The organism is Hyphococcus lacteus, assembly GCF_041058985.1.
In the GTDB taxonomy this organism is placed as follows: Bacteria; Pseudomonadota; Alphaproteobacteria; order Caulobacterales; family Parvularculaceae; genus Hyphococcus; species Hyphococcus lacteus.
Map to the genome: position 1 here is coordinate 516,404 of NZ_JBEHZE010000001.1, position 57,671 is coordinate 574,074.

Here is a 57,671-nt window from a genome sequence, read left to right on the forward strand (position 1 = left end):
ACAATGTCAGCACTGTTGAAGTGGTAATCATTTTCGCCTCCGTCCCTTCGCCGGTCTTAACCGATCAGGTTCAAAGGGTGCCCGTGTGACAAAACACAGTCTCAGCCGGTGCGCCGGCGCCCCTCGGAATATAGGGGATATCTAGCAAATCAACGGAAGGCGCGCAAGGATAGCGCAAACCGCAAAAAGCCGGACACAATCACCTGCGTCCCGCAGCCAAACTAAAAAATCCCGAGTAAATTCCCGCGCATCAAAAGCGCTAGTGTTCAGCAAATCGCGGTGCATCCTCGCGCGTAAGGCGATAGATCAGCAGCGCCGCCCGCGCCGTCGCATCTTTTACCGACGGCACGTCGAGCCATTCATCCGGTGTATGCGCATTTCCGCCCTGCGGGCCGAGGCCGTCCATCGAGGCGAGCACGTGGGGCGCGACGAAGGAAATATCGGCGGCACCGCGTTTTGACGGGTCATTGCCTTTCAATGGCCCTTGGCCAAGGTCCTCGCTGACATCCGATACGATTTCCAGCAAAGCCATATTCCCTTGCGTTGGTGCCATGGCCGGATAGCTGTCTTGAAACGAAATCTCGGCACCGGTTTGAGGTAGGTGCGCCTCAACGATCTCGCGCATTTTCGCCCGCGCCGCTTCTTTTTGTTCTTCGGAAATAAAACGCAAGCCCCCGTCGACCACGGATTTTTGCGCTACAACATTGGTTTTTCCGAATGCCGAACCTTTAGTCGCGGTTTCGTCATACATTACGTCCGTGCCGCCAACAAGAACGCCAGGATTGAATGTCAGATACTCTTCATCAGCAAGCGCTTCATAGAAACCATTCAGAATACGCCCCATTTCGAAAATCGCTCCCGCCCCAACTTCCTCGGAAAAGACCACACTGGAATGAGCGCGCACGCCCGTTGTTGTCAGCGTCCAACCGGAGGCACCCCGGCGCGACGTGACCACTTCGCCTTTCGCGCCCCCTTCGAAATTAAGCGCCACATCAGCGCTTTTGGCCACCGCAAGAAGGTCCTTGCGCGATTTTGAGATCGGCTTGCCGCTCATTTCTTCATCACCCGTCATGAAGACCGTAATGTTCGCGTCGCCAATCAAGCCAAGGTCGTCGAGCGCTTTTAGGGCATAAAGGATCGCCACATTGCCGCCCTTCATGTCGACAACACCGGGGCCTGTCGCGCGGTCACCATCGCGCCGCCACTCCTGAAAATCGCCGTCTTTTGCAAAAACCGTATCGAGATGTCCGATCAGCAGCAGGCTGGCACCGGTTTTTCCTTTTTTCATTGCTCTGAAATGGCCGGCACGATCCACTTTATCCTGTTCTATCCAATCTACGTCAAACCCCAGCGCTTCGAATGGCTCGGTATGGGCGTGGCCAACCTCACGCACGCCCTCGTGATTCATGGTGCCGGAATTGATGTTCACCACGTTCTCAAGAAAGGTGATTGAATCGTCAAAATTCGCCTCGACGCGCGCAACGATCGCCGCCTCTTCTTGGCTGAGCGCGACTTGCGGCGCGGTCTGTGCGAAGGCTGCAACCGGAACCAAGACGAGGGATAAAAGAGCAGTGGCAATTTTCACGGGCGAGGGCTCCTAACGATACGAACAATACTGCAAGCATGCCGCGTCCACTTTGAAAAGCAAGGTTGCTTACTGCACACCCTCGGCAATGGGGGCAACCACACCAATGATGGGCCCCATGGCTGCGCCGGGGTCGTTACGTCCTAGCGCCGGTGCGTAAACGCGCGAAATTGTTCCGTCGAGATAAAGCGCGTTCGGGGTTTGCAACACATCGCGGAAGAACAGCGCAAAATCGTAAAACCGCACCGGCGTATCGGCCAGAACGAATATAACCATTCCGCTGGTCGTTACGCCAACGCCATTGCGCCGTTTGAGGGAGGTCGATTTCGGCAAGAAGCGGGGATGGATTTCATCATCGATCACGAGCATCGGCCCGGATTGGGTCGCATAATCGGCACCCTCTTTACCGTCTCGGGTAACACCAACCCTATCGCCCTTAATCCAGAAAACCCCATTGGGTTTCATGTGAAAATTACCCAGCCCATCATTTGTATTGAGGGGCTTAACAGTTTCACCACGTTCTATAAATTGCCCGACCGGCGACCGGTCTTCGTGGTACATACCGGCATTCATGGCGAAAACCAACAATTCCTCGTCGGCAGCCAGATGTTCCGCGAGTGCGTTAAAATGGCCAAACGGCGCGCCGCTCGCATTGTTCAAAAACAGGCGCAGATCATGTTTCGACGGTTCAAACCGACAGACGATATAATTGGTTTCATCGACAGTTTGCCCAACACAGCCATTTTGAGCGGCGATTGAAGGGGAAACGAAAAACACACACAATAATATCAAGCGCATACGGATAATATGGCTTGAGACTCGTCGTGCGCCTACGCGGGTTCGCGCATAGTTATCGAATATCTTTTTCAATTTGTCGGTTTCCTCACCGCTGCATATGCATTTAGGCCCGACGGCAAGGAAATCGACTGAGGACTGTTTGAAACTGTCTGCGAAACAGGCAATTCCCACCAACCCATTTTAGTTCCGTCCCTGCGCCAGCATCACCCGGATCAGGTTCAAAGGATTCTTCTCAGTCCCATTTGCCCATACTTCTTGGCGCGTATTGCTCCTCATGAAGCTCTCGAAAATCACTTTCCGCGAGCTTGTGATAAAGTTACGCGTCGCACAAGTCGTTACCAACTGGTAACAGGCGGGACGCTCCTCGGAACAAGGGAATGATGACTCAAAAAACCACAACCTGCAAGTGAAATCGGCGCAATAAAGTTTCTTATGCGGTATTCGGACGTTTAAGCGAAACCAGTCTGTTTACAGGGTTTTGTTGCTAAAATTGTATCTTCCGCAAGGGAACCAAAGACATCACAAAACGTTACGATGGATCCGCATTTTTCTCGCGTTGTGCCAAGGCGATGGCCTGCGCAATCGCCGTGCGCATCGCATCCTTGGAATGATTGACCGTCAAGCTATCCAGTAGCTCTCCAGTGTCACGATCAACCAAAAGTGTGAACCCCGTTGCACCTTTAAAGCGCGGGTAAAGATCGGAAAGACCTTCAGCTTCAGCTTGCGTCTCTAGACTTCCCGTCTGACCGAAAGTGAAATCCAATCGCACAAATTTCACGGGCTTATCTGAGAATTCTGGAACAACCTCCGCGAGGCGCGGCTCGAGAATTTTACAAACGGAGCACCAAGCAGAGGCAAATGTCACCGCGACGACTTCTGGCTCACCCTCATAGACATAATCCACATCGGTAGCGGACGTGCGCCCAACAATCGAAAAAATTGCGATACCGAGCACGGCAACAACCGGGAAAACAAACTTTTTGAAACGCTGCATCTTTGGCCCTCATGTTTGGCGGACCCTACCGCAAAGGCAGCGCCCTATCCAGAATGATGCTGCTCAATTTTACGCGATGGATTAGTCTTGGAAGGGATCACGCATCAAAATGACATCATCGCGTTCCGGACTGGTCGAAACCATCGCGACCGGCGTTTCAATTAGCTCTTCGATGCGCCGTACATATTTGACGGCCTCTGCCGGAAGATCCGCCCATGAGCGTGCTTTCTCGGTTGAACCGCTCCAGCCCGCCATTGTTTCGTAAACCGGCTCAGCCGTCGCTTGACGTTCCGCACCCGCAGGAAGGTAATCAAACGTCTCCCCATTGATGCGATAACCAACACAGACCTTCAATTCTTCAAAGCCATCAAGAACATCAAGCTTTGTCAGCACAATACCGTCGACACCAGAAATTTTTAACGCTTGCCGCACCAAACACGCATCGAACCAACCGCAACGGCGCTGGCGCCCCGTTACTGTACCGAATTCGTGGCCGCGTTCGCCAAGGCGCTTGCCAATATCATCGTGAAGCTCCGTCGGGAACGGCCCTTCGCCCACACGGGTCGTATAGGCTTTGACGATGCCGAGCACATAATTGACCGCGCGCGGCGCAAGCCCTGAGCCGGTAGACGCCTGGCCCGCTACTGTGTTTGACGACGTAACATATGGGTAGGTCCCATGATCCACGTCGAGCAAGACACCCTGAGCACCTTCAAACAAGATCCGCTTTCCGGCTTTGCGAGCGGTATCCAGCTCGCGCCAAACAGGCCGCGCAAAAGGAACAACTTTTGGCGCAACTTCGCTAAGCTGTTCAAACAGTTTTTGTGCGTCGAAATCGTCTTGGCCAAAACCGCGCCGCAACGCATTATGATGTACAAGGAGGTTATCAATTTTTTCGCGCAGCGTCGAAAGATCAGCCAGGTCGATCAGACGCAATCCGCGCCGACCGGCCTTGTCTTCATAGGCCGGGCCAATACCACGCTTGGTGGTACCGATTTTGACGCCAGTCGCCGCGCCTTCGCGCAGGGCATCTAACTCTTGGTGGACAGGCAAGATCAGCGACGCATTTTCAGCTATCCAGAGATTAGCGTGATTGACCACGACACCTTGTTCGCTAATGCGCGAAATTTCCGCCAGCAACGCAAACGGATCGACCACAACGCCTGAGCCGATGACACCGACGCAACCGGGGCGCACAACGCCAGATGGTAACAATGATAATTTGTAGACCTTGCCATCAATGACCAGCGTATGGCCTGCATTGTGCCCACCCTGAAAACGCACAACCACATCGGCCCGCGCGGACAGCCAATCGACTATTTTGCCCTTGCCTTCATCGCCCCACTGCGCGCCGACAACTGCAACATCTGCCATTTAGGCCTCCGACCTTATTCAGGGGCCCAATGCCCATTGATAACGCGGCGCACAATAGGGCCTTCGGCGGGTTGGTCAACGTATCCACCGCCTGAATCGAGCCAAGAAACGCGACTTGGTGAAAACCCTCTTAATTGCCGATCTCAATGGGTGTGGCGTAGAGTGATACGCAGCAAAGAAAGGACGAAACATGAAACCTTTCCTGATCGGTGCCCTGCTCACCTTGACGTATAATTGCGCCGCCGCGCAGCAACCTGCCCCTGCCTGTGACTCCGAAGTGTATAGCGCGTTTGATTTCTGGCTTGGAAATTGGGTCGTCACCGCAAATGACCAGCCCGCAGGCAAAAACACCATTTCCAAACAGGAAAATGGTTGTCTGCTTTTAGAGAAATGGACGAGCGTCAATGGCGGCACGGGCCAAAGCTATAACTTTGTCGACCCCGCGACCCGAAAGTGGCACCAAATATGGGTCAGTGCCGGTGCAGTCATCGACATTCAGGGCGGCATCGACAACGGCGGTGCCATGCACCTTAAAGGGACCATAACCACCAGAACTGGCGACCAAGCGCCATTCGAAGGTGTTTGGACACCCCGCGATGACGGCAGCGTCAAACAGCACTTCAAGCAATTTAATCCTGAGACCGATCAATGGGACGACTGGTTTGTTGGTATCTATCGAAAAGCAGATGGTTAGAAAGTGGCCACAAAAAAGCCCGGCTATTAAATGCCGGGCTTTTAGCATCTCGCAGACAAGCTTTAAAAGCTAAGCGCAGTCGCCTGTTTTACGTGCGGCAACGCGCGAACCTTTTCGAGCACATCATCGGTAAGGGGTTCATCAACCGCCACCAGCGCAATCGCACCTTCACCTTGCCCCGAACGGCCAAGATTAAACGTCGCGATGTTAACGCCCGCCTCGCCCAATGTCTGACCTAGCGTACCGATAAAGCCGGGTTTATCTTCGTTGGTCGCGTAAAGCATATGCGACGCGAAACCTGCCTCCATCTCAACGCCCTTAATTTCAATAATACGCGGCGTTGAACCAAAGATCGTACCAGAAACAGTGCGTTCTTGTTTTTCGGTCACGATCTTTAGGCGGATGACACTGTCATAGCTGTCCGCATCATCGCGACTTGTTTCAGCAACCGAAATGCCGCGCTCTTTTGCGACGACTGGTGCATTAACAACATTCACCTCTGCGAGCATAGGCTTTAGGACACCCGCAACGACAGATGCCGTCAATGGTTTGGTGTTAAGGGATGCGACTTCGCCCTCAAATGATATCTCAATTTTCTTGAGACCCGTCTGCGTGAGCTGGCCCGCGAACAATCCCAGTTTTTCTGCCAATGCGATGAAAGGTTTCAGGCGCGGGGCCTCCTCGGCGGTGACTGACGGAGAGTTGAGCGCATTCGAAACAGCGCCGCGCATCAAATAATCCGACATTTGTTCAGCAACCTGAATAGCCACGTTTTCTTGCGCTTCGGTGGTTGAAGCGCCGAGATGCGGCGTCGCCACAACACCCGGGTGACCAAACAACGGATGCTCGATCGCGGGCTCTGTCGCATAAACATCAAGCGCAGCACCGGCCAAATGACCTTCATCAAGCGCATCTTTGAGTGCTTCTTCGTCAACCAAACCGCCACGGGCACAATTGACAATGTAAGCACCTTTTTTGAGTTTCGCGATATTTTCGCGGCTCAAAATATTGCGGGTTTGGTCGGTCAATGGCGTGTGCAACGTCACAATATCAGCTTTGGCCAACAATGTATCGAGATCCGCCTTTTCGACACCAAGCTCTAACGCACGTTCTTCGTTCAGGAATGGGTCAAACGCCACCACACGCATCTTAAGGCCAATCGCACGGTCAGCAACGATCGCACCAATATTGCCGCAACCAATAACGCCCAGCGTTTTGCTGAACACTTCTGCGCCCATAAACGCAGATTTTTCCCACTTGCCTTGGTGAGTAGATTTGTTCGCCTGCGGAATTTTACGAACGAGCGAGAACATCATCGCGATGGCGTGCTCAGCAGTTGTGATTGCATTGCCATAAGGCGTGTTCATGACAACCACGCCGGCGGCTGTCGCCGCAGGAATGTCGACATTATCGACCCCAATACCCGCGCGACCAATGACTTTTAGGTTTTTTGCAGCAGCGATCACATCCGCCGTTGCTTTTGTCGCCGAACGAATGGCCAAACCATCATATTTATCAATGACGGAAAGTAGTTTTTCTTTATCTTTTCCAAGCTTCGGTTCGAAATCGACCTCGACACCGCGATCACGGAAAATTTGCACAGCGGTTTCGCTCAATGCATCTGAGACTAAGACTTTGGGCATGGTAATCCCCTGAATGTAAAATTGAAAAAAAGACTAGAGTGCGGTTTTTGCGCTGGCATAGGCCCAATCGAGCCAAGGGCCGAGCGCTTCGATGTCCGTCGTATCAACCGTTGCGCCACACCAAATTCGCAAACCCGGAGGAGCATCGCGATAACCGCCAATATCATAGGCAGCATCCTGACTTTCCAAGAGCTTTTCCATGGCTTTCACGAATGCACGCTGGTCAGCTTCGTCAAGTGCCGCAATATCCGGGTCGGCAATTTTGAGGCATACGGATGTATTCGACCGTAATTCAGGATCTTCGCAAAGAAAATCGAGCCAAGGTGTCTTTTCAACGTAAGTGGCAAGCGCCGCTGCATTTGAATCTGCACGGCCATGAAGCGCCTCAAGCCCACCGAGTGAAGACGCCCATTTGAGCGCGTCAATATAGTCTTCGACACAAAGCATCGACGGTGTGTTGATAGTCGCACCTTCAAAGATGCCTTCAATCAACTTACCGCCTTTCGTAAGCCGGAAAATTTTTGGCAACGGCCAAGACGGCGTATAGCTTTCGAGGCGTTCAACCGCGCGCGGCGACAGGATCAGAACGCCATGGCCCCCCTCACCACCGAGAACTTTTTGCCAGGAATACGTAACAACATCCAGCTTCGCCCAATCGAGCGGCTGTGCAAATATGGCTGAAGTCGCATCGCAAATCACAATGCCTTCACGATCAGCACTGATCCAATCAGCGTTCGGAACCCGCACACCAGAGGTCGTACCGTTCCACGTAAAAACAACATCATGGGTCGGATCAACGGCTGCGAGGTCGGCGATCTCGCCATAACCCGCCGTCAACGAACGTGCGTCGAGTTTAAGCTGCTTGGTCACGTCGCTGACCCAGCCAGCGCCGAAGCTTTCCCATGCAAGCATGTCCACTGGGCGCTCACCCAGCATTGACCACATGGCCATTTCAACCGCGCCGGTGTCTGACGCGGGCACAATGCCGATGCGATAATCATCGGGCACACCCAAAAGCGCGCGCGTTCGGTCGATGGCGTCACCAAGGCGGGACTTGCCAATCTTGGATCGATGCGAGCGACCAAGGGGAGATGTATTGAGATTTTCAGGAGACCAGCCCGGGCGCTTGGCGCAGGGACCAGAGGAGAAATGCGGACGCGCTGGGCGCACCGCTGGCGTAGCTTCTGTCATGTTTCCATCCTTCCAGATGGTTAGCGCCCCGTTGGGGGGGCGTGGCCCGCCGCCACACTTGCGTAAAACTTATCGGCAGGTCAACAATTTTTTTGCGCCGCAATAGATTTTTTTCTTGCACCGTGCATGAGCGACCGATAGCGCGATTGCATGGCCCGCAATATGAAATCACCAAAAGAAGCAACGACCTTTGATTGGGTTTTATTTACCTTAATTATTGTCTTTGGCGGTTCGGCCTTTGTGATGATCCGCAATGCCGTCGAAACAATTCCCCCGCCTATTGTCGCCATGGGCCGGATCTGGGTCGGCGCGATTTTGTTATACATTCTGATGCGCGCAGCCGGACGCCGGCTGCCGCCACTGTTCACGCGGGTGAATGGAAAATGGCGCATACGCAGAACTTGGCGCTGGATGATCGCCGTTGGTGCCGTGGGCAATGTCATACCGTTTTTTATTTTTCCGTGGGCGCAACAATATGTGGAAAGCGGCCTCGCCGGGATCTACATGGCGTTCATGCCGATTTGGACGGTTGCACTGGCTTATTTTTTCGCTGGCGAGAATTTAAGCGGCCGAAAAATCGTCGGCTTCGGGTTGGGCTTTCTTGGTGTCGTTATTTTAATGGGACCAGAGGTCATCAAGGGTGCTTTGTCGAGTGATATTCGTGCGCAATTTGCGCTGTTATTTGCGACAATCTTATACGCAGCATCAGCCGTTTTATCGCGCAGAGCACCGCCCATCCGCCCGCGAATATTCGCAGCAGGCATGATGATAGTGGCCGCAATCATAGCGACACCAGCGTTGTTTTTTTATGATCTCAATACGGATCAGTGGTCATTAACAAGTACATTAAGTGTTATTGGCTTGGGGGTTTTCCCCACGGGCATCAATGGTGTTCTGATCATCATGTTGATCCGCCGCGCTGGTGCGGGCTTTATGGCTCTAGGAAACTACATCACACCGCTTTGGGCAGTTGCGATGGGCGCGCTGATCTATCATGAGCGACTGGAATTATCGGCGATCATCGCCCTCTCGATCATCCTTATTGGTGTGGCGATCAGCCAACGCAGCCCGTTTAGTAAAAAGCGCCAAAACAACACCGCCATTGCGGGCGAGATCGCCGAAGAATTGAAACCGATGGTCGAAAAAACAACGAGCGATCAGACAAAAATCTGACCTGTTTGCATATGGACAGCACTTCCGCCAATCCGCACGGACTGAACACTACCATTTGCGACATCCACAGTGGCAGTGATCTGGCTAGGGCGGCCCATCTCAAACCCTTGCTCGATAAGCAAGCTATGTTGACCGTCGCTCAATGCCCCCGCAAGCGCTAGTTGCCCCGGAAATCCCGCAGCGGCTCCGCCCGTTGCAGGGTCCTCCATGATACCCGCCCCCGGCGCAAACATCCGTACATGATAAGCCGCATCAGCCGCTTCGCCACCTTCCGCATAAAGATAAATGCCGACTATCTCTTCGAGTTCAAGTGCATCCCATGCGGCCTGATTCACCTTGGCGTTTCGAACGTTATCAAGTGAGGCCCGCACATAAATAAAATCAACGCCCGCGCCCACACGCCGCGGTTTGTGTAAACCTGTATCGAGGGCATCATGCGGCAACGAAAGTGCCGCTTCAATCATCGCCGTTTCCGGCGGTGTGCCATTTTCACGAGGCAGATTCGGATTTTGGAATTCTGCATATCCGCGATCCGCCGCCGAAGTAACATTTACTGCAAACACACCGGTATTAAGCTCTAGCTTCATGTCACCAGATATATTGCGCGCCCGCGCAATTGCGACCGACGACCCAATGGTTGGGTGCCCGGCAAATGGCATCTCATATCCCGGCGTAAAAATCCGTAGGCGTGCCGTATTCGATGCATCCATTGGCGGCAATATAAAGGCTGTCTCTGCTAAATTAAACTCCCGGGTAATCGTTTGCATCTGCTCGGTCGAAAGCCCTTGCGCATCCATCACGACGGCCAGCGGATTTCCCGCGAATTTGCGTTCGGTGAATACGTCCCAAGTCTCAAAATCATAACAGGCCATGAAACAATCTCCAGTATCTAGAAAACGCATATCGGTACAAACCGAACGCAATACAAACTAGAATTTTTGACACGTCATATAGCGATGCTTTTAATCATCAAACGTATGACAATGGTTTAGTGGACCGTGTCCATTACCAAAGCCCGGCGCAGTCGCGATCGCCTTGTGGACATAATCAATCGCACGGTCAACGGACGTTTGAAGCGCATTCCCTTGTGCAATCTCTGTCGCTATAGCGGATGAAAGCGTACATCCCGTTCCATGCGTCGAAGTCGTTTCTATACGTGGTGTCGTAAAAACCCGCACGCCATCAGCCGCGACCAATGTGTCTTCAACTGTTGGGCCATTCATGTGTCCGCCTTTTACGAGCGCCGCATCAACCCCGTAAGCAATTAACGCCTCCCCCGCTTGCACAACGCTGTCGCTGTCCGTTACCGATATGCCGGTCAGCGCCATTGCCTCGTCCGTGTTCGGCGTAACCACATAACTAATCGGCAAAAGGTGATCGCGAATAAACTCAGCCACGCCGCCCTTAGCAAGCGCATCACCGCTGGTCGCCACCAGAACCGGGTCGAGCACAACAGGAATGTTGGGGTGTTGCTTCAGCGCCGCTTCAATAACGCCGGCAGTATCCACATCGCCGATCATACCGATTTTAATTGCATCCGCCCCAATATCACTAAGCGTTGCATCGATCTGGTCAGCGATCACATTTGCCGCCACCGGATGAACCGCGCTCACCCCTCGCGTATTTTGCACCGTTAGCACAGTGATTGCGGTCATCGCATAACCACCAAGCGCTGTTACGGTTTTAATATCCGCTTGAATACCAGCACCGCCCGACGGATCAGACCCGGCAATAATGAGTACACGGCCTTTCACAAAGTTCCTCTTTTCTATGCTGCGGCAATTAATCGCCTTTTTCTTTTCAAACAAACGCCGACTTTAATCAATATCAGACTCCACGTCTGGGAGAGAAGAGGGACATCATGCAAGGCAACAACCTTATCTGGATTGGGCTTTTTTGCTGCCTAGTGGCGCTGGCCATTCAGGTGTTTCCGAATGCCGCATTCAACATTGGTGTTGAGATTGGGGCATCGTGGCTAGTATTCGGTTTTGGGATTTTTCTCATTCTTGTTGGTGCCTTGATTGCCACCGCCGGGCGACGCGGGCCTCGATAACCGATTGACATCTACGCTATCGTGATCATATGAACGGTTTGGGTGAAGGCCCCTGCCGCTCGCGAGCGAAAGCTTTGGTGAAGTCCTTTTTGAACGATTGGTCAGCCTGCATTTGCAGCATGCGGACCGGTGGCAATGCGAGCCCCATCGAATAATTCCGTATGGTTTATGCAAAGAGGCATACCATGACGACAGACTTACCGGCCGTTAGCGGCCTTAAACAACAAGCAAAACGCCTGCGCGCCGGGCTCGCAGAAGACGGCGACTTTATTTCTCACAGTGAAAGTCTGGAACTAATTGCCAAGCAATATGGCTTCCGGGATTGGAACACGATCCATGCCGCCGCGGGGAATGGCCCGCCGCCAGATCCATTGGCATTGGGTGCAAAAATCCGTGGCCACTATCTAGGACAGGCCTTTAGTGGCGAAATTATTGCCATTCAATCTCTACCCGCCGATTATAAAAGGCTAACAGTTCACTTTGACGAAGCTGTTGATGTTGTCACCTTCGACAGCTTTTCTGCATTCCGGCAACGGGTTTCAACGCGGGTCAACAAAGACGGCGTAAGCGTAGAAAAGACGTCGGATGGTGTACCACAAATGGTGATTGATGTCGCTTAGCGGGCCAGTAACTGCGCGTCGCGCAGTTCAACCGGGCGACCATCATCACTAACCAAACCAACTTTGAGCGCGGGGGCATTAGGCTTGCCGCGCTCAAAAACTCCCGCATTCGGCGTCGTCTGGGCGAGGTGCTTCTCGCCCCATTGCATCAGCGCGATCAGCGGTAATGCGAGGTCGATCCCTTTTGTGGTCAGAACATATTGATGGCGGGTGCGTTGGCCAGCTTCTTTATAGGGGCGGCGACGCATCAACCCGCCGTCCACCAGATTTTTGAGCCGCTTCGACAAAACAGTCCGGGGCATTCCAAGGCCAGAGTGTAATTCGTCAAAACGCGTCACGCCATAAAGGGCCGAGCGTATAATCAACAATGACCAACGATCACCCACAAGATCAACCGTTGCCGCAAGGCTGCACTGATCAAGCGGCGGTGCGCCGCGCTTTACCTGATCGTCATCGGGTCCATCTGCATAAGCCATAGCGAATCATTAAAGTGATTTGCCCCCCTCGCGCAATCGGGCCGTCGCACCGTCATCAAATCTCACTTTTAGTTGTTCGGAAAGCCGAATGTGTCGGGTTTTGGGCAAGAAACCGCAACATTCCTGCCCTATTCGGTCGGCATATTGCGTTCATGGACATCCAGCTGGGGTAAGCACGGAGAACCAGAATGAATAAGTTTATAAAAACCATTGGTATTGCAGCCGTTGGCATCGCGACGCTCGGCATGACCAGCGCTATGGCTGCCCGCCCCGACCACTGCCGCCACGATCATGACCACCGAAGTCACGCTTCGAATTACTATGACTATTACAGCGCTGATCGCTATTACCGTGCCGGTGCCTATCAACGATCTGGCCAAAATTCCGGCCTGAGCATCTCAATACGTGTTGGCGATGATCGTTATAATGACGGAAACTACTATCGTGATCGAAACTATAACAATCGACGTGGTTACAACCAACGCCAGCGTCGCGTTGTCAATCGCGAGGTATTTGGCACCCGTTACAACGCACGGATTGTCCTGACCGAAAAGATCGTCCGTTCACGTCATGGTCGCCAGCTCATCTGTACGGTCGACGCACGTGGCCGCCAAGCCCACCGTGTTCCGCACAAGCGGCTAAGAAAAGTTGCGCGCCGAAATTGTTCTAAACGAGCGCAGATCCGTATTCTCGCTTGATAAAAAGCTCGTCACGGCGAGCAGTTTACCGCCGACATGCGTATCTTGTCGGCGGTTTTTATGCGACCTTTTCAACCGCAGTACAAATCTCATCAACCACTTCGGTGACCGCTTGATTATCAACGCCCTCACCCATAACGCGAATCAAAGGCTCCGTCCCTGATTTACGGATAACCAGACGTCCATCCTTACCAAGACGATCTTCGCCGGCTTTAATGGCCTTTTTCACATCTGCATGGCCCAACGGATCACCACCGTTGAACCGAACATTGCGGAGTAATTGTGGGAAGGGTTCGAAGCTGTGGCAAATCTCACTGACTTTGCCGCCATCCGCAGCCATGACCGCCAAAACCTGTAACGCCGTCACCAGGCCATCGCCCGTTGTACCGTAATCACTGAGGATCACATGACCTGACGGTTCGCCACCGATATTCATATCATTTCCGCGCATTTCCTCGACCACATAACGGTCGCCAACCTTGGTTCGCGCAAGCGCTAATCCTTCGCTTTCAAGATATTTTTCAAGACCGAGGTTTGCCATCACGGTCGAGACAATTCCATCACCTTTTAATTTACCGCGTTTTTTCCAATCGCGCGCGATCATGGCGAGTAATTGATCACCATCGACCATTTCGCCTTTTTCATCACAAATCAAAACACGATCCGCGTCACCATCAAGCGCGATGCCGATATCGGCGCGATATTCAAGAACCGCTTTTTGCATTTTCTTCGGCGCTGTAGAACCAACATTCTGGTTTATGTTTGTGCCGTTTGGCTCAACACCGATTGATTTAACCTCGGCACCCAGCTCCCATAAAACTGTTGGCGCAACTTTATAACCTGCGCCATTGGCGCAATCGATCACAACGCGAATACCCTCTAGCGAACGGCGACGCGGAAAAGTTGCTTTCGCAAATTCTATATAACGCGCGCCCGCATCATCCACGCGTTTCACGCGACCAAGATCTGGCGATTGCGCGCGACCCGCATCAGGGCCTTCTTTCATCAGCTGTTCAATTTCAAGTTCAGTCTCATCCGATAACTTGAAACCATCTGGGCCAAAGAATTTTACGCCATTATCATAATACGGATTATGTGAAGCAGAGATCATAACGCCAAGGTCCGCGCGCAAGGATCGGGTCAACATCGCCATCGCTGGTGTTGGAAGCGGCCCGAGCAAAAATACGTCCATTCCCGCAGCGGCAAAACCGGCAGTCAACGCAGGTTCAATCATATAACCGGAAAGGCGCGTGTCCTTGCCGATCACGACGCGGTGACGATGTGCGCCATTTTTGAAAACCCGCCCTACGGCCATACCAAGCCGCAAAATATTGTCAGGCGTCATCGCGCCCGCATTGGCGAGCCCCCGCACGCCGTCGGTTCCGAATATTTCTCTTTTGCCCGTCATGTGATCATCACCCCGCATGGGCTACTCTCTCCTGATTGAATTTATTGACTGTAGCATGTCAATTTATCCAATGCCTTAACGCCACAAATGCGGATTTTCTATGGCTCCGGCGATATTTAGCGCCTGTCGCGTCTCGGCGACGTCATGCACCCGGATAACTGCACATCCATGCGCCATTCCGGCCAGTGCCGCCGCCAGTGACCCGCCCAACCGGGTATCAGCGGGACCGTCGCCATCAATGGCCGCGATAAAACGTTTCCGCGATGCCCCAAGAAGCACCGGACGCCCTAATTGGGCAAATCGATCAAGCCGCCCAAGCAGCAAAAGATTATGTTCAGTGGTTTTTCCAAATCCAATGCCCGGATCGACACTTAATCGCTCTTCAGAAATACCTGCATTCACACAACAAGCGATACGGCGACTAAGATAATCGTAAACATCTTCGACCACGTCATGATAGCGCGGCGCGGCTTGCATCGTTTTCGGATCGCCTTGAGCATGCATCAGAACAATGTCGCATCCAAGGGTGCGCGCCGTTGCGATGCTATCTGGCGAAAACTCAAGCGCTGTAACATCATTCCAAATCGTTGCACCGGCCTCGACAGCGGCGATTGCAACTTCCGGTTTTCTCGTATCTATCGAGATTAAGCTATCTGTTTGCGCGCGAAGCGCCCTCACCACCGGCACGACACGTGCAATCTCTTCATCGACAGGAACCTCTTCCGCACCCGGACGAGTGGACTCGCCGCCCACATCAAGAATATCCGCGCCGTCGCGAACCAGACGAAGGCCATGGGCTATGGCCGTGTCGGAATCAAAAAAGCGACCCCCATCAGAAAATGAATCGGGGGTCGCATTGATGATCCCCATTATTTTGGGGCGATTACTCATATTCGGCTTGCTCGCATTCACGGGCCTTAGGCTGGGTTTGGCTCCATACCGCCAGCGCCATCATCATTTTTCTTGCCGTCAGAGGGGGTACCAGCAGTCGGCACAGATGACGATGGTGTATGATCTTTAGGATCAAGCGGGTCCTCGCGTACAATTTTGCCGCCATCAAGAAGCTTTTGGATCTCTTCGCCCGTAAGGGTTTCAAATTCCAAAAGGGCCTGTGAAATTTTTTCCCAATCATCACGATGATCCGTCAGTACTTTTTTCGCGAGATCATGGCCTTCGGTCACAAAGCGATGAATTTCGTCCTCGATCAATTTCGCCGTATCCGTAGAAATCGATTTGGTCCGCCCAATGCTCTGACCGAGGAAGACTTCGCCTTCATCTTCAGCATAGGCAATCGGCCCAAGTTTTTCAGACAGGCCGTATTGCGTCACCATGGCGCGTGCGATTTTTGTCGCCATTTCGATATCTGACGAAGCGCCCGAGGTCACTTTCTCACGGCCAAACTTCAATTCTTCCGCAACGCGTCCGCCCATTGCCATCGCAATACGCGCCGTCATTTGCTGAAGCGTCATTGAATAACGATCGCGTTCGGGTAACGACTGCACCATACCAAGCGCACGCCCGCGTGGGATGATCGTCGCTTTATGAACGGGATCATTACCCGGCACCAACAATGCCACCAGTGCGTGACCAGCCTCGTGATAGGCAGTCAGCATTTTTTCTTCTTCGGTCATGACCATAGACCGGCGCTCTGCACCCATCATGACTTTGTCTTTCGCATCATCGAATTCTTTGGCCGTCACAAACCGCTTGCCGCGACGCGCCGCCAAAAGCGCAGCTTCGTTCACAAGGTTTGCAAGGTCAGCACCAGAAAAACCCGGCGTACCGCGCGCGAATGTGCGCAAATTCACATCAGGCGCTAGAGGCACTTTTTTAGCGTGCACAGAAAGAATTTTCTCGCGACCAATTACATCGGGGTTCGGAACAACAACCTGACGGTCAAACCGGCCTGGACGCAACAGTGCGGGGTCGAGAACGTCTGGGCGGTTTGTGGCAGCAACAAGGATAATACCTTCATTCGACTCGAAGCCATCCATTTCAACTAAGAGCTGGTTCAATGTTTGCTCGCGCTCATCATTACCGCCGCCGAGGCCGGCACCACGGTGACGACCCACCGCGTCAATCTCGTCGATGAAGATAATGCACGGTGCGTTCTTTTTCGCTTGCTCAAACATATCGCGAACGCGACTGGCGCCGACACCCACAAACATTTCAACAAAGTCAGAGCCGGAAATCGTAAAGAACGGCACATTCGCCTCGCCAGCGATTGCACGCGCGAGCAATGTTTTACCCGTTCCGGGTGGGCCTACAAGCAACGCACCTTTCGGGATTTTACCGCCCAATCGCTGGAACTTCATTGGGTCTTTCAAATACTCGACAATTTCCTCTAGCTCTTCTTTTGCCTCGTCGATGCCTGCGACATCTTCGAAGGTCACGCGGCCTTGGCGTTCAGTCAAAAGCTTCGCACGCGATTTGCCAAAGCCCATGGCCTTGCCGCCCGCGCCTTGCATCTGGCGCATAATGAAAAGGAAGAAGGCGAGGAAAATCAGCAGCGGCAGAATATTAATCAACAAAGAAAGTAAAAGCGGTAGCTCTTCTTCCTTTTGGATTTTGGTTGCCACGCCCGCATCATCAAGGCGCTCGGCAATCGCCGTCTGACCGTCTTCTGGGATGGTCGTTACAAAATCAACGCCGTCATTCAACTGACCGGTAACCTGCCCCCTCGCGACATCCGCATTAAGAACTTGCCCCGCCTCAATACGCTGGACGAATTCTGAATAGCTCAATTCTTCTGGTTGGGGACCGGGCGAAGAAAATTCGAATAACTGCAACGCCACAACGAAAAGGACGATAACAAGGCCCCAGATCAGGAGATTACGGTTCATTCGATCTTTCCTTACAGCCTCTTGCCGCTTTTACGTTAGCCGACGACGGGCGGTTCGTTTTATTGTTTTGTGGCGCATCAAATTATGCGCCCGGTCAGGTCCAGTAGTTTAGTAGTTTAGTAGATAGGCGTTAAGAAATGCCAGCGCCATCCAAAACGAGGCATTTCTACGAAAATCTAACAATTTCCGAGGCATACCGCTCCGGCGTCAGCGACCGGAAAGCGGCCGCATCAGACCCCTTAAATAAGCGCACTGGCGCGTCAATCAATACACCTTCTGCATATACACCCGGCAGTGTAAAAAGCGCCTCAGGCGGGCCATCAAACAAAGACCGGGCGACACCCAATGTGGCCTCGCCCTCTTCGCCTAACGGGCCGATTTCCACTGAAGGCCCGTCCGGCGCACAAATAAAGCGATTATCCCAGACGAGCGGCCCCAAAAGCGGCACTCGCGCAAGGGGCGCGACACCAGCTCGGCCCAACAGCGCCGCTGGCTCTCGCAGAAACCACAGCCGATCCTTGCGCATTTTTAATAGTGCCCCACCCAGTGTACTCGCGCTGCTCGACCGCGCTTGGCCAATCGCCGCTTCGGTCTGGGCTTCGTTCGGCGGATGGTCACCACCACCGACCGCAAAAATAAGCCGCCGCGCCAAACCCACAAGCGTATCGTTGATCACCACGCCAGCGCGCCCCGAGGGAACGCGCCCGAGGGAAACGCCGCCCCAATGATGAAACTGGCCCGCTAGGCTGTTGAATAACGTATCCTCGGCTTCTCTTAGGCGTTTTTCAGCATCCCACATCTTCGCAGCGGTCGCGGCTAATGCTGTGGCGGAAAGCAAGTGTTGTTCTTCTAAAGCACCGATCAGCGCCCTAACGCGAACCCGCTCATAGGCATGGTCATCATTAGACGGATCATCAACAAAGTCTTGTCCCGCTGCGACAAGGAACTGAGTTATGTCCATGCGGCCAAACCCGAGCATTGGGCGCAATAACCGAATGGGCACGCCCGCCCCCGATGCAATTTGTGTCTCAGCATGCATCGCCGAAAGACCGCGAACACCCGCGCCCCGCGCGAGCCGCATCAAAACTGTCTCCGCCTGATCGTCCCGCGTGTGAGCGGTCAACAAAGCGTCACACCCACTATTTTGCGCAGCCTCGATCAATAGCCGATAGCGTGCCGAACGCGCCGCTGCCTGAATTCCTGTTTCGGGTTTTCCCCCCTCCCACCGCAGCACCTGATGGGGTATTCCAAAACCCGCGCACCATTCGGCAACTTGGCGGGCTTCGTCTCCAGCTTCCGGACGCAGCCCATGATCAACAGTAAACGCGAGAACCTGTGCCCCGGTTTTTCCAGCATATTCAGCACAAAGCCGTGCGAGCGCGATAGAATCGCGCCCACCCGATACAGCAATAGCAAATTTTTTTGGGATATTGAGCGCTTCTGCACGAGAGGCAAAAGCGCTCAGAGAAATGGGGCTTTCGCCCGCCATCCTATTTACAGTCAATGCGCGCCATTTCCAGATCCGTACGCTGAACAACAGCGCTTGGGGCATTTGGATGCTTTGATTTCATGGTCTTGAAAACCGTGCAGGCTTCGCTCGTTTTATCAAGGCGTGCAAACGCCGTCCCGAGTTTTAAATAGGCCTCTGCCGCACGCGTGTTATTCGGGTAATTACGAATATGCGCGATGAAGGCATCAGCCGCAGCCGCATTTTCACCTAGCGCTAAATGAATTTCGCCCAATCGAAACTGTGCGTCCGGTGTGCGTTGGTGGTTCGGGAATGCCTCAAGGTATAGGCTAAATGCTGCCTTGGCGCGTTGATAATCGCCGGCCAGTAAAAACCCAGACGCATAGTCAAAGGCGGCATTCGGGTCGATAGGCAAGGAAACATCACCGCCGCCAACCGAGCCCGCTTGGTCAACAGCAGTCTCGCGTGCGATCTGATCACCAATCGGATCATCACTGCCCAACGCCGCGCCCGACGCACCACCCATCAGATCAACAGGTCCATCGCCCAGCCCATCACCCGACATGGCCGTGTCACCGAGTGCACCTGTAGCACCGCCGCCAGACAATGCAGCTGTAACAGCATCAAGCCGCTGGTTTGCCTGTTCGAGCTTATAGGTCAGCTCTTCAATTCGACCCGTGAGTTGTTGATTACGGCTTTCGAGCTCAGAAACCCGGACCATCATCGCGCTTTGATTTGCGATTGCCTGTTCGGCCTGCATCATCCGGGCTTGCAAATCACGGACATCATCTTTGGTGCCCCCAAGCGCTGGTCCAGCCAATGCCACTGCGCCAATAAGCGCGATCATACCTGTTCTTATGCGCATGGTGATGTCTACCTCTTACTGTCGAAAATCATGTCGTTCACTACCCCTGCTAAAATAAGGGTGCCAAAGTCGTTTGGCTGATTATGGCACGAAACTTTGGCGAAAAAACGCCTGTTTGCCCTAATTGCCAAAAGAAAAGGCGCGCCACCGGAATTTCAGTGACGCGCCTTGATCCGTTGCAACAACGAAGACCAGTCTTAAGAGCCTACGCCCGTGACCGTCGTCGTTGAATTCCGGTTGACCGACCATGCGTCTTCGGTTGACCGCGTGTCGATTGGGCGTTCCTTGCCGTAAGAAACAGTTGTGATGCGTGAGCCGTCAACGCCGAGGCTGACGAGATACGCTTTCGCTGATTCAGCACGACGCGCACCGAGCGCAAGGTTGTATTCGCGTGTACCGCGTTCGTCGCAATTACCCGCGACCATAATGCGTGTTTGCGGATACTCTTTCAGCCACGCAGCTTGCTTAGCAAGTGTCGCCTGTGCCTGCGGAGAAAGTGTGTACTGGTCATACGCGAAGAATACCCGGTGACCCGCTGAATTCTCGAGATCCGCTTGCGAACCCGGAACCGGACCCGTCGGAGCACTAGAAACATTTGTATTTTGGCCGGTCGTATCAACTACGCCGACATCGTTTGTACTTGCACACGCGGATAGAAGCGCAAGAGAAGCGATCACCCCCGCAGATTTAAAAAAGTTAGTCATATTTATAAGCTCCACTTCCCAGTCCGTTTTGACCTGGGCTTCTGATCCGGCCTGGCGAGCGCGCGCCCCCGCCCCATAGCCAATTTTTACACACAAACCCCATACGCGCCCCATACGCGCTTGTGGGCGCACAATCACAAAAATAGTCTACAGTCCCCATCTTACAAATCTGTGTCAGTTAAATCCTAAAATTTAACCAACACATGAATCGTAGCGATACATGAGCTCGCAATCAAGAACGGCTGTTACGGTGAGAAAATGAAATTTCGTTTATCCTCGATCCGAATTTCCGTCGTTATTCTAGTAACTTAAGGCAATAATGGCGACCAAGCAGGGTCAGAAGCGTCGCCAGGCGTACGAATCCGGCGAAGATTTCTACCCGTCAAATCCACCGACCATAACGAAGTTTCACTACCTGTTCCGTCGCGACGAGGCCGCGTTTCCCGATAAAACAGCAAAACCCGGCCATTTGGCGACCAAGTTGGGCCTTCATCCAAATAGCTTTCTGTCAAAAGACGCTCGCCGGTGCCATCAGGGCGAATCACACCGATGTAGAAGCGACCGCCATACATCCGCGTAAACGCGATAAGATCGCCGCGCGGACTCCAGACCGGTGTCTGGTATCGCCCATCGCCAAAGGTGATACGCTTTTGGCCTGTGCCATCCGCATTCATCACATAAATCTGCTGGGAACCACCACGATCTGACGTAAAGGCAATCCGGCCACCATCCGGCGACATTGTGGGCGAGGTGTCGATCGATGAATCATCGGTCAGTCGCGTCAGGCGTCGGGTCGACAAATCCATCTTGAATACATCTGAATTCCCGCCGCGTTCCATCGACATTAGAACCTGTCGCCCATCAGGCGAAAAGCGTGGCGCAAAGGTCATGCCGCGGAACGTACCAAGCTGTTCCTGCTCGCCCGTTTCGATGTTGAACAAATAGACCTGACCCGGACGATTATCGAAAAGCGCCATATAGGTAATTTGCTGCTGAGTCGGCGAAAAACGCGGTGTGAGGACCTGATAGCCAAGGCCGTCAGTCAACGGGATCGGGTTTGCCCCGTCCTGATCCATAATCATCAGGCGCTTAACGCGTTTATCTTTTGGGCCTGTCTCATGCACGAAAACCAGACGCGTATCGAAATAACCCTCTTCGCCAGTCAGTGTTTTATAGACGAAGTCCGCGACTTTGTGTGCTGCGCGGCGCCAATTATCAGCTGGCGTTTTAAATGCCACTGCGCCTAATTGTTCGTCTGAATAAATATCCCAAACACGCGTCGAAACCTGGATGCGACCATCGGGCAATTCTTGCACCTCGCCAACGATCAAGACTTGCGCATTAATAATCCGCCAATCCGCAAACCGTGGCCGCGCATTTACGCTTTCTGGCTTTTCGATATAAGCGCGCTGATCAATAACCTGAAAAAGGCCCGAGCGATCAAGGTCGCTCATAATCACGCCAGTGATATCGCGCCCCAGCGCAATCGTTTGGTCATCTGTACCCAGAAAATCTGGTGCCGCGACCGGCATCGGATCAACATTACCTTGGGTAATGTCAATCGTAACCCGGGCAAATGCGGACTGGCCAAAAGCGGTAACCAGAACCGTCAGGAGAATCGTTAGAATTTTTCTCATATCGCTACTCTCTTTCAGGCCCCCTGAAATTAGGTTTTGTTTTATCGTCCGACCATTTGGCTCGGATCGAAATTAAATCGGAACTCTTTCCATGTTTCATACCGCTCTTGCGGTAGGAAATCATATGGTGCGCATTTTACAACAGCGCTCGTCGCTTCGCGTTGCGCAACCCGCCAGAATTGATTGCCCGACAGGTTGATCTGTATCTCGTTGATCACGCGCGGTTGCGATGCCAACGTGCCATCGCGGTTCAGTTCAAAATCAATAACCACCAAAAGCTTTTCTGGTTCTGGTGCACCGATAATTGTGCTTGCGCTCCAGCAGCGCGCAATCGCTGCGCGCATTTTGGCTTCGTCGCTTGCTGTTAATCGATCCCCCGCACCAACCACCGAACGTGCTTTATCGGCGGTTTCCGTAGTTTGCGACGGCGCGTCGGTCGCGCGTTTGGTTTCGGTTTTGCGTTCTTTATCAATTAACTGCGACAACGCATCGAGGTCTAGGTCATCATTCTTTGGTTTAGGCTTTACGACCGGCGGTTTTTTCGGCTCTGGCTTAGGTTCCGGTTTTGGTTCTGGCTTTTTAATCGGCGCTGGTGCCGGCTCTGGCTCTTCTATAACCGGCTCAGGTTCTGGTTCAGCTTTCGCGACGGGCTGCGGTTTTTCTTCAACCGGCTCAGGTTCTTCAACGACTGGCTCAGGGATGTCGGGTTCCGGTTCCGGCTCTTCGACGGGCTCGGGCGCGGCAGCAGGGACACTGGTTTTCAAATCAAGGTCTGCTTCACGGATCAATTCAAGCGGAATAAATGGTTCAGGTGCGACGTCCGGCAAATCGATAAATGACGGCGCAATCAATCCCGCCCCAACAAGGGCAAGATGGAAAAGTATCGAAGCGAATACGCCAAAACGCATGAAACCACTGGCCTTCGTTACAAACGAACTTGTCGGATCATTCTGCTTCCGACTCGGTCACCAGACCGATACTCCGGAAACCAGCCGCATTAATTCGCCCCATCACCCGAACAACATCTCCATACGCACGGTTTTCATCGCCGCGAATAAAAATCCGTTGGGCATAGCCCGCCGTCGCTACGGCTTCGAGATGCGGGACAAGGTTTTCATATTCCACTGCCGTTTCCTGCACATAGATGGTGCCATCCGCAGAAACGGTCACGGTCAGTGGCTCGCCGCTTTCCTGTATCGGGTTAGCCGCCGTTTCGGGCAAATCCACCGCGACCCCAACCGTCAACAACGGGGCCGCAACCATAAACACGATCAATAGCACGAGCATCACGTCGACCAATGGCGTGACGTTGATCTCTGCCATTGGCTGGGTTCGGCCGGGCCGATGACGCCCGCCACCTGTGTTTAATTTCACAGCCATTAACGCGACCTTTCGTCAAGCTGGCGCGAAAGGATCGCCGAGAACTCATCTGCAAAACCTTGAAGACGTACAGCATAAGAATTCAGCGCAGATGAATAACGGTTATACCCAACAACCGCTGGGATCGCCGCAAGAAGACCTAGGGCTGTTGCGAACAAAGCCTCAGCAATACCCGGCGCAACAACAGCAAGGTTGGTGTCTTTGGTTAGTGCAATCGCTTGGAACGCATTCATGATGCCCCAAACCGTACCGAGCAGACCAACGAACGGTGCAGCAGAGCCAACGGTCGCGAGAACACCAAGGCTGCTTTCAGCTTTTTCAAGCTCGCGCGATACGGTGACGTTGAGCATTTTGTCGATGCGATCGCGCGCGCTGATTGCCAGCGATTCCGAACGGCCTGCGTTTTTTGCTTGGCTCCACTCTTCCATGGCAGCGGCGAATACGCGCGCCATTGGATGATCCTGACGGTCGCCCATCTTGCGATAAAGCTCATCAAGGGGTTTCCCCGACCAGAACTGATCCTCGAACTTATTCGACTTCGACTTGATCCGACTAAAGGTCAGCGATTTGTCGATAATCACCGCCCATGACCAGATAGAGGCGATGACCAGAATCGCCATCACTGTTTTTACGATCGGGTCAGCACGCAGGAACAAACTCCAAAGGCTGAAATCGCCCCCTATTGCGGCCGCTGCGACTTCTGTTTCCATTGTCTCACATATCCCATGATACCGCCCCCAATGGACGGAACAAAAAACCAAACTTTGCCGTCAGCCCCCCGCAAAATGCGGAAATTGGCACAAACGACCCTTATGCGCGTTATCACCCCGCGCGGGGCAATTCCATGGTTAACACTGAACGGCCCTTTGCATAATCCCCTTATGGCTGGAAATTGGGCAATTCAGAGGCTTTAGGAAGCCCTCTTGTAGGTGCTTTCCAAAGTTTAATCCCGGTTAATAAAAGGTTTACGGCAAAATCGGCAGATTTTGACGCGCGCTATTTTTTTTCATGACCTTCAATCTTTGACCCCAAATTTGGCAGTTAAATCTGCCGGAAGGCGCCGCGGGCGACCACCAAGCGACATGCACGCCGCCTCGACCTCAGCTTTCGCGAGCAGTTGATCATCGCGCCAAATTTCTTGGGACAACACCATCCGCGCACCTTTGGCACTAACGAACCAGGTCCGGACCTCAAGCATGTCGTCGATGCGCGCAGGGACTACCCATTCAGTTGTCATCTTGCGCACCGCGAACGCCAATGGTTCTTCGCGCGCCAGCATTTCTGAATGGTGAACACCACAAGCCCTTAAAGCTTCGGTACGGCCACGTTCAAAAAATTTGAGATAGGCCGCATGATAGACAACGCCGGAAAAATCAGTGTCTTCGTAATAGATACGAATGGGAAGTGTGTAATAAGTCTGTTCAATCATCGGAGTTCATTAACACGTTTTGGCAATGGATGTGTTGTTGTTCACCGCTCTTTCATCGAATAGGGCCAATTAGGCCCGAATGAGCAAACGAAAATAAAGGCATCACAGGTTGCGCAAATGAAAGTGATTGGGAATCTCGACTGGCGACATCCTATGGTGCGATTACGGATATGGGTTGCTACGCCAATACAAAAACTTCTGGCCGCCGCTGGACGATGGAAACCCGCTCGCAAGACCGAACTTGAATGCGAACAAAAGGACCAGGTGACGGCAGTGGGGGATCGCGGCCCGCAAATGCGGCTTGCCTATAAAGCCCCGCGCAGTGAATTCATCGACGATACCAATATCGACTACACCCCCGCGGGGATCGCGCTAAAAAATGGCGTCTGCATCGCGCGCTATTCAATACGTCCGCCATCAACGGTCGAAATTCTAAAATCACGCACTGTGAAAGCCGCCCGGACAATCCCGGCAGGCACCATCATCGAGGCTGAAACTCCGTACACCTATGGTGATTGGGTTGGTGATTTTGTGCTGGCGCTTACAACCGCGAAAAACATCACTGAGCCACTCATATTGCCAAAGGTACTCGCAGACAAAAGCTATGTCATTCGCGACGTCGAAGCGTTGGGAATTTCCTATATTGTTGCCGATGAGGCTATACGCATTGAAAAAGCGCGTATTATGCAAAAGCGCGTCCCAAGCTATTATTGGGGCGAAGACCATGTCGCGGCATTTCGTGAAAAGTTTCGAATTACGCCGCCCGCGCCGATACCGGGGTCTATTCTCTATCTCGGCCGGTTCGATACCCATAGCGAAGCAGCCCAACGCGTCTACCCATCCCAAGAGGTTGCACGCATTGTTGAATCACTGGGCGGGACGGTCTTTGACACCCGTAACGCATCCCCGGCAAAGTTCGACGAGCTTGCCCCCCACATGGAAACCATAATCGCAGATCAGGGGTCAGCGCTTTTTGGCGTGATGCATTCCCAAACCAAAAACGTCATCGAACTGACCCAAGATGATTGGTGGCATAGCGCGAACTTGTTTATCGCCAATGGATCCGGCGTCGAGAACTATGCGGTTGTACATATTTTCAACAAAACCGAAGCTGATTTACGCGCGCGCATCGAAAGGCATTTGCGCGAATTCGGCGTTAAGCCCTGAACTTAGTCATCCAACGCGGTGCGGTTTGGCGCGACCAGCCCCAAATGAACCCACGCCCCAGCGGATAAAATCCGCCCGCGCGGCGTGCGCTGGATAAGCCCTTGCTGCAACAAAAATGGCTCTACCACGTCTTCGACGGCATCCCGCGCTTCGGCAAGGGCTGCTGCAATGGTTTCAACCCCAACGGGGCCGCCGCCAAAATGCTCTGCAATCAAACGAAGGTAACGCCGATCAAGCGGGTCTAGCCCCAGCGTATCAATTTCAAGTCGTTGCAACGCGCGATCGGCCACCGCCGTATCAATCACCGAAGCCCCCTCAACCGTTGCCACATCACGGACCCGTCGCATAAGGCGCCCAGCAACGCGCGGTGTTCCGCGTGCGCGGCGGGCAATTTCATTTGCACCGTCCACGGACATTTCTGCGTTCAACAGTGCCGCCCCGCGCGCAACAATAGATGCGAGATCTTTTTGAGAATAAAACTCAAGCCGAACCGGAATACCAAACCGATCAAGAAGCGGTTTTGCCAACAGGCCCGAGCGAGTGGTTGCCCCGACCAGTGTGAAGCGCGGAAGGTCAATCCGAACGGATCGCGCCGATGGCCCCTCGCCGATAATCAGATCAAGTGCAAAATCCTCCATCGCCGGATACAGCACCTCTTCAACCGCAGGGGAAAGTCGGTGAATTTCATCAATGAAAAGCACATCACCGGCCTCAAGATTGGTCAATAATGCCGCCAGATCACCAGCCTTGGTGATGGCTGGCCCCGAGGTCGCACGGAACCCCACGCCCAATTCATTGGCGACGATCTGGGCCAATGTGGTTTTGCCCAAGCCCGGCGGGCCATGAAACAGAACGTGGTCCAGCGCCTCGCCCCGGGCCTTCGCCGCTTGGACAAAAATCCGGAGATTATCCTTGGCGCTAGGCTGACCAACAAAATCTGCCAGCATTTTTGGCCGCAACGCTGCATCAAGATCATCCGGCTTTGTGTCGCCGTCGATCAGCCGGTCTTCGTTATATGCAGGCTCAGCCATGAAATTATCCGATTACTTTACACTCACGCAGCCAGTTCTTTTAGCGCCGCTTTGATCAACACCTCAACACCGGGGCTATCTAGCCCCTCGGATGCGCGGGCCACCGCCCGGCGGGCGTCGATACCATCATAACCGAGATGCGAAAGCGCAGAGACCGCATCGGCACGCGCGCTTGCTGTTTGATCTGTAGACGCATCATCGGCAACCTTGCGCCGGGCCGCGAGAGTCAATACTTCGCCGGTCGCTCCGGCTAACGCACCGACTTTTGACTGCAACTCAGTAACAATCCGCTGCGCAAGCTTCTTTCCTACGCCGTGGGCCCGACATACTGCCGTCAGATCTTCAGCCGCGATAGCATCATAAAGATCAGTCGGTGTTAGTACCTGCAAGATACCGAGCGCGTGTTTCGCGCCAACCCCCTGTACCGTTTGCAATATCCGAAAAGCGCCACGCTCACTTTCCGTCGGAAAACCAACAAGCCGGATTAAGTCTTCGCGCACCAAAGTTTCGATAGAAAGCGTCACGTCTTCGCCCAAGGGAAGCCCCTGAAGGACGCGAGCGGCCGCAAAAATTTCATAACCGACACCACCAACATCGATGATCGCCGTATCGTCGCTAACGGAAACAACAGTGCCTTTTAACCTGCCAATCATGATGCTTTTTGCCTTTTGATCATTAAATTATGCCCCGCATGGTGCGCATGACAGATCGCAACGGCCAGCGCATCGGCCTCGTCACTTTTAATCTCACCACATTTTGGCAACAGCACTCTAATCATGGACTGAACCTGTTTTTTATCCGCGTGACCGCGACCCACCACAGATTTCTTGACCGAATTCGCTGCATATTCGGCCACGGATAAACCGGCCATCGCCGGTGCTAACAATGCCACCCCGCGCGCCTGCCCAAGCACCAATGCATCACGCGGGTTTGCATTGACGAATGTCTCTTCTACGGCGGACTGGTTTGGCTTGTGCTCACCAAGCAATGCGGTCAGCCCGTCAAAAATTTGCACAAGCTTCTGCGCTGGTTTTGCGCCACGTTTGGTGCGGATAACGCCCGATGCCACATAAGAAAGCCTCGTTCCCGCGCAATCAATAACGCCCCAACCGGTAGCGACGGAACCGGGATCAATTCCCAAAATACGAATCACTGCGCTCATGGCGCGACCTTAGAGCAATTTGGAACAAAAGGGGAATAGCGAGCGGATCAGTTTCTGTTGGTTGCCTGCCGGTTCTTGGGCAATTCTTTCAACAGGCTCTTTTTAAGCGCGTTTACCTGGCGTCGAAACTCAGGATCAAGCAGTGATTTGTCAGCAAGAATGACATCAAGTTGTGCAATGGCACCTGCGATGTCTTGTGGGCGACCATCGCTTTCAGCCAAAGACACGGCATACAAAAACCGTCCCTGCGGATCGCCTGCAGCGGCGGCGCGCTCGAACCAATCAACGGGCAACTCATCAGTTTCGCTACTTTCGTGCAGCAAAAGCCCCAAACCGACCATCGCCGGCGCAAACCCCGCCTCGGCCCCAGCGCGCATTTTCTCGGTCGAGGCTTTAAGGTCCGGCGGGCCGATACGGCCCGACTGATACAAGAGTCCCAGATTGTAATTTGCCACCGGGTCGCCATTCGCGGCAGCCCGTTCAAACCATTCGGCTGCTTTGCGTATGTTTTGTGCGACGCCATCACCCGACAAATACGCAATCGCGAGGTTCCGTTGGGCAATCGGCTCACCGGCTATTGCTGCGTCTTCAAAATAACTAAGGGCTTTCTGCCGGTCGCGATCAACGCCGTTGCCCTCTGCATACAAAACACCAAGACGTAATTTAGCGAGTGCGTGCTCTTGTTTCGCCGCAAGCAAGTACCAACCCGCAGCTGTTTTCGCGCTCTTTTCTATGCCGTCGCCTTCAAGGGCTAGCTCCCCTAAAGCAAACTGCGCATCGGCTTGCCCGCCGCGCGCGGCCATTACATAGAGTTCAACAGCACGCTGAAGATTTCGCTTTACGCCAAAGCCGTTCTCAAAAAGATAGCCCATCAGGTGTTGAGCATCGGCGTCACCGTGTTCCACCAGAGGCGATAATGTAGCAACCGCGTCTTGATACTCACCGGCGCGAACCTGTGTCATGATCGACGACAAATCTTCACCATCTGCAGCCAAGACAGCAGCGGGGAACAGACCCAAAAAAGCGGCAAAGAAAAAATGGCGCAACGTCATGCGCCAAAGGATAAGGTGTTTCGACCGGTACGCCTAGCGGTCTGTTGCGACCTCGGCCACGACCGTCGCTTGAGACACGTTCATGCCTTCAGCAAACGAAAGTGCGAAGCACGTTGCCACGATTGCAACACCACAAAGAACTGTAACCCATTCTGGCTTAATCATAACGCTCATCCTTGTTGAGCCTATGACTTTGCAAGGGTTATGCCTCTGAAATGGACATCTCAAAAGCCTTAATGGCTGCGCCTGGCCCTTCGGGGTGATTCCAGACTGCGCCCGAAACCGCGAGGAAATCCGCGCCCGCGCGAACGATAGGTCGACAATTTTCTGGCGTGATCCCGCCTATAGCCACAGACGGCAGGGTCGTCGCATAACTCCACCACTCTAAAAGGCCAATTTCAGCCTTAAATTCGGTCTCTTTCGTGGTGGTTGGGAAAAATGCACCGAACGCCACGTAATCCGCCCCATCTTCGCCGGCCACGAGCGCAAAATGTTTTGACTCGTGGCAGGTCACCCCAACCGTCGCATCGTCACCCAAAACCGCGCGGGCCTTTTTGCAAGACGCATCTGATTGCCCAACATGAACACCATCCGCACCGGTCTTAAGTGCCAGATCGGGACGGTCATTAATAATAAACGCAACCTCGCGCTCTTGGGCAATGGGCATGATCGCCTCAGCCGCATAAAGCACATCATCGTCAGTAACCGCCGATCCATCACCCGCTTTTAAACGCAGTTGAATACAGGCGACATCGCCCGCATCGAGCGCGGCGGTAAAGTCGTCGCAAAATGCGCGAAGGTCGGGGAGTTGTGGCGGGGTAATTAAGTATAGACGGCTGTCATTGTTCATAACGACTTATATAGGGCGCGCGAACCAAAACGGCGATAGGGCGCACGGTAATTTTTGTGCTTAATCACGCCTTAATTCACACCACAAAAAAACTAGGCCGTAGATTCAATCGTTCCTGCGCGCTCTCGCTCCGTCTGGGTTTCCGTAACCTTCGGCTTTAACAGCTCGCGCTTAATCTCATCGGGGATAGCATTATAGACCACCGGCTCACGAATACCCAAAACACGGCGTGCCTCGGCAAGTGGAAGCGGCAACAACTGCTCCACATCATATTCGAGAATCCAATTTGTCTTCAGGGCATTTCGCTTTGCTTCAGCCAACGCTTTTTGAATAGGTTGAAACGGCTGTTCAATTTTTTGCGCCAGAAAACCAATCATCACAATCAACTTAAAGCCTGGATTGTGGGTTTGTTGGCGGGTGTAGACCAAATTGCATAACTCGCCCAACGCGTCACGGCCATAGCCCGTCAGCACATGCCAAAGGTCGTGACTAACATCGAGATGTAAAAACAAGCGGCGGAACTCTTCGAATTGGGTTTCGTTCTTGAAATCAATGCCCGCCTCTTCGGCTGCCTCCAGCAAACCTTCCGGGGACAGATTTTCGCCTTCCATAAAGTCTAGATAAACCCGGCCAAGGCTACCTTCTGGTAACTGGCGCAGACGCTCTCGGTCGCCGAGTAACGCCTCGAGCTTGATCGGCTCTGACACTACGCGCCGGCCATATTCGGAATTTGTAAACCGCTCGAACAGCTGGCGGCCTGACCGACCAGAAAGAGCTTGAACAATTTCAAAAACCTGACGCGTATCTTCTTTGTTACGCATCAACCGGATGACAGAAACAAATGCATGAACGGGTCGGACCGGCTGGCTTGGCGGCAGCGGAAAACCGTTGATCCAAACGATGTCTTCTGGCGGGACCTCAGTGGCGGCAGCCGTTGTCGCTTCGGTGGATTGGTTCATCTTGGGGCCTATCTGTTACAAGATATCGTTAAACTATCTAGTTTACCTGATTGATGTTGGCTCGACACGTAGAAATTTCAAGGTCCTGACGCAAAAAAACCCGGCACAAGGCCGGGCTTTTTATATCACGTCAGACCAGATCGCGTCAGGACGCGTTTTCCAGCCCATCGGACCACTCGCCCAATTGGGCGAGGCCATTCATTTTTGCACGGTGGTTAAACGCCGCCTGTGCTGCCGGAACATTCTCGGCTTTGCCGCTCCATGCTTTTAGTGGTGCCGCTTGAAGCGCACGACCATAGGAGAATGAAAGCCCCCATGGCATTTGATCACTATACTGTTCGTTCATCGCATTAAGATGCGCTGTGGCCTCAACGTCTGATTGACCACCAGACAGAAAGACGATGCCTGGTAGCGCCGCAGGCACCGATTGACGGAAACAACGCACAGTCATCTCAGCAACTTCAGCAACGCTTGCTTGCTCTTTACATTTTTTGCCAGAGATCACCATATTCGGTTTAAGGACTGTTCCTTCAAGCGCCACGTCTTGGGCATAGAGCTCATCAAACAATGTTTTGAGTGTAAACTCGGTAACTTCGTAACAGCGGTCAATATCATGATCGCCATCCATCAGAACTTCAGGCTCGACGATCGGAACGATGTTTGCTTCCTGGCAAAGCGCAGCATATCGCGCAAGCGCATGCGCGTTAGTGGAAATGCTGTATCCGGATGGAATGTCATTTCCGGCGATGTCGATAACCGCTCGCCATTTAGCAAAACGGGCACCCAGCTCGTAATATTCGTTTAAGCGCGCGCGAAGGCCGTCGAGGCCCTCAGTGATTTTTTCGCCGGGAGCACCCGCAAGATCTTGGGCACCTTTGTCTACTTTAATGCCTGGGATTGAACCGGCATCCTGAATCAATTTGACGAGCGGCGTACCGTCTTTCGCATTTTGGCGAATGGTCTCGTCAAACAGGATCACGCCCGAGATGTGGTTTTCCATCGCCTCAGTCGTGCGGAAAAGCATTTCGCGATAATCGCGGCGCGCATCCTCTGTCGATTCAACATCGATTGAATCAAAACGTTTTTTGATTGTGCCCGATGATTCATCTGCGGCCAAAATGCCTTTGCCCGGCGCAACGAGCGCATTGGCAATTTTGTTCAGTTCCACGAGGTTCATAACCACTTCCCTAGTTTTGATTATTCAGCTTCAAGTGCGGCAACACCCGGCAATGTCTTGCCTTCGAGCCATTCAAGAAATGCACCGCCCGCAGTCGAGACATATGTAAAGTCATCTTCGACGCCAGCATGCACCAAAGCGGCAACAGTATCGCCGCCCCCGGCGACCGCCACTAATTCATCGCTTTTAACCCGCTTCGCCGCATAACGCGCAGCTTCGACCGTTGCGGTGTCAAACGGTTTAATTTCAAACGCGCCCAACGGACCATTCCAGACGAGCGTTTTGGCAGTGTCAATTTTATCTGCGATTAGATTGACGGTTTCAGGCCCAAGATCGAGAATCATTTGGTCGGTTTTGACAGAATCAACCGCAACCACTTCTCGGTCTGCACCCTCTTTAAATTCTTTTGAAACCACCACATCAATTGGCAGCACGATATCACAGCCAGATTTATCCGCATGCGCCATGATTTCGCGCGCGGTATCCGCAAGGTCGGGCTCGCACAGTGATTTACCGATGTTCACACCCTTGGCGAACAAAAATGTATTTGCCATGCCACCACCGACAACAAGGATATCGGCCTTACCGACCAAATTAAGCAAGAGATCAATTTTGGTCGAAACCTTTGCGCCACCAACAACCGCCATCATCGGACGAACTGGTTCTGAAAGGGCCGCTTTCAAATAATCTAGCTCGCGCTCCATCGCACGCCCCGCCGCAGCCGGCAAAAGGCGCGCAATGCCGTCAGTAGAGGCGTGAGCGCGATGTGCCGCAGAGAACGCATCATTAACGAAGATATCACCATTCGCCGCCAGCGCTTTTGAAAATTCAGCGTCGTTGTTTTCTTCGCCCGCATGAAAACGGGTGTTTTCAAAAACTGCTACATCGCCATCAAGCATGTTTTTAACAGTTTTTTTAGCTGGATCACCAATACAGTCTTCGGCGAACTCTACCGGCCCGCCCAACTTTTCGCTCAACGCCTTTACAACAGGCTTTAATGACATCTCTGCGTCAGGACGGCCTTTGGGTCGACCAAAGTGAGATAGTAATATCACTTTGGCACCTTTTTTTGACAGCTCTTCGATTGTCGGCATGGCGCGCTCTATTCGCGTCACATCGCCAATAACGCCATCCTTCATTGGCACGTTAAAATCAACCCGGACAAGAACCCGCTTTCCAGCGACATCAATATCATCAAGCGAACGATAACGTGCCATGATCTTTCCCCTTAAAGGTAACGCGCCATTTCAAGGGCCGTATCCGCCATCCGTGTGGAGAAGCCCCATTCATTGTCGTACCATGTCAGAATACGGACCATCTTACCGTCAATGATCTGCGTTTGCGGCAACGCAAATGTCGATGAATGTGGATCATGATTGAAATCTGACGATACCAACGGCTTGTCAGTGTAACCAAGAATGCCTTTTAGCTTTCCGTTCGCCGCCTCAACGATAGCATTATTGACTTCCTCAACCGTGGTATCGCGCGATGGTGTAAACACAAGGTCAACCACAGAAACGTTTGCCGTAGGCACACGAACCGAAGAACCATCTAGCTTTCCTGCAAGCTCAGGAAGCACCAAGCCCAATGCCTTAGCGGCACCGGTCGATGTTGGGATCATATTCATCGCCGCAGCTCGGGCGCGATAAAGATCTTTGTGCATCGTATCAAGCGTTGGCTGGTCGCCTGTGTATGAGTGAATAGTGGTCATGTAACCACGTTCAATACCAACGGTGTCGTTAAGCACTTTCGCAACTGGCCCAAGGCAGTTTGTTGTGCAAGACGCGTTCGACACGACATGATCATCGGCGGTAAGCAAGCCGTGATTAACGCCGAAAACAATCGTTTTCAGATCACCCGTCGCTGGTGCAGAAACGAGAACGCGCTTCGCACCGGCTTGAAGATGCATCTCGGCTTTTTCTTTTGATGCGAAAAGTCCGGTACATTCAAAGACGATATCGACACCAAGCTCGCCCCAAGGCAACTTGGTTGGGTCACGTTCAGCGAATACTTTAATCGGGCCAAGACCAACGTCGATTGTGTCGTTGCGCACTTTTACTTCGTGCGGAAAGCGACCATGCACCGAGTCATACTGAACCAAATGCGCGTTCGTTTCGACCGAACCAAGGTCGTTGATTGCAACAACGTCCACACCTTTGCGGCCATTTTCAACAATAGATCGAAGCGCCAAACGCCCAATCCGTCCAAAGCCATTAATTGCGATTTTAAGCGCCATTGTGATCTCCTAACCAATCAACCGTTTTGCCTCAGTGACGACTGCCGACACTGTAATTCCGAAATGTTCAAATAGTTCGTTCGCGGGGCCAGATGCGCCAAAGCTAGACATGCCAATAAAGCTGTCATTCGGACCCAAAAAGATGTCCCAACCCTGACGGATCGCCGCTTCAATACCAATCCGTGGCTTATCGCCCAACACCTCTGCGCGATAAGTATCGGGTTGCATGGCGAATAGTTCAAAACATGGAGCGGACACCACGCGGGCCTTTACGCCCTCTTTCGCTAGCGCCTCGCGCGCCTCGATGGCCAACGATACTTCTGAACCAGACGCAAAAAGCGTGACGTCATAGTCACCATCGCCCGCAATCACATAGGCACCACGCGCAGACAGATTTTCATCTGTATGTTCAAGCCGCGCCTGCTTCAATCCCTGCCGGGTCAATGTAACAATCGACGGTGTCGCAATATGTTTAAGCGATAATTCCCAGCATTCCGCAGTCTCAACGCCATCGCATGGGCGATAAACATTGAGGTTTGGTATAGCGCGCATCGCAGCAAGATGTTCAACCGGCTGGTGTGTCGGGCCATCTTCACCAAGCCCGATCGAATCGTGCGTCATCACGTATATCACCCGCAAACCCATCAACGCCGAAAGGCGAATGGCCGGGCGGCAGTAATCCGTGAACACCATAAATGTGCCCGCATAAGGAACAACGCCCCCATGCAATGCCAGTCCGTTCATCGCCGAAGCCATACCATGTTCGCGAATGCCATAATTGACGTAACGTCCGGCATAGTTTTCTGCGGACAGAACTTCGAGATGTTTGGTCTTTGTGTTATTAGAACCAGTCAAATCGGCTGAACCGCCGATCGTTTCACCCACAACCTCGTTGACGACATTCAACGCTAGCTCTGAGGCTTTGCGGGTCGCTAGTTTTTGCGGTTCTGCCGCGAGGCCTTTTTTATACTCATTGATCGCAGGGGTCAGAACACCTGCATAATCACCGGCCATTGCGGTTTTAAAGGCTTCGCAATTTGAACTTTTGGCCACGCGCGCATCCCACGCTTTACGCGCATCTGCCCCGCGTACTCCGGCAGCACGCCATTGCGAAAGAATGTCTTCAGGAATTTCAAACGGCGCATGTGGCCAATTAAGGGCTTCGCGGGTTGCTGTGATTTCGTCGCCACCCAAAGGTGCACCGTGGGTTGCGGATGTGCCACCTTTATTGGGCGATCCATAACCGATAACCGTTCGGCACGCGATCAAGGTCGGTCGATCAGCGCTTTTCGCTTTTTCGATTGCCTCGGCAATAGCGTCCGGATCATGACCATCAACACGCATTGTTGCCCAACCGCTAGCCTGAAAGCGCGCCAACTGGTCGGTTGAGTCACTAATCGAAATCGGGCCATCAATTGAGATGTTATTGTCATCCCACAAAACAATCAGCTTGCGGAGTTTGAGATGACCAGCAAGGGAAATCGCCTCTTGGCTGATGCCTTCCATAAGGCAACCATCACCAGCAATCGCATAGGTGTGGTGATCGACGACATCATCGCCAAACCGCGCTGCCAAGTGCGCCTCGGCCAGCGCCATACCAACCGCATTACCCAACCCTTGGCCGAGCGGGCCAGTGGTCGTCTCAACCGCTGGCGCATGACCATATTCTGGGTGGCCCGCTGTTTTCGCGCCCAACTGGCGGAAGTTCTTTAGCTCTTCGATGCTCATACCGTCATAGCCGAGCAGATAGCCCAGCGAATAAATCAGCATCGAGCCGTGGCCAGCGGACAGCACAAAACGATCCCGATCGGGCCATTCCGGCGCGCTAGCGTCAAATTTCATAAATCGCGTAAACAACACGGTCGCGACATCCGCCATGCCCATCGGCATACCCGGGTGACCTGATTTCGCTTTTTCGACCGCGTCCATAGAAAGTGCGCGGATCGCATTAGCCATTTGTGGAGCCATAGTTTTGGCCTCCTGAGTAGGAACTGACGGCGAAGAGCCGGCATCTGTCATGCGGGAAACCCTCATTAATGCAAATAAAACACGGAGTAATCGCGGGCTTCATGCATTGCCGCAGGGAAAGGGTCAAGACTAGCGCGGGGATGGGTGGACAGAATCAGCGCCGAGGGCCAAATTGACGCGATATCCGACGGCACAAAGATATAGGATTCCTAATGACGGTTCTAGAAAAAGCGGTACGTAATCTGGCTGACGCACTGGAAGCCCTCGAATCAAAGCTTGACGGTCGCCTTGACGACCTTGCCGCGAATGACGACGTGATCAGTGCCGCCAAACGCCAGGCCAGCGCAGCACGGTATCAAACCGAGAATGCGAGCCGCGAAGTGGCCGCCGCGATTAGTGACATCAAGTCCCTTCTGGACACCGACGAAGCCAAAAAAGGTGGAACTTCATGAGTCAGGTGGAAATTAGCATCAACGGACGCGACTACCGGGTGACATGTGAGGAAGGTCAGGAAGAACGCCTGACGAAACTCGCCAATTATCTCGATAGCCGCGTGACGTCGATGTCTGCGGATTTAGGCCAAATCGGCGACGCACGGTTAATGCTACTCTCCGCGCTCACAATTTGTGATGAACTATTCGAGGTGCGTGAACGCGCCGAGGATCTTGAGGGCGCTAACGAGGCTCTTGACGATGATACCATTGGCGGGGCCAGCCGCGCCATCGAAGCCGCGGCCAACCGGGTCAAAGAAATCGCCGACCGCCTCGAAGACGGTTAAAATTATTTAATCGGCGGCAAGGCCGTGGCACGAGCCTCATCAAGGTAACGCGCAGAAGCTGGGCTTAGAGAGCCGTCCGCAGTCTCGATCAAAAGCGGGTTGCCGGTCGGAATTTCCACATTCACGATCTCATTATCCGAAACGCCAAATAGAATTTTCACCAATGCCCGCAGCGAGTTGCCGTGTGCTGCGATGATCAGCGATTCACCATTTTTGATGCGCGGTGCAATCTCTTTTTCGAAATAGGGCTGCACGCGTTCCAGCGTCAGCTTGAGCGATTCGGATTGAGGCACATCAACACCATAATGCAGATATCGCTTGTCGTTCGACAGATCATGCTCGCTACCGGCCTCAAGCGGCGGTGGCGGCGTGTCATATGAACGACGCCACACCTTAACTTGATCAGCACCATGTTTTTCGGCCGTTTCGGCTTTGTTCAGGCCGGTTAGCCCGCCATAATGACGTTCATTTAATTGCCATGCGCGCGTCACCGGCAGCCACATCCGGTCCATTTCGTCAAGCGCAATCCAAAGGGTGCGAATTGCGCGCTTTTGAACAGAAGTAAAACATTCAGAAAATTCGATCCCCGTTTCTTTCAGCAGGATCCCTGCTTTATGCGCTTCTGCGGTCCCTTTTTCGGTCAGATCCACATCAACCCAACCGGTAAATCGGTTTTCGAGGTTCCACTGACTTTGTCCATGTCGAATAAGCGCGAGGCGAGCCATCACAATCTCCTGAGAATTAATCGTGGCGCTCTCATAAAAGCTCGCTCGCCCGTTGGCTAGACAGGACATCGGTCGTAGAAGGGCCTCGTAATTGATTTCAAGGTACGAAAATGACCAAACAGCCAAAAGTCGCACTGGCCCTTCATGGCGGCGCGGGCGCGCGCGCCGGACGGGATTATTCCAAAGCTGAAGCGCACTTGCTGGAATTGGCAAAAAAAGGCGAAGCCCTTTTGGTCAAGGGCGCGCCTGCCATCGATGTGGTGGAAACGCTTGTGACCGAGATGGAAGCATCAGGCTTTTATATCGCCGGGCGCGGCGCAGCTCCGAATAAGGCGGGATATGCCGAACTGGATGCTTCGATCATGGCATGCGAGGCCGGTACTTTTTCACGCAAAGCCGGGTCAGTGGCTGCCGTGAAGCATTTGAAAAATCCAATCTCCGCCGCGCGTGCAGTAATGGACAAGACCCCCCATGTAATGCTGGTGGGGCGCGGTGCAGAAAATTTTTGCCGCGATTCAAATTTTGAATTTATCGATGATCCGGATGCGTATTATACTGTGCCGATCGGGATTGATCCAAACGAAATGACCAGCGCAGAACTTGGACACGGAACGGTAGGTGCCGTCGCGCTTGATGCCGATGGGCGAATCGCAGCGGGCACATCGACCGGTGGTGTTTTTGGCAAGCTCGAAGGCCGCGTAGGTGACACACCGCTTGTTGGTTCAGGCACATGGGCAGACGAATTTGTCGGCGCATCTTGCACCGGGCTTGGCGAATATTTCATTCTTGCAGGCGGCGCACAGGATGTGGCAAGCCGCGTGCGCTATCAGGGCGCGGACCTCAACCAGGCAACAGCAGGTCTTATCAAAGACGTGGCCCGGCTTGGCGGTGATGGCGGCGTGATTGCCGTATCTCGCGACGGCAATGTCGCGTTCGCGTGGAATTCTGACGGGATGAAACGCGCTGGCTTTGGCCCCAATCAAGAAGTTTTTTCCGCAACGTTTTAGGCGGTTTGCGGATCGAGTAAGCTCTATCAACATGCCCAAAGAGGGCGCAGATACTTACGGACCTCAGATACTTATTGCCCTATCGCGCCAATTCGACGTTCCTGAACGAGATAGATCTGAAAAGCGTTGCTATACGCTTTACACCACTTTTCAGATCATAGTCTTTGGTCAGACTAAATAACCAACAGTCTCTTTAACCTCTTTCAAGATCGGTTCTGTGACCTCGGAGGCGCGCTCTGCGCCTTTGCGCAAAATACCCTGAAGGAATGCAGGATCCCCTTCGAGCCGACGCATTTCAGCGCTGATCGGTGAAATTTTCTCGACCACAAGTTCCGCAAGTGCCGGTTTGAAAACGCCAAAGCCCTGTCCACCAAATTCAGACAGCACTTCGGCTACTGATTTGCCGGAAAGGGTCGCATAAATACCCACAAGGTTTTTCGCTTCTGGTCGATCTTCGAGGCCACCCGTTTCTGTGGGGAGTGGTTCCGGGTCCGATTTCGCTTTTTTTATTTTTTTGGCAATCAAATCGGTATCATCCGTTAGATAGATGCAAGAATTTTCGGATGGATTAGATTTCGACATCTTCATGGTGCCGTCGCGCAACGACATAATCCGCGCACCCGTCTCGCCGAATTGGCCTTTGATCAGCGGCTCTGGTTGCGGAAAGAAATCGGGTTTGTCGTAATCATGGTTGAACTTCGCCGCGACATCGCGCGCAAGTTCCAGGTGTTGTTTCTGATCCTCACCGACCGGCACATGCGTCGCCTTATAGGCAAGAATATCCGCCGCCATCAACACGGGATAGGTATAAAGCCCAACCGAAGCGCGCTCGGCGTCTTTTCCCGCTTTATCCTTAAACTGGGTCATGCGATTCACCCAACCGATGCGCGCCACGCAATTCAATATCCATGCAAGCTCGGCATGGGCACGGACACCGGACTGGTGAAACACCACAGCCTTTTCCGGATCGACGCCCGCCGCCAAATAGGCCGCCGCGATATGCATAGTTTGTTCAAGCAATTTTTGAGGGTCTTGCCAGACGGTAATCGCATGCATGTTCACGACGCAGAAATGACAGTCATATTCATGCTGTAAATCTACGAATTTCCGAATTGCGCCGAGATAGTTTCCGAGGTGCATCCCGCCTGAAGGCTGAATACCGGAAAAAACACGCGTTGGACCTTGATAACCGCTCATGTGACTACTCTTTTGGGATTTTCTTACTCGCGACGTGATCGCCGCCAATTACTTAGCGACCGTCTTGTAGTCGGATAGCCGCGCGGCGCCAAGTATGAAGGCGAGCCCGCCGTAAACCACCATACCCGCCGCGGCGATCATCAAAACGGCGATCCATTCGCGATTCCAGAAATAAGCGCCAAGGACGGTCGATTGCGCTAGCGCCCACCAAAGAAAAGCCGTCATACCGGCAGATGCAGCGAGTATCCGGCCAAGGCGGCTGAAGAGGCGCACCCCCGGTTTGAATAATCCCAACCGGGAAAGCCGCCACACCAAAAGCCCTACTTGAAGCCATGCGGCAAAAACCGTTGCAACGGCAACTGCGAGAAAGCCAAAGATTGGAAATAATGAAAGCGACATGACCGCATTCACCGCAATCGAGATGAGTGCGTAATTCATCGGTGTTTTCGTGTCTTCTCGTGCAAAAAATGCTGGCGAGAAAATTTTGTGCCAGACAAATGCCGGAAGCCCAGCCCCAAAAATCGCCAGCGCCGCGCCGGTCATGGCAACATCATGCGGCGTAAACGCGGAACGCTGAACCCCAAAGGCGGAAAGCGCATCGGCAGCAATACCCCTGAACAACGCATCACAAATCGGCTCACTCATAATGAGGAACGCAGCTGACGCCGGAATAACGAGGAGTGCTGATAATTCAAGCGATCGATTGAGTGCCCGCGCTGCGCCCGTTTCATCGCCAGCCTTCACCCGTTCCGATAGCATCGGCAGCAATACAATCCCGAGGGCTATACCGATCACCGCCAACGGTAGTTGATAAAGCTGGTCAGCATTCATGAGCCAAGAAACCGCCCCCGGTTCCTGGCTCGCGATATTCGTACCGATGATAAGATTGATTTGAACCGCACCGGCGCTGATAAAACCGGGCGCACCGAGCGCAAACAAACGCTTGACCGAAGGGGTCAGGCGCGGCATTCGCAGTTTCAACAAAAAGCCTTGGCGGTATGCCCCATATAAAAGAATTAAAAGCTGAACGATCCCGCCCGCAAAAACACCCCATGACGCTGCGGCACCAGACACTTCAACATCTGCATTCGCATACATCAAGATTGCCGTGATCAAACAAACATTAAGCGCTAACGGTGCCCCCGCAGAAGCCGCAAAACGCCCAAGTGAGTTTAGGATACCGCTGTAAAGGCCGACCAGCGACATCATCATGAGATAGGGAAACATAATTCGCGTATAAAGCGTCGTTAGTGCGAATTTTTCCGGATCATCTTCGAACCCAGAAGCAATTAGAAATACAAATGCCGGTGCCGCCACCTGAACCAATGCAGTCAACAGCGTCAGTATAAAGATTAGCCCGGCAAGAACTTCTTCGGCAAAATGCTTTGCTTCGGCCTCGCCGCCATCAACCTTTCGTCCTTGGAACATCGGAATAAAGGCAGCATGAAAAGCCCCCTCCGCGAACAGCCGCCGGAACATATTCGGCAACCGAAATGCTGCCCAGAAAGCGTCAGCAACCGGATTGCCGCCCGCACCGATGATGCCCGCCATGAGGATCTGACGCACAAACCCCAACACGCGGCTGAACATCGTCATGCCGCTTACAGTCGCCAGCGATTTAAAAATATTCCCGCTCATAGGGTCTCTTATGAAAAATCAGCAAAAGCCGAAAATTGACGCTTAATGGGGTTCACGCCTCAGAGCCAGCCGTGAGGACCTCAAATAAGGTCTTTTCAATATGCGCAAGCGTTGCAGGGTCCGTTAATTTCTGACCGTTTCGATCCTGAAGATAAAATGCGTCAACAGCACGTTCGCCATAAGTCGAAATATGGGAGGAAATGATTGTGGCCCCCGCATCCGCAAGCGCGCCGGTCAGTTCATAGAGCAATCCCGGGCGGTCAAGACCTTCGGCTTCGATAACGGTTGCGGTTTCTGACGCATTTGGTTCTATCCGCACATCAGCCTCAACGGTGAATATCTCTCGTCGGTCGCCAATACGTCGTCGCAGCTTCGGCGGTGTTTCGGGACGCGTCGATGCGGCGGTCAACAATGCCCCATGAAGACGGCGAGTCTGTTCAACATCTTCGACAGGAACACCATCCGGAGACTGAATAATAAAAATGTCGATTGCCTTGCCATCGGCCGTCGTAAGCGCCTGCACTGTTCTTACGCTCATTCCGGTAGACGCCACCGCACCCGCAAGATCGGCCAACAGGCCGGCCCGGTCATCGGTATAGACAATAGCCTCAAGGTCGCCATCGCGCGGCGTCGCGACCACAGCGCTGTTGGCCGCATCTCGTTCAGCCGCACGTGCGAGCATTGCAAATCGAACGATGATCTCTGGGTCAAGCATACGCATCATAGAATCGTCGAGACGACCTAAAAATGCGTTTTTATCTTGATCAGCCCACCCCACCAACCGCGTTTCGGCTTCGCGTCGCACAAGAACGGCGCGGTCATCAAGTTTTTTCTCTAGTGCTTTATCACCATGTTCAAACCACAACGCCGCACCATCATATAGTTCCGATAGGCGACGTCTTGTCATTTCATCCCATGACTGAACACCAACCACTCGCAAGTGACAAACGGAAATCACCAACATTAAATCTAGTCGCGCGCGTGTACCGACCGAGCGCGCAAAGGCCGAAATAACATGGCTCTCTGTCAAATTCCGTCGCTCAGCCGTGCGTACTAACATCAAATGCCGTGAAGCCGCCCATCCGATAAGCGAGGCATCGGCCTCGTTCATACCAAGGCGCTTGGAAACCCGCGTCACTAGTTTTTCGCAGGCAATCACTGACTTTTCTTTGAGCGACCACTTTGCTTCATGCAGCAAAACGCCATAAAAAAATACAAGAGGGTTTTCTGCATTGCGAACAATGTGCGTTGCAATAGGGTGATCTTCTTCGAGACGATTGCGATAAATATCGACAATAAACCGAACGCACCGAAGCACATGCTCATCAAGGGTAAACCGCCGATAAAGACCATAGTCGATACGGCCAACGATAGAACCAAAGGCTGGGATATATTTTCCCAACAACCCTGTTTCCGTCATAATTCGCAGTACACGGACAGGATCGACTGAATCGGTCAAAATACCCGCAAAGAGTTTTGCGATCACCGGGTCACGGCGCACTTCTAGTGTAACGCTTGCGGTCTGTTCGGTGACGATGGCCAATGCGTCTGGGTGAAAGTCAATTTTCGGCTCTTTGCCGAAGGCGCGAAAAAGTCTGAACATATCGCGCGGTGCGCTGCGCGCACGAGACGGGTTTTCAAAATCAAGCCGTCCGTTACGAATGCGTAAGTTCGGCTTGCCGGAGGCTTCGTCTTGCTGAAGTGCTCGTGGCAACATTTTGGGAAGACGTGGCAGTCGCTTTGATCGTTCTTCCTCAAGGCGCGCACATAAAAGCCGTGTCAATCGACCCACTTCGACGGCGTTGACGAAGTAGTGCTTCATCAACCGCTCCGCAGCCGTCATATTTTTTCGGTCCGCATAGCCTAGACGCGTTGCAATTTCTGGCTGGACATCAAAGGATAGTTTCTCATCGGCGCGACCACGCAAGTCGTGTAAATGCGCCCGCACCGACCACAAAAAACGCTCGGCTTTGACAATCGCCTGACGCTCTGATGCGCCCATGACTTTATCCATCGCCGCATTAGTCTGTACCGCGTCACCATACGCATAATTGTATAGCCACCGAATCGTCTGGAGGTCACGTAGCCCCCCCTTACCTTCTTTCACATCGGGTTCGACAAGATAGCGAGTTTCAAACTGTTTCGCCTGCCGTTCGTTTTGCTCGTCGAGCTTCGCCGTTACAAATTCAGGAATTGTCCGTTTACGCAGCTTGTCATATGCCGTGTGAAATTCGTCAAAAATATCCTTAGACCCACACAAAAACCGCGCATCAAGATAGGCCGTACGCGCGACGATGTCTTCTTTGCAAAAGTCAACGGCGCTTTTTGGTGTATGCGCTGCGTAACCCAGTTTAACGCCAGAATCCCACAATGGGTACAGAAGCTTGTTGAGGGTATCCCGAAGCTGTGTTTCGATCTGAGGCCGATGTAAGAACAATAGGTCAATATCAGAATATGGTGCGAGTTCCGAACGACCAAAGCCACCCACAGCACACACAGCAATATCATCGCCGAAATTATCGCCCGCATTTTTGACTAATGATTTGACCATTTCATCAACGCCGCGCGAAAGTTTAAGCGCAATGCGGTCGCCACGCACGACATCGCGCATGGTTTTACGTCGCAACGTTAACAACGAATTTTTTAAAACCTTGCCTGTCGCGCCATGTGCCTGTCCGGCGCGATCAGCCAGCATTGCTGCGGCAATTGCCTCGTCAAGCGTTTCGCTTGCAAGATAGGATGTATCAGCCGACTGTTTGATTGTCACAAATTGCTTGTCACGGGGTATCGAATGAAAAATTTCACCCCATTGTCGCGCGGCACAATGAAAAATTCAACTGTGGCAAACCGTAAGTTGTTAATGGATGCTCGTTCAAAGAGACGCCAAGCGGCGAAGAACGATCGCCGCACCCGCATGACCATTATCAGCCGCCTTCGCACACCAATGACGAGCCCGGTCAGGGTTTTGAGTATTTTCGCCGAGCGCAAATGTTTCACACAAACGGAACGCCGCCTCGTCCGCTTTTGGAAAGCGGGCTTTTTCAGCCTCAGCAGTAATTTCCAGCCAGCGCACCATATCAACTTCGGATGCCACCACACCGTCACCAAGCTCATACCGCTCGGCTAAACGCCAAGCGGCAACCGGGTCACCGCTTTCAGCTCGCACTGTTTCAATCTCAATCATGTCCTTTAGCGTCGGGCTATGCGCCAATTCTTTTCTACGCAGATCCTCCAGCCGGATAAGCGCAGCGTAATCGCCTGCGCGCGCTGCCTGTTTGAGCAACTGAACACCACCGAGCAGGTTTTCTGCGGAAGCCGCCTCGCCCTCGATCAACATATAGCCGAGATAGCGCTGGGCCTTTGGCTCACCTGCATCCGCACCAACGGTTAATAGCGCCGTTGCAGTAGGGAAATCACCCAGTCGATAGGCCCGTACGCCTTCCTGAATTGCTTCGCTCAATGAAATGGTTTGCGAATTCGTCGCCGGCACTGATGCGTATTGCGGGGTCGCTTCGGGAATCGCTTGTCCAGCCTGCGCGACTGCTGACACTGAGATGACCGCGACCACAGCCGCCATCCAATTTTTCATCTCGGATCCCCACTCAGAAGCGGGAAAAATTCCCCGCCGCAATGGGCGCCCTCATACCTCATCCAAGAGAGATTTCAACCTATAGATCGACTCTAATGCATCTCTTGGTGACATACTATCGGGATCAAGCGCATTGAGTGCATCCGTTAACTGATTATTTTGATGAGGTGTCTCAATTTCTGGCTCAGGCACCGCTGCAAACAGCGGCAATTCAGTCATGCTGCCCCCGCCTTGTCGCCGATCTTCGAGCATTTTCAGGATGACTTCAGCACGCTTAACCGCACCCGGCGGAAGCCCTGCGAGGCGGGCGACAGCAACCCCATAAGAACGGTCAGCCGGCCCCGCCCCAACTTCATGAAGGAATACAACATCACCTTTCCATTCTCGAACTTTCATAGACACGTTATTTAACCGTCGCAGCTTTTCGGCCAACGCCGTTAATTCATGGTAGTGAGTCGCGAAAAGTCCGCGACATCGATTCGTATCATGAAGGTGTTCTACGGCCGCCCATGCAATCGACATCCCATCAAATGTCGATGTACCGCGCCCTATTTCATCAAGCACCACCAGCGAATGCGCCGTGGCCTGATTAAGTATCGCGGCAGTCTCTACCATTTCGACCATAAAAGTAGAGCGCCCACCGGCAAGATCGTCAGATGCGCCGACCCGAGAAAACACGCGGTCAATAATGCCGATATGCGCACGCGTCGCCGGCACATAGAGACCGGCCTGTGCCAGTATAGCGATTAATGCGTTTTGCCGGAGGAAGGTTGATTTACCGGCCATATTCGGGCCCGTCACCAACCACAAATAAGCGTCATCTTTATCGCCAAGCACGCAATCATTCGCGATAAAGCCATCGGAAATTGAACGCTCTACGACCGGGTGACGCCCGCCTTTGATTTCAAACGAAACGCTATCGTCAATAATTGGCCGAACGTATTGATGCTCTAACGCGAGCATCGCGCCAGATGTCGCCACATCAATTTCCGCTATTGCCGCCGCCACAGCCGATATTGCCGTACGCCGTTCCAATATTGTGCGGCAAAGCCCCTCAAATAGCTCAAGCTCTCTTGCTTGGGCCTCATCACGCGCACGCGAAATTTTTGCGTCAAGCTCCGCCAGTTCATTCGTGCTGAATCGAACGGCACTGACCAATGTTTGACGATGGATAAATGTCTCGTTGAGCGGTGCAGACATCAACTTATCGCCTTGGGTCGGCGGTGTTTCGACGAAATAGCCCAGCACATTATTGTGTTTTACTTTAAGCGCCTTCACACCAGACAGCTCTCGGTAATTGGATTCTAGACCAGCAATCACCCGGCGCGATTCATCACGCAGTATACGAACGGAATCAAGGCCCGGGTCAAACCCTTTAGCAATGAACCCACCGTCGCGCGCCAACATCGGCAACTCAGCGCTCAAGGCTTCGCGTAGTTTCGTAACCAATTCCGAAAACCCAGCACCTTTCGCATCTTCTAATGCAATGACACCGTTTTTCAGTTCATCCGGCAACGTATTACCGCCCGCACCCGACGAGATCGTCTGCGCGATCTCTCTTGCTTTCAATAATGCATCGCGTATTGCCGCGAGATCTCTGGGGCCACCGCGCAACGCCCCAAGCCGTGAGATTGCACGAGCGGCGTCAGGTGTTTCTTTTAACAAGCCACGAACCTTATCGGCTAAGTCTCGTGCAACCTCAAAAAATCCAATAGCGTCATGGCGAGCGCCAATATCATTGAGATTCGTTAGCGGAGCCGAGAGCCTTGATGCCAGCAATCGCGCACCCGCACCTGTTACTGTTCGGTCTATCGCCCACAAAAGCGACCCCTTTCGGGTTCCGGTCTGTGTTTGCAATATCTCCAACGACACCCGCGTCGCAGCATCAATCACCATCGCTTCGCTTAACGCGGCCCGGCGCGGCGGGTTTAACGCAGGCATACGCCCCGCCTGCGTCAATGTCACATACCCCAACAATGCGCCAAGCGCCCCACACTCAGGCCTAGAGAACTCCCCAAACCCATCGAGCGAAGCAACCGAATAGGTTTCCATTATGCGCCGTTGACCGGCAGCAGAGTCAAAATAATGCGCAGCCTGGGGGCTTAAGGTCATATCGCGCGACATAACAGGAGTGCGCCATGGGCTGTCGTCGTCAAAATCCGGAACCACAAGTTCTTTAGGAGAGATCGCCGCCAAATCAGCCGCGACCCGATCAACATTTGTTTCGCGTACGGATAACTCTCCGGTGGAGACATCAACCCATGCAATCGCAGCCTCCGCGCCATCGCGGAATATCGCAAGCGCTGCAAGAAAGTTGTTTGACCGCGCATCCAAAAGAGAGTCTTCAACAATTGTACCGGGCGTCACCGTGCGAACGATTTCACGCTTTACAACCGATTTTGATCCGCGCTTTTTTGCCTCCTCGGGGCTTTCCATTTGCTCGCAAATTGCAACCTTGTGTCCTGCGCGAATAAGTTTTGCGAGATAGTTTTCATAAGCGTGAAACGGAACACCACACATCGGAATTGCTTCACCGGCATGTTGACCCCGCTTGGTCAACGCAATATCGAGAGCACGTGCGGCGGCGATTGCATCATCGAAAAACAATTCGTAGAAATCACCCATTCGATAAAAGAGTAATGCATCCTTCGCCGTCCCCTTTATGGAGAGGTACTGCACCATCATCGGTGTCGGCTCGTTCGCAGATTTGGTTTTCGTTTTTGTCATCGGTTGTTCAGAAGCGGTGACCCTGAAAAAGACATTATTAAAAGCCCTTATTGCACGCTAAAAGTAGATTGTTTTCATAGATAATGCCGAAACAAATTGATCTTTCGACCAAACCGGTAAGGATATATCTTGTGAGTGTATATTCCTTATGCCGGTAAACCACATCACCCGAACCGAAATCAATATCGGAGCACGGGCAGCACCGCTTATTGCCCGTGTGAACCGCCGCGCCAAGCGGTTGATTTTGAAGGTCGATCCCGTAACTGGGGAAATTCATGTCACCGCACCAAGCAAAAGCGCGCTTCCACAGGCGATCAGCTTTGCCCACGAGCGAATCGACTGGATTGCCAGCCAACTACAGGACCAATTACGCGGGCGCCCATTCAAAGCCGGTATGACGATCCCCTATCAAGGGATTGATCACATCATCATCCATGATGAAAATCTGCGTGGCGCAGTTCGAATCGATAATGACTTTATGCCCGCCATTCGCGTAGGCGGACGGCCAGAACATCTCAATCGCCGTGTCGCCGATTGGCTTAAGCGGCAAGCACGATTGCGCTTGACCGAGCGCTCAGATTTTTATTGTGAACAACTAAAGCGAAAGCGTGGCCGCATTCAAATTCGCGACACACGCACGCGTTGGGGGTCATGTTCATCCGATGGCTCGCTCTCGTATTCATGGCGACTCATCCTCGCGCCAACCGAAATTCTTGATTATGTGGCTGCCCATGAATGCGCGCACCTGATCCACCTGAATCATTCACCTGCATTTTGGCGCATTGTCCGCGGGCTCGGCGTCGATTGTCGTGGAGCCGCACAATGGTTGAGCACCGAGGGGCCAACCCTTTTCACATATGGCGTTGCTGATTCAGCCCGTTGATTGCAACAGGGTGGCAATCGGGTCCGTTGGTTTTATCGGCGCATTGTAGACTGGCGGCGGCAACGCACGGACCATCATCTCTCGCCATATAATCGCAGGTGCTCTGCCGCCCGTAATCCCATCCATTGGCCGATTGTCGTCACGCCCGACCCAAACCACACCAACCAAACCGCCCGCATGACCAGCAAACCATGCGTCACGATTATTTTGGGACGTACCGGTTTTGCCGGCGACCGCATAACCCGGAATTTTTGCGGCCCGCCCTGTGCCCCATTCGGTTACACTTTGCATCATATCATTGGTTGCGGCGATGGCGCTTGGCGATGCCGCTTCACTTACGATCGTGCCGCCGCGCCGAAAAATTACATCACCGTCCGCTGTTTCGATCCGATCAATTGAATGGGCGACAACTTTAAAACCACCATTCGCGAATGGAACATAAGTTGCGGCTAAATTGAGCGGCGAAATCTCATCAACACCCAGTGCAAGCGACGGCCCAGGATTTAAATTGTCCGACCACCCCATATTTCGTGCAGTTTCACGGACCTTATTTCGACCAACCCGTTCTTGCAGGCGGATCGCCGCACTATTCAACGAACGCGCCAAGGCTTCGCGTAATGTAACCTCGCCATAGAATTTATCTTTATAGTTTCCCGGCGACCACTTTCCGATCTGAACCGGCGCATCAATGATCTTACTATCGGCGTGCTCGCCATGGGACATCGCAGCGAGATAGATAAACGGCTTAAACGCAGAGCCAGGCTGCCGTTTTGCTTGCGTTGCCCGATTATATTGGCTCCGCGCATAATCGCGCCCGCCGATCATTGCCCGCACCGCACCTTCACGGTCCATCATGACTACGGCGCTTTCAATATCGCTTAGACCATCACCGGCCACAGCTAGCCCTGCGATCAAACCCGTTTCTGCCGCCGCCTGCACTTTCGGATCAAAGGTCGTCCGAATAATTAAATCTGCATCAACACTCGGCGAAAGACTACGCGCTTCACGCATCACATGATCAATGAAATATGGTGCTGCTTCAAACCGTGGCGACGCGAGCATCACCGGGTTTGAAATCGCAACATCTGCGGCACGTCTTGTTAAAAAACCTGCGGTGACCATTTGCTCGATAACAAGTCGCCCCCGTTTGCCCGCATCTTCTGGGTTACTGGTCGGCGAATAGCGCGACGGAGCCTTTAACAATCCCGCCAGCACTGCCGCTTCACCGACCGCCAGCTTTGATGCAGGCTTTCCAAAATAACGGTAACTCGCCGCATCAATGCCATAGGCACCAGCACCAAAATACACCCGGTTAAGATAGAGCGTCAGGATTTCGTCTTTGCGAAACTTATGCTCCAACCAAAACGAGAGCATCAATTCTTGGATTTTACGCTTCATGGTGCGCTCACCACTCAGGAATACATTCTTGGCGAGCTGTTGGGTGATGGTCGAACCACCCTGACGAACCGATCCTTCATTGGCATTTACGATCAGCGCCCGAACTATTGAAACCGGGTTGGCACCAAAGTGATGATAGAAATTTCTGTCTTCAACCGCGAGCACCGCGTTCGGAACATGAGCCGGAAGGGACGACAATTTGATCGGGGCACCATGGCTAACCCCATGAAGCATGATCGGTGCGCCATCAGCCGCCAAAAGGGTTACTTTTGGGCCATCACCCTCACGCCAAAGCTCAGCGGTATCGGGAAGATCGCTGGCGAAATAAGCAAAAATTGCCGCAAATGCCACCAGGCCAGTAAAAGCAAAGACGCTCAATTCCGCCGCTGCGCGGCTAAAAGGGGCAAGCGCCGCAAAGCGCGACGGAGCGCGTCGCCGAGCAGCTCTCCGCGTGCTTCGCCGACGGCTTTTAGCCTTAGGGCGGCGTTTAGCCTTTGCTTTTGTCTTTCTACGCACCATAGACCATGCTTCGAATCATGTGGTTAACGAGTGGTAAAGAGAACGCCTGAGAAAGCGATATTTCGCTTCTGTGTGAATTGCGCCATAATCGCTTTTCCATAGGAAACAGAACAAACACAGGATCAACGATATCCTGGGACAATAGTAATCAAGGGGACCCGCCATGACAGAAGCGGCTATATTGGACGATCTGGACGAGAAAACGACTGCGATCGTCAACGCTGCTCGTACCACATTCTTGGCCCGTGGCTTTGATGCGGCCAGCATGGACCAGATTGCCCTAACCGCAGGCGTATCCAAGCGTACGGTTTATAATCGGTTCCGCTCAAAGGAGGAGCTGTTCGGCGCGGCCATCACCGAGACCTGTAAGCACCTTCTGCCCGTAAATGTCAGCGATATCGAAGACACCCTGCCTGCCGACGAATTGATCCGAGCGCTCAGCCGTCTGTTTGTTCAAGGAATATTGGAACCCGAGGCTTTATCATTGCGCCGCATTGCCGCCTTTGAAGCAGAGCGAACCCCGGCGATTGGCCAAGCCTATCTTGAACACGGCCCAGCATCACTGGTCGCTGAATGCGCCCCAATTTTAGCCCGTCTGGCGGCACGGGGTTGCTATTCCATTGAAGATCCGGAAGCCGCGATTTGGCAGTTAGGGGCCTTAATTACAGAGCCGCTGCATACGCGGATTTTGATGGGGGACATGCCGAATGATTTAGACGCGGCAATCGATCATCAAGTCGAGAAAGGGGTCGCCGCCTTTGTAAAGATCTATCGGGTCTAGCCGACAAAGGACCAGGTGCAGCACCGCCGATCAGAATTTTGAAACAAAAAAAACCGGCGCAGTTTGCACTGCGCCGGTTTCTTAATTTGTAGACTGATCTGTTCTTATTCGAACGAAATCACAACATCTGAACGACGGTTCAGAGGCTCACGAACGCCATCAGCCGTTGCTTTAGCAAGGTTTGTCTCGCCATATGATTCCATGCGGATTGCATCGGGTGAAACGCCGTTTGCCACGAGGCCATCACGTACCGCACGGGCACGACGCTCAGAAAGCGCTTGGTTATACGCAGAACTACCTGACGTATCGGTGTTACCTGAAACAACAACAGTATCGATGTCGTTTTCAAGCGCACGAGACGCAGCTTCTTGGATCAACGTATTTGCCTGTGGTGTCAGGTTCGATTTGTCATAATCGAAGTAAACTGTGAAATTGATTGGATCGAGATCAACCGCAGTTTCATCAACCATTTGTGGTGGGCATGAAGCAGAAACCGGTACGCTTGAGCCATCCCAGCAATCTTTATACTGAGGTGCCGCAACTGGCGCAGCAGCTGCACCGAAGTTCCAGCGAAGACCAGCAAACAGGCTGTGTGAATCGTAAGCAGCTTCAAATGCAGCAGGTGTACCGTTCAAAGTACCCGCATATGAACGCTTCTTCGTCGCGAAATAGCGGTATGAAAGGTCAAGTGCGAGACCTTCAGAAAGTTCGATAGCAACACCAGCAATCCCTTGATACGCAAGAGCCCAACGGTCAGCGCCGTAAGCAATTGCCAAAGGTGAAACCGGTGCGCCCGCTGTATTCGTGCCGACAATGTCGTTGTCGATGTTTGCAACACCAACACCAGCACCGATGTAAGGTGCGAAACCGCCACGGCCTAGGTCGAGCAATACGTTGCCCATAACCGCCATTGACGTTGTGTCACCGCTGATTGTGCCTGCTGGAAAGCCAGAAAAACCAAGACCATCTGGATCGATCGAATCGATCGAGTTATTGCGGTACGAAAGCTCTAGTTCTGTACGGAAATTGTTCGCGTATGAGTAACCGAGCGTTGTGTACACACCGATGCCGGGATCATATTCAGCGTCTGAGTCAAACGCGAAAGCACCGCCACCACCAGCTTGGTCGTTGGTGATGTCTTTGCCATTACCCATGTAGCTCAAGCCGGCGCCGATTGCGCCATAGAGGCCTTCATAGGCGTGAGCGGCTGGCGCAATGACCAATGTGGCCGCGGCCGCAATAAGTGTCGTCTTGAGTTTCATCGTTCCCCTCCTCAGGTGGACCAAAGATAAACCGCCAAAGCCCAACTATCGTCCGGGGCTGGCTTCCGGTGAATTTCACAAATTCCGTAGCGGCTCTTCCGCTAGAAATATAGTGCCGTTATGACGAAATTACCTTTTATGCTTAATATCCTCTTAATGATGTTGCAACAACGCATCGGCGCCTAGAGCCCCTGCTGCGTTTTCCTATTACAGGGTTGCTGCGGAGCAACAGTTCTTGCCCGAAAGGGTTCCTAAAAAAGGAAAGTTTATTATGCGTTACGCCTTGATCGCATTGGCCCTTTTGGTGCCGACACCCATTCTTGCTGCTGACGGCGCAAATGATCGTTTGTTGCATAGCCTGCAAGCGGATGTTTCTGCGGATCGTATCGAAGCCGACATTAATCGGCTTGTGGGGTTTGGTACACGTCATACGCTGTCTGAAACAGAATCAGACACACGTGGAATTGGTGCAGCGCGTCGTTGGGTCAAAGCTGAATTCGATAAGATCTCCTCAGATTGTGGCGGCTGCCTTGAAGTCTTTTATGTCAGCGATTTTGTAGAGGGCGAACCCCGCATTCCCAATCGCACAGAGGTTGTAAATGTTATTGCATTGCAACGCGGCACATTAGACCCTGATCGGGTCGTCATGATGAGCGGGGATATCGACTCGCGCGTTAGCGATCCGCTCAATAGCACCTCCGATAGCCCCGGTGCCAATGATAATGCATCGGGCCTTGCTGGCGTCATCGAAGCCGCGCGGGTTCTTTCAAAAGAAAAGTTTGCGGGAACGATCGTTTACGCTGGTCTTTCTGGCGAAGAACAGGGCCTATTCGGCGGCAAAATTCTGGCCGCCCATGCCCTAGCGAATGGCTGGCAGGTCAAAGCTGTGCTGAACAATGATATGATCGGTAACATCAAAGGCATAGATGGCGTCATCGACAATTCGACTGCGCGCGTTTTTTCAGAAGGCACACGCTTCCTCGAAACCGAAGAAGAAGCGCGCATCCGCCGTTTTTCTGGCGGCGAAGTCGACTCGCCGTCGCGCAACCTTGCTCGTTACATTGATCGCCTTGCCGATGACTACATTCCAAATCTCGATGTCATGATGGTCTATCGCCTAGATCGGTTTTCGCGTGGCGGACACCACCGTCCGTTCAACGAAGTCGGTATGCCCGGTGTCCGTATAATGGAAACACACGAAAATTATGTGATGCAACATCAAGATTTGCGCACGGAGGACGGCATCACCTATGGCGATGTTATTGAAGGTGTAAATTTCGATTATGCGCGCAAACTGACATCACTCAATGTTGTTGCGCTTGCGGGAATGGCCTCTGCGCCCCCCTTCCCGGCGAATGTAGAAATAGAAGGTGCCGTACAACCGTCCACCACATTAAAATGGGACGTACCAACCGGACGAAAAGCACGCAATATAGCAGGATATCGCGTTCATTGGCGCCTAACAGATTCACCGCAATGGACGCACAGCATTGATGTCGGCAAAGTGTCTGAATTCACGTTGCAAAACATTGTCATCGACAATTATTTCTTTGGCGTTTCTTCTATCTCTAAAGACGGCGCACAAAGCCCTGTGGTATTCCCCGGCCCAATGGGCAGCTTCGGCGATTAACAAAACCTTCGCAGTCGCAACACAAATTCAGCACAGAGAGAATTCACGGATCGAAATTCAACCTAACTGCGAAAACTTCAGTGCCGACAAAAAAACTTCATGACGGCAAAGTAATGTTTTCTGTGGAATTATGAATTTCGGTCAGTTAGGCTCCGTGTGGGGAAACCGGAATTGAAAACGTGGGGTGTCCAAATGAAAGCAATTCTCTGGCTAATTATTCTTGTTCTTGCTGCTCTCGGTGTCGTGTCCATCGTTGAGTACTTCAATCTTTACGATGTACCGATGATCGATGTTTCTAAAGAAGCATCAGACTTGGCTATTGTCGAATAATCTTCTCTACACCCCCCGATAGTGCTTGCGCTCTTTCGGGGGGTGATTTATCCACCAGCTCAGACGGTGCCCTCTTAACGAGGGAGAATAGGGAATGCGGTGTGAATCCGCAGCTGTACCCGCAACTGTAAGCGGCTAGGCACCTCGCTAATATGCCACTGGAATTTCGGCTTAAGCCAAATCCGGTAAGGCAGCGAAGGGACCAGCGATCCGCGAAGTCAGGAGACCTGCCGTCGACGTCGTCTCTCGCCTGACCGGGAATAGTCAGCCGAGCGGTGAACCCGTCGTGGCGACATCCATTTGTTTTAAGGAGTGTCGCTAATGACCAAATTCTACTCGCCTACCACCATATCTATTTTTTCGCTTGTTGTTTCCGGTTCGTTTTCTAACATCGCGAACGCGCAAATATCGGCCTTTGATCCGCAGAGTGACGAAATTGTCGTCTCGGCAACACGCACGCCAAAATCATTATCCGAAGTCGGGTCAACCGTCACGGTAATCAGCGCTAAAGATATCATCGACAGCCAATATAGTTTTGTATCTGAGGCATTGCGCGACACAGCCGGGGTTGCCATCGCGCGTAACGGCGGCCCCGGTGGCGCTACTGCCGCGCGTATTCGCGGTGCCGCAAGCGGACAAACTTTGGTGATGATTGATGGTATCATCGTCAACGACCCGAGCGCACCGCAGGGCGGATTTAACTTTGCTAATCTTGACGTCGCAGACATCGAACGCATCGAAGTTTTGCATGGGCCACAAAGCCTACTTTACGGGGCCGATGCAATTGGCGGTGTCATTGTCATTACTACCAAGAAAGACCGCTCAGCCACCACCGCATATCTTGAGGGCGGGTCGCGCGGCACGATCAGGGGTGGTGCCACAGCTCTTTTACGTGATGAGCGCGCCTATGGCCGTGTTACCATTTCAGGATCACGGACTGACGGCGTTTCGCGCGCATCAGTCGGTACTGAACAAGATGGTTACCGCAATCTATTCGGATCCTTTTCCGGCGGTATTGCATTGAACGATCAATGGCACGCCGAGTTAATTGCCCGTTACAATGACAGTCACTCAGAGATTGATGGTTTCGCACCGCCGACTTTTAGTTTTGGTGACACGGATGACACTGAGGATGCTGAAAACTACGCCATCGCAGGGAAGCTCTCTCAAGACTTCAATGGATTTAACGGCATGCTTACGGTATCCTATAATGCCATTGACCGTAAAAATCTAAATAATGGCCTAGAGACTTTTTCCGCTAATGGTGACCGTCTTTCTGCTGATTATCTTGGCGCACTGTCTCTGCGGGAGAATATCCAGATCATTGCTGGCGGCGAAATAGAGCGTACGTCGGTCGAGGTTTCTGGCGTTGACGAGTCGGCGAATGCCGGAGCCGTCTTTGCAATGCTTGAGGTGAAACCGATAAACGCACTAACAGTTTCGGCTGGTGTTCGGCGCGACGAGTTTTCAAATTTTGACGGTGCCCCGACTGCCCGTGTGGCCGCTGTCTGGGCTGCGCCGAACGATATGTTCATTCGAGCAAGCTGGGGGCAAGGGTTCCGTGCACCCAGCCTGTTTGAGCTGAATTACAATCAGTTCGGTACAATCCCGAACCCGGATTTACGCCCCGAAAAAGCCAATGGTTTTGACATTGGTTTGGAAAAACGTGTCGGCGATCATTCATTGTCGGCGACATTTTTTCATACGCGGGTTACTGATCAGATTGATTTCGACTTTGCTGGCAGTGGGTATTTCAATATAGATCGCGCTCGTTCACGTGGGGTCGAGATAGCCGCTAACTTTGCGCTTCATGAGACATTGTCGGCTCGGCTGTCCTATAGCTTTACCGACGCGATTGACCTCGGCACTGACGCCCGTTTGCTGCGTCAGCCAAAACACAAATCCGTTGCTGTACTCACCTATCGGCCAATCGAACAACTCAACCTTTCCACTAGCATTACCTATAATGGTTCGGAGGCTGATTTCCCGGTCGGAAACGATGACTTTATTCGCCTCGACCTTCGCGCGGCATACGCATTTACAGACCAATTAGAAATTTATGGCCGCGTAGAAAATGCAACGGATACAAAATATGAAGATGTATCGGGCTATAGCGAACCTGGCGTTTCTGTCTTCGGCGGCATCAGAGTTCGACTTTGATGTTTAAGCGCGCCATTCTCTCAATGGCCATGTTGGTGGTGCTAAGCACCGCCAACGCTAAACCAAATGTGGTTTCGATAGACTATTGCGCTGATCAATATGTTTTAAAGCTTGCTGATCCAGATCAGGTTTTAGCGGTATCGCGTGGGGCAGATAAAGATTATTCCTACATGCGCACGGCCGTCGGATCACATCATAAAGTCCGGGCGACGCGCGAAGAGGTTTTTACTCTAGAGCCTGAAGTAATCATTCGACAATGGGGTGGTGGTGCAAATGCCGAATCTGCTTTTAGCGCGTTCGGCGCGAATGTCGTAACCCTTGGTAACGCTAACAATTTTGAAGATATAATCGAAAACATCCGATTAGTTGCAAGTGCATTAAAGCAAACCGCACGCGGCGAAGCATTGATAAG

The 57,671-nt window shown here is 52.8% G+C and carries 55 protein-coding genes and 2 riboswitches (2 of these 57 running past the window's edge); of the genes, 15 read left to right on the top strand and 40 right to left on the bottom strand.

The annotated features are described in order from the left end of the window. From ABFZ84_RS02455 to ABFZ84_RS02475, 5 genes are all read right to left on the bottom strand, one after another. Window positions 1–31: the 5' end (the start) of a DUF2065 domain-containing protein gene (locus tag ABFZ84_RS02455; RefSeq protein ID WP_369312322.1), read on the bottom strand. The gene continues 383 nt to the left of window position 1, outside the view; only the first 31 of its 414 coding nucleotides appear in the window; the start codon lies at window positions 29–31; the stop codon falls past the left edge of the window. Further along, window positions 26–134: riboswitch (TPP riboswitch) on the bottom strand. Its footprint overlaps the gene before it by 6 nt. Window positions 135–259: 125 nt before the next feature. After that, window positions 260–1,585, bottom strand: a complete 1,326-nt coding sequence (locus ABFZ84_RS02460; protein ID WP_369312323.1) for a M20/M25/M40 family metallo-hydrolase — start codon at window positions 1,583–1,585, stop codon at window positions 260–262. 69 nt (window positions 1,586–1,654) lie between these two features. Beyond that, entirely contained in the window at window positions 1,655–2,455 is an 801-nt protein-coding gene (locus tag ABFZ84_RS02465) for a phosphodiester glycosidase family protein (protein WP_369312324.1), read from the bottom strand. 457 nt (window positions 2,456–2,912) lie between these two features. Next, window positions 2,913–3,377, bottom strand: coding sequence for a thioredoxin domain-containing protein (locus tag ABFZ84_RS02470; protein WP_369312325.1), 465 nt, complete (start codon window positions 3,375–3,377; stop codon window positions 2,913–2,915). A gap of 81 nt (window positions 3,378–3,458) precedes the next feature. Continuing rightward, window positions 3,459–4,751 (bottom strand): adenylosuccinate synthase, encoded by a 1,293-nt coding sequence (locus ABFZ84_RS02475; RefSeq protein WP_369312326.1) that lies wholly within the window; start codon window positions 4,749–4,751, stop codon window positions 3,459–3,461. Between the two features lie 190 nt (window positions 4,752–4,941). Between ABFZ84_RS02475 and ABFZ84_RS02480 the strand changes: the two genes are divergently transcribed. Beyond that, on the top strand, window positions 4,942–5,445 hold the full coding sequence (locus ABFZ84_RS02480) for a hypothetical protein (RefSeq protein ID WP_369312327.1): 504 nt from the start codon (window positions 4,942–4,944) through the stop codon (window positions 5,443–5,445). A 62-nt stretch (window positions 5,446–5,507) separates the two neighbouring features. Here ABFZ84_RS02480 and serA read toward each other — a convergent pair whose 3' ends face one another. Then, window positions 5,508–7,094: a phosphoglycerate dehydrogenase gene (serA, locus tag ABFZ84_RS02485; protein WP_369314532.1), complete on the bottom strand. Its 1,587-nt coding sequence runs from the start codon at window positions 7,092–7,094 to the stop codon at window positions 5,508–5,510. 27 nt (window positions 7,095–7,121) lie between these two features. Beyond that, window positions 7,122–8,279: a phosphoserine transaminase gene (locus tag ABFZ84_RS02490; protein WP_369312328.1), complete on the bottom strand. Its 1,158-nt coding sequence runs from the start codon at window positions 8,277–8,279 to the stop codon at window positions 7,122–7,124. Window positions 8,280–8,429: 150 nt separating this feature from the next. On the opposite strand from ABFZ84_RS02490, the gene ABFZ84_RS02495 reads away from it, so the two are divergent. Next, window positions 8,430–9,452 (top strand): DMT family transporter, encoded by a 1,023-nt coding sequence (locus tag ABFZ84_RS02495; RefSeq protein ID WP_369312329.1) that lies wholly within the window; start codon window positions 8,430–8,432, stop codon window positions 9,450–9,452. On the opposite strand, the gene ABFZ84_RS02500 is transcribed toward ABFZ84_RS02495, so the two are convergent. Together ABFZ84_RS02500 and thiD are read right to left on the bottom strand one after the other, a co-directional pair. Next, entirely contained in the window at window positions 9,437–10,324 is an 888-nt protein-coding gene (locus ABFZ84_RS02500; protein ID WP_369312330.1) for a PhzF family phenazine biosynthesis protein, read from the bottom strand. The two genes, ABFZ84_RS02495 and ABFZ84_RS02500, sit on opposite strands and share 16 nt — an antisense overlap. Window positions 10,325–10,414: 90 nt before the next feature. Next, window positions 10,415–11,206: a bifunctional hydroxymethylpyrimidine kinase/phosphomethylpyrimidine kinase gene (thiD, locus tag ABFZ84_RS02505; RefSeq protein ID WP_369312331.1), complete on the bottom strand. Its 792-nt coding sequence runs from the start codon at window positions 11,204–11,206 to the stop codon at window positions 10,415–10,417. Window positions 11,207–11,313: 107 nt separating this feature from the next. Here thiD and ABFZ84_RS02510 point away from each other — a divergent pair, with 107 nt between their 5' ends. Both ABFZ84_RS02510 and ABFZ84_RS02515 read left to right on the top strand, forming a co-directional pair. Beyond that, complete coding sequence (locus ABFZ84_RS02510) at window positions 11,314–11,505, top strand: hypothetical protein (RefSeq protein WP_369312332.1); 192 nt, start codon at window positions 11,314–11,316, stop codon at window positions 11,503–11,505. Between the two features lie 185 nt (window positions 11,506–11,690). Then, window positions 11,691–12,125, top strand: coding sequence for a glyoxalase superfamily protein (locus tag ABFZ84_RS02515; protein ID WP_369312333.1), 435 nt, complete (start codon window positions 11,691–11,693; stop codon window positions 12,123–12,125). On the opposite strand, the gene ABFZ84_RS02520 is transcribed toward ABFZ84_RS02515, so the two are convergent. Then, window positions 12,122–12,601 (bottom strand): winged helix-turn-helix transcriptional regulator, encoded by a 480-nt coding sequence (locus tag ABFZ84_RS02520; protein ID WP_369312334.1) that lies wholly within the window; start codon window positions 12,599–12,601, stop codon window positions 12,122–12,124. The genes ABFZ84_RS02515 and ABFZ84_RS02520 overlap by 4 nt on opposite strands. Before the next feature lie 188 nt (window positions 12,602–12,789). Between ABFZ84_RS02520 and ABFZ84_RS02525 the strand changes: the two genes are divergently transcribed. Continuing rightward, window positions 12,790–13,299, top strand: coding sequence for a hypothetical protein (locus tag ABFZ84_RS02525; protein WP_369312335.1), 510 nt, complete (start codon window positions 12,790–12,792; stop codon window positions 13,297–13,299). A 58-nt stretch (window positions 13,300–13,357) separates the two neighbouring features. Here the strand turns inward: ABFZ84_RS02525 and glmM are convergent, their stop codons facing one another. The 11 genes from glmM to ybgC all read right to left on the bottom strand — a co-directional run bounded on the left by glmM (window position 13,358) and on the right by ybgC (window position 25,033). Further along, window positions 13,358–14,725: a phosphoglucosamine mutase gene (glmM, locus tag ABFZ84_RS02530; protein WP_369312336.1), complete on the bottom strand. Its 1,368-nt coding sequence runs from the start codon at window positions 14,723–14,725 to the stop codon at window positions 13,358–13,360. A gap of 57 nt (window positions 14,726–14,782) precedes the next feature. After that, entirely contained in the window at window positions 14,783–15,598 is an 816-nt protein-coding gene (gene folP / locus ABFZ84_RS02535) for a dihydropteroate synthase (protein WP_369312337.1), read from the bottom strand. Window positions 15,599–15,624: 26 nt separating this feature from the next. Beyond that, on the bottom strand, window positions 15,625–17,550 hold the full coding sequence (gene ftsH, locus ABFZ84_RS02540) for an ATP-dependent zinc metalloprotease FtsH (RefSeq protein WP_369312338.1): 1,926 nt from the start codon (window positions 17,548–17,550) through the stop codon (window positions 15,625–15,627). Between the two features lie 166 nt (window positions 17,551–17,716). Further along, entirely contained in the window at window positions 17,717–19,054 is a 1,338-nt protein-coding gene (tilS, locus tag ABFZ84_RS02545; protein ID WP_369312339.1) for a tRNA lysidine(34) synthetase TilS, read from the bottom strand. After that, complete coding sequence (gene ybgF, locus ABFZ84_RS02550; RefSeq protein WP_369312340.1) at window positions 19,041–19,883, bottom strand: tol-pal system protein YbgF; 843 nt, start codon at window positions 19,881–19,883, stop codon at window positions 19,041–19,043. The genes tilS and ybgF overlap by 14 nt, the downstream gene beginning before the upstream one ends. A 197-nt stretch (window positions 19,884–20,080) precedes the next feature. After that, window positions 20,081–20,587, bottom strand: coding sequence for a peptidoglycan-associated lipoprotein Pal (pal, locus tag ABFZ84_RS02555; protein ID WP_369312341.1), 507 nt, complete (start codon window positions 20,585–20,587; stop codon window positions 20,081–20,083). Window positions 20,588–20,895: 308 nt separating this feature from the next. After that, complete coding sequence (gene tolB, locus ABFZ84_RS02560) at window positions 20,896–22,224, bottom strand: Tol-Pal system beta propeller repeat protein TolB (protein WP_369312342.1); 1,329 nt, start codon at window positions 22,222–22,224, stop codon at window positions 20,896–20,898. Between the two features lie 41 nt (window positions 22,225–22,265). Beyond that, on the bottom strand, window positions 22,266–23,132 hold the full coding sequence (locus ABFZ84_RS02565) for a hypothetical protein (protein WP_369312343.1): 867 nt from the start codon (window positions 23,130–23,132) through the stop codon (window positions 22,266–22,268). A 37-nt stretch (window positions 23,133–23,169) separates the two neighbouring features. Next, complete coding sequence (gene tolR / locus ABFZ84_RS02570; protein ID WP_369312344.1) at window positions 23,170–23,604, bottom strand: protein TolR; 435 nt, start codon at window positions 23,602–23,604, stop codon at window positions 23,170–23,172. Next, window positions 23,604–24,314, bottom strand: coding sequence for a protein TolQ (gene tolQ, locus ABFZ84_RS02575; protein WP_369312345.1), 711 nt, complete (start codon window positions 24,312–24,314; stop codon window positions 23,604–23,606). Before tolQ ends, tolR begins: the two co-directional genes overlap by 1 nt. A 305-nt stretch (window positions 24,315–24,619) precedes the next feature. Further along, the gene (ybgC, locus tag ABFZ84_RS02580; RefSeq protein WP_369312346.1) at window positions 24,620–25,033 is read right to left on the bottom strand and encodes a tol-pal system-associated acyl-CoA thioesterase; all 414 of its coding nucleotides are present in this window, start codon (window positions 25,031–25,033) and stop codon (window positions 24,620–24,622) included. A 117-nt stretch (window positions 25,034–25,150) separates the two neighbouring features. Here ybgC and ABFZ84_RS02585 point away from each other — a divergent pair, with 117 nt between their 5' ends. Further along, on the top strand, window positions 25,151–26,200 hold the full coding sequence (locus ABFZ84_RS02585; RefSeq protein ID WP_369312347.1) for a hypothetical protein: 1,050 nt from the start codon (window positions 25,151–25,153) through the stop codon (window positions 26,198–26,200). A gap of 2 nt (window positions 26,201–26,202) precedes the next feature. On the opposite strand, the gene ruvB is transcribed toward ABFZ84_RS02585, so the two are convergent. The 11 genes from ruvB to tkt form a co-directional block, all read right to left on the bottom strand. Further along, window positions 26,203–27,231 carry a Holliday junction branch migration DNA helicase RuvB gene (ruvB, locus tag ABFZ84_RS02590; protein WP_369312348.1) on the bottom strand — a complete coding sequence of 343 codons (1,029 nt, stop codon included), beginning with the start codon at window positions 27,229–27,231 and terminating at the stop codon, window positions 26,203–26,205. A 23-nt stretch (window positions 27,232–27,254) separates the two neighbouring features. After that, complete coding sequence (ruvA, locus tag ABFZ84_RS02595) at window positions 27,255–27,884, bottom strand: Holliday junction branch migration protein RuvA (protein ID WP_369312349.1); 630 nt, start codon at window positions 27,882–27,884, stop codon at window positions 27,255–27,257. Next, complete coding sequence (gene ruvC / locus ABFZ84_RS02600; protein WP_369312350.1) at window positions 27,881–28,393, bottom strand: crossover junction endodeoxyribonuclease RuvC; 513 nt, start codon at window positions 28,391–28,393, stop codon at window positions 27,881–27,883. Before ruvC ends, ruvA begins: the two co-directional genes overlap by 4 nt. Before the next feature lie 47 nt (window positions 28,394–28,440). Beyond that, the gene (locus ABFZ84_RS02605; protein ID WP_369312351.1) at window positions 28,441–29,445 is read right to left on the bottom strand and encodes a tetratricopeptide repeat protein; all 1,005 of its coding nucleotides are present in this window, start codon (window positions 29,443–29,445) and stop codon (window positions 28,441–28,443) included. A gap of 33 nt (window positions 29,446–29,478) precedes the next feature. Further along, entirely contained in the window at window positions 29,479–29,610 is a 132-nt protein-coding gene (locus ABFZ84_RS02610) for a hypothetical protein (RefSeq protein ID WP_369312352.1), read from the bottom strand. Window positions 29,611–29,647: 37 nt separating this feature from the next. Next, the gene (gene thiE, locus ABFZ84_RS02615; protein WP_369312353.1) at window positions 29,648–30,295 is read right to left on the bottom strand and encodes a thiamine phosphate synthase; all 648 of its coding nucleotides are present in this window, start codon (window positions 30,293–30,295) and stop codon (window positions 29,648–29,650) included. 92 nt (window positions 30,296–30,387) lie between these two features. Beyond that, entirely contained in the window at window positions 30,388–31,254 is an 867-nt protein-coding gene (locus ABFZ84_RS02620) for a Coq4 family protein (RefSeq protein WP_369312354.1), read from the bottom strand. 145 nt (window positions 31,255–31,399) lie between these two features. After that, window positions 31,400–32,431, bottom strand: a complete 1,032-nt coding sequence (locus ABFZ84_RS02625) for a class I fructose-bisphosphate aldolase (RefSeq protein WP_369312355.1) — start codon at window positions 32,429–32,431, stop codon at window positions 31,400–31,402. Window positions 32,432–32,451: 20 nt separating this feature from the next. Then, window positions 32,452–33,648, bottom strand: a complete 1,197-nt coding sequence (locus ABFZ84_RS02630) for a phosphoglycerate kinase (RefSeq protein WP_369312356.1) — start codon at window positions 33,646–33,648, stop codon at window positions 32,452–32,454. A gap of 11 nt (window positions 33,649–33,659) precedes the next feature. Next, window positions 33,660–34,667, bottom strand: a complete 1,008-nt coding sequence (gene gap, locus ABFZ84_RS02635; protein ID WP_369312357.1) for a type I glyceraldehyde-3-phosphate dehydrogenase — start codon at window positions 34,665–34,667, stop codon at window positions 33,660–33,662. Window positions 34,668–34,676: 9 nt separating this feature from the next. Then, window positions 34,677–36,686: a transketolase gene (gene tkt, locus ABFZ84_RS02640; RefSeq protein ID WP_369312358.1), complete on the bottom strand. Its 2,010-nt coding sequence runs from the start codon at window positions 36,684–36,686 to the stop codon at window positions 34,677–34,679. A gap of 161 nt (window positions 36,687–36,847) precedes the next feature. On the opposite strand from tkt, the gene ABFZ84_RS02645 reads away from it, so the two are divergent. Continuing rightward, window positions 36,848–37,087: a hypothetical protein gene (locus tag ABFZ84_RS02645; RefSeq protein ID WP_369312359.1), complete on the top strand. Its 240-nt coding sequence runs from the start codon at window positions 36,848–36,850 to the stop codon at window positions 37,085–37,087. After that, window positions 37,084–37,413 (top strand): cell division protein ZapA, encoded by a 330-nt coding sequence (locus ABFZ84_RS02650; protein ID WP_369312360.1) that lies wholly within the window; start codon window positions 37,084–37,086, stop codon window positions 37,411–37,413. The genes ABFZ84_RS02645 and ABFZ84_RS02650 overlap by 4 nt, the downstream gene beginning before the upstream one ends. 2 nt (window positions 37,414–37,415) lie before the next feature. On the opposite strand, the gene gpmA is transcribed toward ABFZ84_RS02650, so the two are convergent. Next, window positions 37,416–38,138 carry a 2,3-diphosphoglycerate-dependent phosphoglycerate mutase gene (gpmA, locus tag ABFZ84_RS02655; protein ID WP_369312361.1) on the bottom strand — a complete coding sequence of 241 codons (723 nt, stop codon included), beginning with the start codon at window positions 38,136–38,138 and terminating at the stop codon, window positions 37,416–37,418. A 110-nt stretch (window positions 38,139–38,248) separates the two neighbouring features. On the opposite strand from gpmA, the gene ABFZ84_RS02660 reads away from it, so the two are divergent. Then, window positions 38,249–39,145: an isoaspartyl peptidase/L-asparaginase family protein gene (locus ABFZ84_RS02660; RefSeq protein WP_369312362.1), complete on the top strand. Its 897-nt coding sequence runs from the start codon at window positions 38,249–38,251 to the stop codon at window positions 39,143–39,145. A 168-nt stretch (window positions 39,146–39,313) separates the two neighbouring features. Here the strand turns inward: ABFZ84_RS02660 and trpS are convergent, their stop codons facing one another. The 5 genes from trpS to mutS all read right to left on the bottom strand — a co-directional run bounded on the left by trpS (window position 39,314) and on the right by mutS (window position 48,296). Beyond that, window positions 39,314–40,342 carry a tryptophan--tRNA ligase gene (gene trpS / locus ABFZ84_RS02665; RefSeq protein WP_369312363.1) on the bottom strand — a complete coding sequence of 343 codons (1,029 nt, stop codon included), beginning with the start codon at window positions 40,340–40,342 and terminating at the stop codon, window positions 39,314–39,316. Between the two features lie 48 nt (window positions 40,343–40,390). Further along, on the bottom strand, window positions 40,391–41,980 hold the full coding sequence (gene murJ, locus ABFZ84_RS02670) for a murein biosynthesis integral membrane protein MurJ (protein WP_369312364.1): 1,590 nt from the start codon (window positions 41,978–41,980) through the stop codon (window positions 40,391–40,393). 52 nt (window positions 41,981–42,032) lie between these two features. Then, window positions 42,033–44,747 carry a [protein-PII] uridylyltransferase gene (gene glnD, locus ABFZ84_RS02675; protein WP_369312365.1) on the bottom strand — a complete coding sequence of 905 codons (2,715 nt, stop codon included), beginning with the start codon at window positions 44,745–44,747 and terminating at the stop codon, window positions 42,033–42,035. Between the two features lie 105 nt (window positions 44,748–44,852). Then, complete coding sequence (locus tag ABFZ84_RS02680) at window positions 44,853–45,569, bottom strand: tetratricopeptide repeat protein (RefSeq protein WP_369312366.1); 717 nt, start codon at window positions 45,567–45,569, stop codon at window positions 44,853–44,855. A gap of 51 nt (window positions 45,570–45,620) precedes the next feature. After that, entirely contained in the window at window positions 45,621–48,296 is a 2,676-nt protein-coding gene (mutS, locus tag ABFZ84_RS02685) for a DNA mismatch repair protein MutS (RefSeq protein ID WP_369312367.1), read from the bottom strand. 148 nt (window positions 48,297–48,444) lie between these two features. Between mutS and ABFZ84_RS02690 the strand changes: the two genes are divergently transcribed. Further along, window positions 48,445–49,179: a M48 family metallopeptidase gene (locus tag ABFZ84_RS02690; RefSeq protein WP_369312368.1), complete on the top strand. Its 735-nt coding sequence runs from the start codon at window positions 48,445–48,447 to the stop codon at window positions 49,177–49,179. Here ABFZ84_RS02690 and ABFZ84_RS02695 read toward each other — a convergent pair. After that, entirely contained in the window at window positions 49,168–50,955 is a 1,788-nt protein-coding gene (locus tag ABFZ84_RS02695; RefSeq protein WP_369312369.1) for a transglycosylase domain-containing protein, read from the bottom strand. The genes ABFZ84_RS02690 and ABFZ84_RS02695 overlap by 12 nt on opposite strands. A gap of 304 nt (window positions 50,956–51,259) precedes the next feature. Between ABFZ84_RS02695 and ABFZ84_RS02700 the strand changes: the two genes are divergently transcribed. Next, entirely contained in the window at window positions 51,260–51,877 is a 618-nt protein-coding gene (locus tag ABFZ84_RS02700; RefSeq protein WP_369312370.1) for a TetR/AcrR family transcriptional regulator, read from the top strand. Between the two features lie 104 nt (window positions 51,878–51,981). On the opposite strand, the gene ABFZ84_RS02705 is transcribed toward ABFZ84_RS02700, so the two are convergent. Then, on the bottom strand, window positions 51,982–53,139 hold the full coding sequence (locus ABFZ84_RS02705; RefSeq protein ID WP_369312371.1) for an OmpA family protein: 1,158 nt from the start codon (window positions 53,137–53,139) through the stop codon (window positions 51,982–51,984). 271 nt (window positions 53,140–53,410) lie between these two features. Between ABFZ84_RS02705 and ABFZ84_RS02710 the strand changes: the two genes are divergently transcribed. The 4 genes from ABFZ84_RS02710 to ABFZ84_RS02725 all read left to right on the top strand — a co-directional run. Beyond that, window positions 53,411–54,769, top strand: a complete 1,359-nt coding sequence (locus ABFZ84_RS02710) for a M28 family metallopeptidase (protein ID WP_369312372.1) — start codon at window positions 53,411–53,413, stop codon at window positions 54,767–54,769. 171 nt (window positions 54,770–54,940) lie between these two features. Further along, on the top strand, window positions 54,941–55,099 hold the full coding sequence (locus tag ABFZ84_RS02715) for a hypothetical protein (RefSeq protein ID WP_369312373.1): 159 nt from the start codon (window positions 54,941–54,943) through the stop codon (window positions 55,097–55,099). A gap of 47 nt (window positions 55,100–55,146) precedes the next feature. Beyond that, a riboswitch (cobalamin riboswitch) is annotated at window positions 55,147–55,348 on the top strand. Window positions 55,349–55,420: 72 nt separating this feature from the next. Beyond that, on the top strand, window positions 55,421–57,259 hold the full coding sequence (locus ABFZ84_RS02720) for a TonB-dependent receptor plug domain-containing protein (protein WP_369312374.1): 1,839 nt from the start codon (window positions 55,421–55,423) through the stop codon (window positions 57,257–57,259). Then, window positions 57,259–57,671: the 5' portion of an ABC transporter substrate-binding protein gene (locus ABFZ84_RS02725; RefSeq protein WP_369312375.1), read on the top strand. The gene runs 403 nt beyond the window's last position; the window shows 413 of its 816 coding nt (coding positions 1–413); it begins with the start codon at window positions 57,259–57,261; the stop codon falls past the right edge of the window. The genes ABFZ84_RS02720 and ABFZ84_RS02725 overlap by 1 nt, the downstream gene beginning before the upstream one ends.

Excerpts from the sequence above, each read along its gene's own strand:
- ABFZ84_RS02470 (WP_369312325.1), bottom strand. The coding sequence starts at position 3,377 with ATGCAGCGTTTCAAAAAGTTTGTTTTCCCGGTTGTTGCCGTGCTCGGT.
- ABFZ84_RS02475 (WP_369312326.1), bottom strand. The coding sequence starts at position 4,751 with ATGGCAGATGTTGCAGTTGTCGGCGCGCAGTGGGGCGATGAAGGCAAG.
- ABFZ84_RS02480 (WP_369312327.1), top strand. The coding sequence starts at position 4,942 with ATGAAACCTTTCCTGATCGGTGCCCTGCTCACCTTGACGTATAATTGC.
- ABFZ84_RS02490 (WP_369312328.1), bottom strand. The coding sequence starts at position 8,279 with ATGACAGAAGCTACGCCAGCGGTGCGCCCAGCGCGTCCGCATTTCTCC.
- ABFZ84_RS02495 (WP_369312329.1), top strand. The coding sequence starts at position 8,430 with ATGGCCCGCAATATGAAATCACCAAAAGAAGCAACGACCTTTGATTGG.
- ABFZ84_RS02500 (WP_369312330.1), bottom strand. The coding sequence starts at position 10,324 with ATGGCCTGTTATGATTTTGAGACTTGGGACGTATTCACCGAACGCAAA.
- ABFZ84_RS02510 (WP_369312332.1), top strand. The coding sequence starts at position 11,314 with ATGCAAGGCAACAACCTTATCTGGATTGGGCTTTTTTGCTGCCTAGTG.
- ABFZ84_RS02515 (WP_369312333.1), top strand. The coding sequence starts at position 11,691 with ATGACGACAGACTTACCGGCCGTTAGCGGCCTTAAACAACAAGCAAAA.
- ABFZ84_RS02520 (WP_369312334.1), bottom strand. The coding sequence starts at position 12,601 with ATGGCTTATGCAGATGGACCCGATGACGATCAGGTAAAGCGCGGCGCA.
- ABFZ84_RS02525 (WP_369312335.1), top strand. The coding sequence starts at position 12,790 with ATGAATAAGTTTATAAAAACCATTGGTATTGCAGCCGTTGGCATCGCG.
- glmM (WP_369312336.1), bottom strand. The coding sequence starts at position 14,725 with ATGCGGGGTGATGATCACATGACGGGCAAAAGAGAAATATTCGGAACC.
- folP (WP_369312337.1), bottom strand. The coding sequence starts at position 15,598 with ATGAGTAATCGCCCCAAAATAATGGGGATCATCAATGCGACCCCCGAT.
- ftsH (WP_369312338.1), bottom strand. The coding sequence starts at position 17,550 with ATGAACCGTAATCTCCTGATCTGGGGCCTTGTTATCGTCCTTTTCGTT.
- ybgF (WP_369312340.1), bottom strand. The coding sequence starts at position 19,883 with ATGCGCATAAGAACAGGTATGATCGCGCTTATTGGCGCAGTGGCATTG.
- pal (WP_369312341.1), bottom strand. The coding sequence starts at position 20,587 with ATGACTAACTTTTTTAAATCTGCGGGGGTGATCGCTTCTCTTGCGCTT.
- tolB (WP_369312342.1), bottom strand. The coding sequence starts at position 22,224 with ATGAGAAAAATTCTAACGATTCTCCTGACGGTTCTGGTTACCGCTTTT.
- ABFZ84_RS02565 (WP_369312343.1), bottom strand. The coding sequence starts at position 23,132 with ATGCGTTTTGGCGTATTCGCTTCGATACTTTTCCATCTTGCCCTTGTT.
- tolR (WP_369312344.1), bottom strand. The coding sequence starts at position 23,604 with ATGGCTGTGAAATTAAACACAGGTGGCGGGCGTCATCGGCCCGGCCGA.
- tolQ (WP_369312345.1), bottom strand. The coding sequence starts at position 24,314 with ATGGAAACAGAAGTCGCAGCGGCCGCAATAGGGGGCGATTTCAGCCTT.
- ybgC (WP_369312346.1), bottom strand. The coding sequence starts at position 25,033 with ATGATTGAACAGACTTATTACACACTTCCCATTCGTATCTATTACGAA.
- ABFZ84_RS02585 (WP_369312347.1), top strand. The coding sequence starts at position 25,151 with ATGAAAGTGATTGGGAATCTCGACTGGCGACATCCTATGGTGCGATTA.
- ruvB (WP_369312348.1), bottom strand. The coding sequence starts at position 27,231 with ATGGCTGAGCCTGCATATAACGAAGACCGGCTGATCGACGGCGACACA.
- ruvA (WP_369312349.1), bottom strand. The coding sequence starts at position 27,884 with ATGATTGGCAGGTTAAAAGGCACTGTTGTTTCCGTTAGCGACGATACG.
- ruvC (WP_369312350.1), bottom strand. The coding sequence starts at position 28,393 with ATGAGCGCAGTGATTCGTATTTTGGGAATTGATCCCGGTTCCGTCGCT.
- ABFZ84_RS02605 (WP_369312351.1), bottom strand. The coding sequence starts at position 29,445 with ATGACGTTGCGCCATTTTTTCTTTGCCGCTTTTTTGGGTCTGTTCCCC.
- ABFZ84_RS02610 (WP_369312352.1), bottom strand. The coding sequence starts at position 29,610 with ATGATTAAGCCAGAATGGGTTACAGTTCTTTGTGGTGTTGCAATCGTG.
- thiE (WP_369312353.1), bottom strand. The coding sequence starts at position 30,295 with ATGAACAATGACAGCCGTCTATACTTAATTACCCCGCCACAACTCCCC.
- ABFZ84_RS02620 (WP_369312354.1), bottom strand. The coding sequence starts at position 31,254 with ATGAACCAATCCACCGAAGCGACAACGGCTGCCGCCACTGAGGTCCCG.
- ABFZ84_RS02625 (WP_369312355.1), bottom strand. The coding sequence starts at position 32,431 with ATGAACCTCGTGGAACTGAACAAAATTGCCAATGCGCTCGTTGCGCCG.
- ABFZ84_RS02630 (WP_369312356.1), bottom strand. The coding sequence starts at position 33,648 with ATGGCACGTTATCGTTCGCTTGATGATATTGATGTCGCTGGAAAGCGG.
- gap (WP_369312357.1), bottom strand. The coding sequence starts at position 34,667 with ATGGCGCTTAAAATCGCAATTAATGGCTTTGGACGGATTGGGCGTTTG.
- tkt (WP_369312358.1), bottom strand. The coding sequence starts at position 36,686 with ATGACAGATGCCGGCTCTTCGCCGTCAGTTCCTACTCAGGAGGCCAAA.
- ABFZ84_RS02645 (WP_369312359.1), top strand. The coding sequence starts at position 36,848 with ATGACGGTTCTAGAAAAAGCGGTACGTAATCTGGCTGACGCACTGGAA.
- ABFZ84_RS02650 (WP_369312360.1), top strand. The coding sequence starts at position 37,084 with ATGAGTCAGGTGGAAATTAGCATCAACGGACGCGACTACCGGGTGACA.
- gpmA (WP_369312361.1), bottom strand. The coding sequence starts at position 38,138 with ATGGCTCGCCTCGCGCTTATTCGACATGGACAAAGTCAGTGGAACCTC.
- ABFZ84_RS02660 (WP_369312362.1), top strand. The coding sequence starts at position 38,249 with ATGACCAAACAGCCAAAAGTCGCACTGGCCCTTCATGGCGGCGCGGGC.
- trpS (WP_369312363.1), bottom strand. The coding sequence starts at position 40,342 with ATGAGCGGTTATCAAGGTCCAACGCGTGTTTTTTCCGGTATTCAGCCT.
- murJ (WP_369312364.1), bottom strand. The coding sequence starts at position 41,980 with ATGAGCGGGAATATTTTTAAATCGCTGGCGACTGTAAGCGGCATGACG.
- ABFZ84_RS02680 (WP_369312366.1), bottom strand. The coding sequence starts at position 45,569 with ATGAAAAATTGGATGGCGGCTGTGGTCGCGGTCATCTCAGTGTCAGCA.
- mutS (WP_369312367.1), bottom strand. The coding sequence starts at position 48,296 with ATGACAAAAACGAAAACCAAATCTGCGAACGAGCCGACACCGATGATG.
- ABFZ84_RS02690 (WP_369312368.1), top strand. The coding sequence starts at position 48,445 with ATGCCGGTAAACCACATCACCCGAACCGAAATCAATATCGGAGCACGG.
- ABFZ84_RS02700 (WP_369312370.1), top strand. The coding sequence starts at position 51,260 with ATGACAGAAGCGGCTATATTGGACGATCTGGACGAGAAAACGACTGCG.
- ABFZ84_RS02705 (WP_369312371.1), bottom strand. The coding sequence starts at position 53,139 with ATGAAACTCAAGACGACACTTATTGCGGCCGCGGCCACATTGGTCATT.
- ABFZ84_RS02710 (WP_369312372.1), top strand. The coding sequence starts at position 53,411 with ATGCGTTACGCCTTGATCGCATTGGCCCTTTTGGTGCCGACACCCATT.
- ABFZ84_RS02720 (WP_369312374.1), top strand. The coding sequence starts at position 55,421 with ATGACCAAATTCTACTCGCCTACCACCATATCTATTTTTTCGCTTGTT.